We start from the raw sequence: 40814 nt of genomic DNA, 5'->3' as shown, positions 1-40814 counted from the left end.
CATCGAAATTTATCGATGGCCTATTTCAGACTGTAATGGGCGGGCGCTTGCACTGGACAGACCGATAAAATGTTTGGCAACAAAACTGATTATTAGCTCGGTGGGCTTTTAAAAAGCGCTGCTCATGCGCTGGGGAGCACGTCGCGCCGTGCGTATAATAAGGCGGGTAACGCCAAAAATACGAGGCTCTGAGGGGATACCATGTCTCAAGAAACCATCCGCGCGGCCGAGCGTGCCGCGGGACAGGTGAACACCATGTCGACGTATGATCCGGACTCCGACCAGCTGCATGAGGAATGTGGCATTTTCGGCGTATGGGCGCCCGATCGCGACGTGGCTCGACTGACGTACTTTGGCCTGCGTGCGCTGCAGCACCGTGGCCAGGAATCGGCTGGAATCGCCGTGGGTGACGGCGGCACGGTTATGGTCCGCAAAGATCTGGGCCTGCTCGACCGCGTGTTCTCCAACGCCGACCTGTCGACGCTCTCCGGCCAGCTGGCCGTGGGTCATGTGCGCTACGGCACTGCCGGCGCCAAGAGCTGGGAAGCCTCTCAGCCGCACCTCTCTACCATCAACAGCGTCATTATCGCGCTCGCGCACAACGGCACCCTCGTCAACACCGACGAGCTGCGCCGTCAGCTGATCGAGCTGGGCGTGCCGTTCCTCTCCAATTCGGATTCCGAGGTCGCGACCAAGCTTATCGGCTACTTTACCCAGCGTACGGGCCACCTGCGCGAGGGTATTCGCAAGACCATGGAGCTCGTGCGCGGCGGCTACGCCATGACGCTCATCAACGAGCAGGCGCTCTACGCATTTCGCGATCCACACGGCATTCGCCCGCTCGTGCTGGGCAAGCTGGTGGACGAGGGCCTGGACCAGGCCGATGCCGCAGCCGTTTCGCAGCTGCCGTCGCAGGACGGCGCCGCGACGGTCGACTCCGCCGTCCGTGTCACGCGCGCCGGCGGCTGGGTCGTTGCTTCCGAGACCTGCGCACTCGACATCGTGGGTGCCGAGTACGTCCGTGACGTCCGTCCCGGCGAGATCTTGCGCATCAGCGCCGAGGGCCTGGTATCCGAGCAGGGCGTGCCTGCAGCCGAAGAGCCCGCCAACTGCATCTTTGAGCAGGTCTACTTTGCCCGCCCCGACTCCATCATGAACGGCAAGAGCGTCTATGCCTGCCGTTACGACATGGGTCGTCAGCTGGCACATGAGGAGCCTGTCGAGGCCGACCTGGTCATCGGCGTGCCCGACTCCGGCCTGCCGCCTGCGGAGGGGTATTCGCACGAGAGCGGTATTCCCTTTGGCGAGGGCCTTATCAAGAACCGCTACGTGGGCCGTACGTTTATTGAGCCTACGCAGGAGTTGCGCGCCATGGGCGTGCGTATGAAACTCAACCCGCTGCGCGACAACATCGAGGGCAAGCGCCTGGTCGTCATCGACGACTCCATCGTGCGCGGCACCACCATGGTGCAGCTCGTCAAGATGCTGCGCAACGCCGGCGCCAAGGAGATTCATATCCGCATCAACTCGCCCGAGGTCATCTGGCCGTGCTTCTACGGTATCGATACCGACGTGCAGTCGCAGCTTATCAGCGCCAACAAGACGGTCGACGAGATTTGCGAGTATATCGGCGCCGATTCGCTGGCCTTCCTTTCGGTCGAGGGCCTGCTTAAGGTCATGCCCAAGGGCGGTTACTGCGATGCGTGCTTTACCGGCCGCTACCCCGTGGCGATTCCCGAGAGCTTTGGCCGCGACAAGTTTATGGAGGGCTTTAAGCCCCGCAACCTGGACAAGCCGCTGCACTTTGACGACGACGCCGTGATCGAGAAATACGACGACCGCAGCTGGGAAGAGGAGCACGGCGAGGCATAAAACCTGCCATATGGGGACAGGTTTATTTTGGTAGGTTTTACCTGCTGTTTTGTTGATATGACGGCGCGTGCTGTTATGGCGCGCGCCGAAATGAACGCAACTATGAGCACCGTTTGGCGCCCGTGCGGCGCCACGGTAGTGGGAGAGGAAGGCTCAGATGAGCGACAGCAAGCATGTGACGTACGAGGACGCTGGCGTCGACACCGCCGAGGGCGGCCGCGCCGTCGACGCGATTAAGCAGATGGTCAAGGACACTAACCGTTCCGAGGTTATCGGTGGCATCGGCGGCTTTGGCGGCCTGTTCTCGGCCGCCGCGCTCAAGGATATGGAAGACCCGATCCTGATTAGCGGTACCGACGGCGTGGGCACCAAGCTCGTGCTCGCCCAGATCATGGACCGTCACGAGACGGTTGGCCAGGACCTGGTCGCTATGTGCGTCAACGATATTCTGGCTTCGGGCGCCGAGCCGCTGTTCTTCCTGGACTACGTTGCCATCGGTCACATCGAGGCCGAGCACATGGCAAAGATTATCAAGGGTGTGGCCGACGGCTGCAAGCTCGCGGGCTGCGCGCTCGTGGGCGGTGAGATGGCCGAGCACCCGGGCGTCATGGCTCCTGCCGACTACGACCTTGCCGGATTTACCGTGGGCGTCGTCGACCGTCCCAAGATGCTCGACCCCGCAAACGTCCGCCCGGGCGATGTGATCCTGGGCCTGCCTTCCACCGGCGTGCACTCCAACGGCTACTCGCTCGTGCGTAAGGTCATTGGCGTCGACGGCGTTAAGCCGGGCACGCCCGAGGCCGTCGCTAAGGCCGAGGAGCTGAGCCGTCCGCTCGAAGAGCTCGGCGGTGCATCGCTGGCAGACGCTCTGTTGGCCCCCACGCGCATCTACGTCAAGCCGATCCTGGAGCTGCTCCGCGGCGGCGCTCCGGTGCATGCCATCGCCCACATCACTGGCGGCGGTATTACCGAGAACCTCAACCGTGCACTCGCCGACGACGTCGACGCCGTGGTCACCCGCAACGGCGCCGAGATGGGTTGGGACGTTCCGCCCGTCATCACCTACGTGTCGCGTCAGGCCGAGCTCGCGCCCAACGAGGCATGCAAGACCTTCAACATGGGCGTCGGCCTGTGCCTGATCGTCGCCCCCGAGGACGAGGCCGCGGTTACCGAAGCCCTGGTCGCGCTGGGCGAGAAGCCGTTCCGCGTGGGCGAGTGCGTCGAGGGTTCCGGTAAGGTCGTGTACTCCGATGAGCGCTAACGAGCAGATGGCTGCTAGTGAGGGCCTGGGCTTTGTGCCCTACACCCGTCCGACCGGCACCGATACGGTCGAGCCGCTCAAGATCGGTGTGCTCATCAGCGGTTCGGGTACCAACCTGCAGGCGCTGATCGATCTGATCGCCGCCGGTAAGCTCAACGCCTCGATTGAGCTTGTGGTGTCGAGCCGTCCTTCGGCTAAGGGTTTGCAGCGCGCTGAGCGCGCGGGCATCCAGACGCTCACGCTGTCCAAGGATGTCTATGCCGACCCTATTGCCGCCGACGAGATCATCGCGCACGAGCTGCTCGAGCGCGGCTGCGAGTACGTGGTGATGGCCGGCTATATGCGCATGGTGCACACACCGCTGCTGGCGGCGTTTCCCAACCGCGTGGTCAACTTGCATCCGGCGCTGCTGCCGAGCTTTACCGGTGCGCATGCGATTGACGATGCCTTTGCGCGCGGCGTCAAGGTAACTGGCGTGACCGTGCATTTTGCCAACGAGGTCTACGACAACGGTCCCATCATCGCCCAGCGTGCGCTGGCTGTCGAGGAGGGCTGGGATGTCGACGCGCTCGAGGAGCACATCCACGCGATTGAGCACGTGCTGTATCCCGAGGTCGTGCAAATGCTCGCCGACGGCCGCGTCCACGTGCTGGAGAGCGGCAAGGTCGCAATTGATGCGCCCCGCGTCTAGCGGCGCACAGTACAATTTAGTTGAGTGGTCAGGGTGGTCATTGGCGCCAAGGCGCGCGTGGCCACCTTTTGTTTTGGGTAGTCATCGGGGACGTTCCTGAATGACTAGGTGAGAGAGGTGAGCGCATGGCGGATAACGAAGCGCTGTTTACGCCTGAGCTGGTGTTTTTTGATTGGGAGTGTGCGACGCCGGGTGAGGTGTTTGCGCAACTCGAGAGTGAGCTTGCTCCGCGCGGCTACATTGCCGACGGTTGGCTCGACGCCGTTCGCACGCGCGAGGATGCCTATCCCACGGGTCTTGCCATGCCGGCGGCAAACATTGCCATTCCGCATACCGATCCGGGGTTTGTGGCCAAGCCCTATATCGCGGTGGTGAAGCCCTCCGCGCCCGTGACATTTAACGCTATGGCTGGCATGGGCGCTCCGGTGCCGGCGCAGATCGTCATCAATCTGGGCATCGCCGAGCCGGGCGGCCAGGTCGAGGCTCTGCAGGCGCTCATGAACATCTTTATGGACGGCGATGCCGCAGCCGACGTGCTCGGCCAGACCACGCCGCAGGGCATGGTCGACGCCATCCGCCGCCACTTCTAAGGTGGGGCTAAGCCGGCACCTAGGGACGTTCCTTATGTGCCGGCACTTGGGGACTGTCCCTAACTGCCGGCAGAAAAGGAACGTCCCTAACTGCCGGCTGCCAGAGCTGTCCCCTTTGCACCAAAATGGTGCAGATTAACCTGTCCCCAATGCACCAAGCGTGCCGCGGGGGCTGCGTTGTGACACAATGGCGTTTGTTCGATTCGTTATGCGAAAGGCCAACTATGGCAAATAAGAAAAAGAACCCCGCACTCGAGCCGACGCCCGAGCAGCAGGCTCGCGCCGCCTCCAACTCTCGCAAGAAGCAGCGCAAGACCCGCGTGTCCAAGACCGTCAAGATCGTTCTGGTGGTCATCGGCGTGCTGGCGATGCTGCTTTCCGTCTCGGCGATGGCGTGCTCCGGCCTTATGTCGCAGGCCGAGGACACCTCGGGCTACAAGCTGACCGGCGGTGTTGCTGCTACTATCAACGGCACCAACCTCACCGAGGACACCGTGACCAAGCAGATCATGAGCATGCGCACGTCCTACGGCTACACCAAGGACAAGGACTGGGCGCAGTATCTGGTCGACAACGACCTCACGCCCAAGAAGTATCGCAAGCAACTCATCGACTCCTACACGCAGCAGATTCTGCTTCAACAGGCACAGAAGGAGAACGGCGTGACGGTGTCGGACGAGGAGGTCGAGAAGGCTTGGAAGGACGCGTGCAAGAGCGCGGGCGGTGCCAAGGCCTTTAAGAAGACCCTCAAGACCTACGGCTATACCGAGGATACCTACAAGGATTCGCTCAAGGAGAGTCTGGCGCAGCAGAAACTCAAGGATGCCGCCGCGCCCACGAGCAAACCCAAGGACAGCGAGATTGTCGATTACATCAACGAAAACCTGTCCAGCTACAACGACGCCCGTCGCTCGTCGAACATCCTGATCAAGGTTGATTCCGACGCTTCCGACGAGGACAAGGCTGCCGCCAAGGCCAAGGCGCAGGAGTGCCTGGACAAGATCAACTCCGGTGAGCTGAGCTTTGAGGACGCCGTTGAGCAGTACTCCGAGGACACCGGTTCCAAGGAGAAGAAGGGCGATGTGGGCTGGGATAAGCTCACCACCTTTGTCGACAGCTACCAGACGGCGCTCGAGGGGCTCAACAAGGGCGACGTGAGCGAAGTCATCGAGTCGACCTATGGCTACCACATCATCAAGTGCACCGACTACTTCCATGTCGATAATCAGGTTGATGACATCAACCAGGTGCCCAAGGCCATCAAGAAGTACGTCTCCAACGTGGTGAAGACGCAGGCGGCCAGTACCGCGTACAGTGAGTGGCTGGAGCAGTACAAGAAGGACGCCGACATTACCGTCAACCCCATGCCCAAGGACGTACCCTATAACGTGAGTCTGAAGGGCATCACCAAGAGTTCGACCGACGATTCGTCGACGACTGAGTAATCATGGGGCGGTGCTCGCGCGAGTGCCGCCCACGCTATTAGAGAGGATTTGCAGATGACCAACGAAGAGCTGCAGAAGGAAATGATCGCGGCCATGAAGGCCAAGGACAAGGTTCGCCTGTCCATCATTCGCCAGGTTAAGGCCGAGGTGAAGAATATCGAGGTCAATGAGCGCCGCGATGTGACCGAGGAAGACGTCAACAGCATGATCAAGCGTCTGATCAAGCAGACGAGCGAGACACTGGAGATGTCCATCAAGGCCGGCACCGACCAGGAGCGTACCGACAACCTGACCGAGCAGGTCAAGATTCTGGAGAGCCTGCTGCCCGCGCAGGTTTCGGGCGAGGAGCTCGAGGCTCTGATCGAGCAGGTCATCGCCGAGCTGGGCGCCACGTCCAAGAAGCAGATGGGCCAGGTTATGGGTGCACTCGGCAAGGCCACTGGCGGCAACTTCGATAAGCCGGCCGCGGCAAAGATCGTCGGAGCCAAACTCGCGTAATTTGTTACGCGGTTTTACCAAACCGCGTAACGGCTCGACGCTGCAAACCCGTACACGCGGCAATCTGACGTTCAATTTCAAGGGCGCGACCATAAGGTCTGCGCCCTTTCATTTCACGTCACCTTGCTCGCGTGTACGGGTTTTCGCTGACTTATGCTCAACAAGGGCGGTTGGGCGCTCACTGGGGACAGACTTAAATGAGTGCCCAATGAGTGGGTGGAAGATTGCGGGTTCTTTACGGGAATGTAGTGTGGGCTGCGGAAACGTGGTTCTTTCCGTACAATAGTTCAACTCGTGTAAACGCAGGGAAGGGACATTCATGGCAGACATGATCGAGATCAAGCATCTCAACAAGTACTTTGGCGACCTGCATGTGCTCAAAGATATCAACCTCACCGTCAAGCGCGGCGAGAAGCTCGTAATGATCGGGCCTTCCGGCTCGGGTAAGTCGACGCTCATCCGCTGTGTCGATTATCTTGAGGAGCCCACGTCGGGCGAGGTCATCATCGACGGTACGCCGCTCACTAAGAAGAATCACCTGGAAATGGCTCGCAAATATAGCTCCATGGTGTTTCAGCAGTTCAACCTGTATCCCAACATGACGGTGCTGGGCAATCTGACGCTCGCGCCCATCAAGCTGCAAAAGAAGAGCAAGGAGGAGGCGACCGAGATCGCCGTCGCCGCGCTCAAGCGCGTCGGCATGGCGCATAAGGCCGGCGAGTATCCGCAGAACCTCTCGGGCGGTCAGCAGCAGCGCATCGCCATCGCCCGTGCCCTGTGCACCAAGCAGCCCATCATCCTGTTTGACGAGCCGACCTCGGCGCTCGACCCCGAGATGGTCCAGGAGGTTCTGGACGTTATGATTGAGCTCGCGCAGGAGGACATCACCATGATCTGCGTGACGCACGAGATGGGCTTTGCGCGCCAGGTGGCCGACCGCGTCATCTTTATGGAGGACGGCCGCATCCTGGAGGAGGGCACGCCCGAGCACTTCTTCGATAACCCCGAGAACCCGCGCTGCCGCGAGTTCCTGTCCAAGATTCTGCACTAGGCGCGGTGATGGACATGACGGATATGACGAGGGCGGCCGTGTCGCGCCGTCACTTTTTGCAGCTGGCGGGCGCCGGCATGCTCGCGCTGACGGGGACCGCGCTCACCGGTTGCGGCAACTCCACCAGCGGCGAGGGTTCCGACAAGGGATCCAAGCTTGCGGCCATCAAGTCGCGCGGCCATCTGAATGCCGGCGTCAAGAAAGATGTTCCCGGCTACGGCTATTACGACACCGCCAAAGGCCGCTTTGAGGGCATGGAAGTCGATTTGTGCTACCAGATCGCCGCCGCTGTCTTTGGCGTGAGCTACAAGGAAGCCCGTGCCCAGGAGCTTGTCGAGTTTACCGACGTAACGCCCAAGACACGCGGCCCGCTGATCGATAACGGCCAACTCGACGTGGTCGCAGCGACCTACACCATCACCGACGAGCGCAAGAAGAGCTGGGATTTCTCGACGCCGTACCGCACCGACTACGTGGGACTCATGGTCAAGAAGCGTTCGGGCTTTACCTCGATTGAGGACCTGGACGGCAAGGTCATCGGCGTGAGCCAGGGTGCCACCACGCAGGGCCTGATCGAGCAGATGATCAAGGACAACGGCTTTAGCTGCAAGCCCGAGTTTAGGGCCTTTAGCGGCTACCCCATCATCAAGAGCTCGCTCGACGCCGGCAATATCGACGTCTTTGCCATGGACCGCTCCACGCTGGCCGGTTACATGAACGAGACCGTTGAGCTGTTGCAGCCCGAGGTCAAGTTTGGCGAGCAGGGCTACGGCGTGGCGACCAAGAAGGGCTGCGACCTTTCGGCCGTGGTCGATCAGGTGATTTGCGATCGTCTGGCCGACGGCTGGCTCGACCAAGAGGTCAAGACCTGGGGTCTTGTATAGGCGCATCGTCCAAGGAAGGAATCAAATGCTCGAAGGATTATTTGACGCCGACCGTTGGTCGACGACATTTCAAAACATGGGGCCCTTCTGGGAGGGCTTTGGCGTGACGCTACAGGTGGTCGTTGCCGGTCTGCTGCTGTCGCTGGTGCTGGGCACGCTGCTGGGTGTGTTCTCTACCACCCGTTCGCGCGTGCTGCGCGCCATAAGCCGCGTATACGTGGAGTTTTACCAGAACACCCCGTTGCCCGTGCAGGTGCTCTTTATGTACATGGCTGGTCCGCAGTTTTTGCAGGCCATAACCGGTGCCGACCAGCCGGTGCGCATCGCGCCGTTCGTGCTGGGCTTCTTGGGCGTGGGCCTGTATCACGCGGCCTACATCTCGGAGGTCATCCGCACCGGTATCGAGGCGGTTCCGCGCGGTCAGATGGAGGCGGCGCAGAGCCAGGGCTTCACCCGTGCGCAGGCGTACTGGTACATCGTGCTGCCCCAGACATTCAAGATCATTCTGCCGCCGCTGTGCAACCAGGCACTCAACCTAGTCAAGAACACGTCGGTGCTGGCGCTTGTGGCCGGCGGCGACCTTATGTACCGTTCCGACAACTTTGTGAGTCTGTACGGTTACCTGCAGGGATACATCGTCTGCTGCCTTATGTACTTCATCATCTGCTTTCCGCTCGCCATGCTGGTGCAGTGGCTCGAGCGCCGCTCCAAGGAGCGTCCGCGCGGCGTGAGCCTCGCCGAGCTGGGGCTCGACAACGTAGAGGAGGCCTAGCGCATGGAAATCTTCAACGCGACCAACCTGCTCTACATTTGGGGCGGCTTTGTTAAGACGATCGAGATCTCGGCGCTGTCGATCTTTTTCTCGCTCATCTTTGGCACGGTGCTGGCGCTTGTTAAAAGCTATGCGCCCCGCCCGTTCCGTATTTTGGTGAGTGCCTATATCGAGCTGTTCCGTTGCACGCCGAACCTGCTGTGGATCCTGTTTATCTACTTTACGGTGCAGGGCTTGGACATTGTGATTTCGACCATCGCCTTTACGCTGTTTACCAGCGCTGTTATGGCCGAGATTGTGCGCGGCGGCCTCAACTCGATTCCGCGCGGCCAGTTTGAGGCAGCGCAGAGCCAAGGCTTCGGCTTTTTTGCCACCATGCGCTACATCATTCTGCCGCAGACGTTTAAGACGATCATTCCGGCGCTGTTTAGCCAATGCACGACCGTCATTAAGGACAGCTCGTATCTTTCGGGCATTAACGTGGCCGAGCTCATGTACACGGCAAACGTCGTGATGGCCCACGCGATTGATCTGTCGCAGGTACTTATGCTCTACGGCCTGGTGTTTGCGATGTACTTTATGCTCAACTTTGGTATCTCGTTGTTGGTGAGGGCATATCAACGCCGCATCGTGGCCGCATAGTCCTGCTTCCCCAAGCACGGCACCTTGCCCCTCAATCGTCGCTTGCGTACATTTAGTACGCGGCGCTCCTCTTTCGGGGCAATCTGCCGCACTTGGGAAACCAGGACGGTCGTAAGTGACAAAATGGGAATCAGGAATTGCCTTTTCTCATTTGTTAGAAAGGAATCGCGATGAGCGATCTGGAGAACAAGAAGAGTCCTGTGGTCATTACCATCGCGCGCGACTTTGGTGCCGAGGGCCACGAGATCGGACGCATCCTCGCCAACGAGTTGGGGATTCCTCTGTACGACAACGAGCTGCTGGTGCGCGCGTCGCTGCGTGCGGGCGAGTCGCTCGATAAGATGGCCGCCTACGACGAGCGTCTGGCTGTGGAGAACATGGCGTTTCTGCCCGACCGCTACGACGCGCGCTCGTACTCGGACAAGTTGTTCCAAAAGATGAGCCAGGTGATTTTGGACCTGGGCGAGACCGAGAGTTGCATTATCGAAGGCCGCCTGTCCGATTATCTGCTTCACAACAACCCCAACCACATTGCCGTGTTGGTGACCGCACCCTTTGAGGACCGCGTCGAGATCGTGCGCAAGAAGCGCGGCCTTAACAAAAAGAAGGGCGCCAAGCTGGTCAAGCAGCAGCAGAAGGCGCGCGAGGCGTTCTACAAGCGCTACAGCGCCGGAAAGTGGAAGATGACGAGCGGCAAGGACATCGTCGTCAACCGCGCCAAGTTGGGCCGCGAGGGCTGTAAAGACGTCATCGCCGCAGCCTACCGCTATAAAGTGGCGCAGCTCGAAGGCTAGCCGACCAAAACCACCACAAAGGGGACAGGCACCTTTGTGGTGGTTTTTGTTTTAGGCTGAGGGGAAGGCCTTGGCGGCAGTGCCTATCCTCGGCTTTTGCATAGTCTCGATCTGTAACACCAAGCCAGCGAAAATGGCTCTAACTGTTACAGATTGAGATGAACCGTTCGGCCGTCAGCCCAACGTCTTGATCTGTAACACCAGGCGGCATATTTGGTCTCTAACTGTTACAGATTGAGATGCAGCGTGGCCGGCCGGCACAATATCTCAATCTGTAACAACTGCAGGGCTCAACGGACTCCAGCTGTTACAGATTGAGACAAAACGACCGGGCAAGTCCCAAACCACCACAAAGGTGCCTGCCCCATCGTGGTGGTTTGGGCGGCCGGCATAAAAAAGTCCCCGCCGGGCGTGTGCTCGACGGGGACTTTGCCGTTTGATGGCTAGCACTGCAGGTGATTACTCGCCCAGCAGGCTCTTGGTGATGGAAGCGGCGGCCTTCTTGCCGGCGCCCATCGCCAGAATGACCGTAGCGGCACCGGTGACGATGTCGCCGCCGGCCCAGATGCGGGGATCGGTGGTCTGGCCGGTCTCCTCGTCGGCAACGATGTAGCCCCACTTGTTGAGCTCCATCTTGCCGCCGATCTTCTTTGCGAAGGGGTTGGCGTTGGTGCCGATAGCCGAGATCGCGACGTCGCAGGGAATCTCCTCGATGGCGCCCTCGATGGGCACCGGGCGACGGCGGCCGGACTCGTCGGGCTCGCCGAGCTCCATCTTCTGGACCTTGACGGCGCACACGGAGCCGTCCTCGCCAGCGACAAACTCGAGCGGGGAGACGAGCGGCAGAACCTCGACGCCCTCGGCCTTAGCATGGTGCAGCTCGGCGCGACGGCAGGGCATCTCGTCCTCGGTACGACGGTAGGCGATGATGGCGTGCTCGGCGCCCAGGCGCTTGGCGGTACGGACGGCGTCCATAGCCACGTTGCCGCCACCAAAGACGACGACGTTCTTGCCGTGCTTGGTGGGGGTGTCGTACTCGGGGAACTTGTTGGCCTTCATCAGGTTCACGCGGGTGAGGTACTCGTTGGCGAAGAAGACGTTGGGCAGGTTCTCGCCGGGGACGTTGAGGAACTTGGGCAGGCCAGCGCCGGTCGCCACGTAGATGGCGTCGAAGCCCTGCTCGAACAGCTCCTCGGCCGTGGCCATGTTGCCCACGACGGAGTTGTACTCAAACTTGACGCCCATGTCCTCCAGGCCGTCAATCTCGCGCTTGACGACCGCCTTGGGCAGACGGAACTCGGGGATGCCGTAGACCAGCACGCCGCCGCCGGTAAAGAAGGCCTCAAAGACGGTGACGTCAAAGCCGTTACGGGCGAGCTCGCCGGCGCAGGTGATGCCGGACGGGCCAGAGCCCACGACGGCGACCTTCTTGCCGTTCTTGGGGGCCATCTTGGGCGTGGAGGCGAGCTCGGGGCGGTCACCCAGGAAGCGCTCGAGCTGGCCGATGGCCACGGGCTCGGACTTCTTACCACGGATGCACTTGCCCTCGCACTGGTTCTCCTGCGGGCAGACGCGACCGCAGATGGCGGGAAGCATGGAGTCCTCGCGGATGGTATCGAGAGCGCCGCCGAAGTCCTTCGCGCGGATCTGCTCGATAAAGCGGGGAATGTTGATGTTGACGGGGCAGCCCTCAACACAGAACGGCTTCTTGCAGTTGAGACAGCGCTCGGCCTCGGCCAGCGCCATCTCCTCGGTGAAGCCCTTGTCGACGGGGCGGAAGTCGCAGGCGCGCTCGGCAGCCGGCTCCTCGTTATCGGGGGTGCGGGGCGACTTCATATCGGCAACGAAACGACCGTTAACTAGTGGCATGCGCAGCTCTTTTCCTCATAGGCCTTGAGGGACGCGCCCTCTTCGGAACGGTAAGCGGCCTGGCGGGCACGAAGGTCATCCCAGTCGACCAGGGTGGCATCGAAGTCGGGGCCGTCGACGCAAGCGAACTTGGTCACGCCGCCCACCTCGACGCGGCAGCAGCCGCACATACCGGTGCCGTCAACCATGATGGGGTTGAGCGACGCGGTGATGGGGGTGTCGTACTTCTGGGCGGTGAGGGTCGAGAACTTCATCATCGGAACGGGGCCGACGCAGAAGACCTGGCTCACGGCCTTGTCCTGCAGCAGGCGCTCCAGCGGAGCGGTGACAACGCCCTGCTCGCCATAGGAGCCGTCGTCAGTGGTGATGTGGATGTGGTCCTCGTCGAGGAGCTCGCGGAACTGGTCCTCCATGAGCAGGAGGTCCTTGGTGCGGGCGCCCATGATGGCGTGCACCTCGTGGCCGGTCTCGACCAGGTGCTTGGCGACCGGGAAGGCAATTGCCAGGCCGACGCCGCCGCCAATGACGGCGCAGGGGCCCTCAGCCATCTCGGTGGGAACGCCCAGCGGGCCCACGACGTCGCGCAGCGACTCGCCGGCCTCGTAGGTGGAAAGCATCTCGGTGGTCTTGCCGATCACCATGAAGATGAACTCGACCCAGCCCTCGTCACCGTTCCAGCCGGCCAGGGTAAACGGGACACGTTCGCCCGTCTCGTTGGCGCGAACCATGAGGAACTGTCCAGCGTGCGCATGCTTGGCGATTGCAGGCGCCTCGATGCGGAACTTGAACACCTTCTCCGAGAACTGCGTCTTCTCCAGGATCTTATACATAGAACCCCTCTCTTGTTAGGGCCGCCGAACCGTGCCTCCACGGAAATGGACGGTAGCCCGAATAAAACCGTACGCGCACAGGCGTTGTGCAGACATACGGTGCAAATTATACCCTCATGGACATGTCGCTTACGTGTGTCTTCGGCGGTCGGGAAAAGGGTTTATCCACTTCGGCCTACCAAAGGGGGAGAGGTTTATTTTGGCAGGTTTTATCAGGCAAAACGGCAAAGGGGGCCGGCCTCGCGCATCGGTGAGGCCGGCCCCCTTTGGGGCGTTATGCATGTATGGTGGCAGCGTGTTTATTGCGATGTGCCGACTGCGGCGTTTACGCAGATAAAACCTGCCGAAATAAACCTGTCCCTAAATGGTAGGTTTTAGTGCTTGCCGTTGGCGGAGGCGGAGCCGTTGACGTGGTCGCGGGCATAGATCACGCCGTGCACGATTGCCAGGCCGGCGGCGTCTGCGGCGCGGGCGCAGGTGTCCTGGAAGTCCTCGGCCTCGCGGGCGCGCAGCTGCTTGAGCACGTAGTCGGCGACAGCCATCTTGCCGGGAGGGTTGCCGATACCGGTGCGGATGCGGCTGAAGTCGCGGCTGCCCATCTTGTCGATGATGGAGCGCAGGCCGTTGTGGCCGGCGTGGCCGCCGCCCACCTTAACACGCACATCGCCGGCGGGAATATCGAGCTCGTCGTGGATTACGAGCAGCTCCTCGGCCTTGATTTTGTACTCGCGGCAGAGCTTGGAGATGGGGCCGCCCGAGGTGTTCATGTATGACTGCGGCTTGACCAGCACAATCTGGCGCTTGCCGCCCTCTTCCTCGGCATCGTTGATATTGATGAGCGCGACCTCGGCGCCGGCCTGGTTTTTCCAGTACGTGACGCCGGCCTGACGGGCCAGCTCATCGATCGCCTTAAAGCCGGCGTTGTGGCGGGTCTCGGCATATTCCTCACCCGGGTTGCCGAGTCCGGCAACCATGCGAATCTTAAGCGGCTGTGCAGCTGCCATAGGCTTCCTTTCGTTACATAAGTAGTTCGTTCAACGACAAAGGCTACCACGCCCGCCGAAGGCGAGACTTCGTTTCAGCGAAATCCCACCAGACAAAAGCGCGGCCGCGGCAGAGCGAGCCGCCGGAACAGAAGAAACCCCCGCGCGACCTTTGCGAAGCAAGGGGGAGCGCGGGGGTTTCTTCTGTTCCGGCGGCGATGCGCCGGGTTGCAAGGACGATGCGACTACAGCGCGAAGTCGCCGCCGACGAGCGTGGAGACGGGCTCCTCGTGGTAAACGGCGGAGATGGCCTGAGCGAACTCCTCGGCGACCGAGATAGTCTTGATCTTGCCGCCGACCTCGACGGGGATGGCGTCGGTGACGACGCACTCGACGATGGGGGCATCGTTCAGGCGCTCGATGGCCGGACCGGAGAAGATGCCGTGGGTGGCGCAGACGTAGATGTCGCCGGCGCCCATAGCCTTGAGCTCCTTGACGTTGGCGCACAGGGTGCCAGCAGTGTCGATCATGTCGTCGTTGATGATGCAGGTCTTGCCCTTGATGTCACCGATGATGCCCATGACCTCGGCGGCGTTGTGGCGCGGACGGCCCTTGTGGGCGATGGCCAGGTCGCAGCCGAGCATGTCGGACAGCTTCTTGGCGGCCTTGGCGCGACCCACGTCGGGGGAGACGACAACCAGGTTGTCGGTGTCGAAGTGCATGTCGTTGTAGTACTGGCCAAATAGCGGCAGTGCGGACAGGTGGTTAACCGGGATATCGAAGAAGCCCTGGATCTGGCCCTGGTGCAGGTCGAGGGTGATGATGCGGTTGACGCCGGCACGCTCGAGCAGGTTGGCGACGAGGCGGGCGGTGATGGGCTCGCGCGGGCCGGCCTTGCGGTCCTGGCGGGCATAGCCGTAGTGGGTGATAACGGCGGTGATGGAGCGGGCGGATGCGCGCTTGGCAGCGTCGGTGGCGATGAGCAGCTCCATGAGCATGTCGTTGACGTTGCCGCCGGCCACGGACTGAATCAGGAAGACGTCGGCGCCGCGGACGGTCTCGTCGTAGCGGGCGTAAATCTCACCATTGGCGAACTGCTTTAGCGTAAGGCCCGAAAGCTCGACCCCAAGGTACTCAGCAATCTTCTGAGCGAGGGGACGGTTGGAGGAACCGGAATACACGCGGATGGACTTGCGCATATTCTCCGACTTCTCGGGATCATTAATCGGCATTACCCTTCTCCTTTATACATCGAATGCCATATAGATGCCTTGTTGCATTGTAACCGCGCGGCGGGGTTTATCGGGTCTTGATAACGTCTTTACCGCCAACGGACACGAACCGACCACTCATCCGGTTGCGCAGGTCACGATAGAAAAAGGAGCCGCCCCCATGGAGCAGCTCCTTTTGTGCTTGGTAAAACGTTATACCTCGTCGTCCTCGTGCAGGCGGCGGCGGTAATCGGCGGCCCAGCCCTCAATATTTACCTGACGGGCGCGGCCCAGACCGAGCGCGTCTGCCGGGACCGGCTCGGTGATGACGGAGCCGGCGGCCACGAGAGCACCGTCGCCGATCTGGGCGGGCGCGACCATCATGGTGTCGGAGCCAATGAAGGCGTCCTTGCCGATGACGGTCTTGTGCTTGTGCACGCCATCGTAGTTGCAGGTGATGGAGCCCGCGCCCACGTTGACGCCGGAGCCCATGGTGGTGTCGCCGATGTAGGACAGGTGGGGCACCTTGGAACCCTCGCCGATCGTGGACTTCTTGATCTCCACGTGCGTGCCGGCCTTGGAGCCGTCGAGCATGTGGGTGCCCGGGCGCAGGTAGGCGCGCGGGCCGCAGTCGACGCCGTTCTCGATGACGGCCTCAATGGCGATGGTCTCATCGATGGTGCAGCCGCTGCCGACGGTGGTGTCGGTGAGGCGGCTGTTGGGACCGAGCTGGCACTCCTCGCCCACGGTGACGTGGCCGATCAGGTGCGTCTGCGGCCACACGACGGTATCGCGGCCGATAACGGCATCGGGGCCGATCCAGGCCTGTGTGGGGTCGATGAAGGTAACGCCCTCGGCCATCCAGTGCTCGTTGATGCGGTCGCGCGCGATGGCGGTGAGCTGTGCGAGCTGGATGCGGCTGTTGACGCCCAGGCCGTCGCGGTAGTCGTCGCAGTGGAAGATGGAGACAGCCTGGCCGTGGCCTTTGAGGATCTCGAGCATGTCGGGCAGGTAGTACTCGGATTGCGCGTTGTCGTTGCCGATCTCGTTGATGTGGGCGGCGAGCTGCGTGCCGTCAAATGCGTAGCAGCCGGCGTTGCACTCCAGCAGCGTGGCGGCCTGCTCGGGCGTGCAGTCCTTCTGCTCGATGATGCGCTCGATCTGACCATCGGCGCCCAGCTTGATGCGGCCGTAGCCGAAAGGATCGGGCGGGGTCATGGTCATGACGGTGCAGGCGAGCTCGCCGGTGGCGACGGTTTGCGCGAACTTGGCGACGGTGTCGGCGGTGATGAGCGGCAGGTCGCCGTTGAGCACGACGACGGGGCCTTGCGTGATGCCGCAGGCCTCGAGCGCGACCTTTACGGCGTGGCCGGTGCCCAGGCGCTCGGTCTGCTCGACGCACTCGACCTTGGTGGCGCTGTTGGCGTAGGCGCCGTCGATGAGGGCGCGCATCTCGTCGGCGTGGCTGCCGATGACGACCACGACGCGGCTGCAGCCGGCCTTGATGGTAGCGTCGACGATCCACTGGACCATGGGCTTACCCAGGATCTTGTGCGAAACCTTGCAGTGGTTCGACTTCATGCGGGTGCCCTCGCCGGCAGCGAGGATAATTGCGGTTGCGTCCATGTGATCTCCTGTTACGTTATAGAGACGTGTGTTTGGAAACGATACACGGCGCAATATGATACCGCAGGCATATGACGAGCGCGTAACGATTGGTTTGCGGCGGTTGAGGCTTGCGCCGCCGGCGTGGCGTTTGCACTGCGTGCGTGCGGCGTTGGCGGTGCTGCGGAGCTGTTGTTTGAGCGAGGGAACGGGGGTGCCCGTGGATAACATACGAGAGGAGTTTGGCGGCGGGCCCGTCGCGGCATTCTCGATGTCGCATCCGGCTGTGCCGGCACTCTATATAGTGCTGACGCTGGGGCTCACTATGTTCTCGATGCAGCCGGTACTGATCGCGCTGTCGCTCGCAGGCGGGCTGGCGTATGGATTTGCGACGCGTGGGGCTGCCCGCACGCTGGGCGCGCTCCGCTGGCAGCTGCCGGTGATTTTGATCGTCGCGCTGCTCAATCCGCTGTTTAGCGCCTCGGGTTCGACGGAGCTGTTCCGTATTGGCATGCGCGCGGTGTATCTGGAGAGCATGGTATACGGCCTGTGCATGGGCGGGCTGTTTGTGGCGAGCGTGTTGTGGTTTGAGGCGGCGGCATCGATGCTCGAATACGACAAGGTACTCGCGCTGCTGGGCAATGCCGCGCCGGTGATTGCGCTCATGATCTCGATGTGCATGAGGCTTATCCCGCAGTTTTTGCGCCGCGGTCGTACGGTGCTGGCGGTGCAGGATGCGATTGATGTGCCGGGCAGCGCGCCGGCCGACCCCGTGCGTTCGCGTTTGCGGGCATCGAGTGTGTTGATGGGCTGGGGCATGGAAGATTCGCTGGAGCGCGCGGACGCGATGCGCTCGCGCGGGTGGGGTGCCGCGACGCGTCGTACGACGTATGCGCGGTATCGACTGGGGCGCAGCGACGTTGCCGCGCTGGCTGGGCTTGCGGTGTTTGGTGCCGCCGCGGTGGCGGTGGCATGGACCGCGACAACGCAGTATTCGTTTTATCCGCAGCTCTCGGTGCCGGCGCCGTGGCGGGGCTATGTCGTGTACGCTGCCTGGATGATGCTGCCTTGCGCGTCGCACGCGATTGATGAGAAGAGGTTTGGCTGATGGCTCGGTTGGATAGGGGCCCGGTGTCGGGCGCGGCGTGCGGCCCGGATATTCCGGCGATTGAGGTGCAGGGCCTTAGTTTTGCCTATCCCGGGGCCGAGGCACCGGTGCTCGAGGGGCTTGATTGGCGTGTTCCCCAAGGTGCATTTGCGCTGCTTGTTGGCGGTACCGGTTCGGGCAAGTCGACGCTGCTGTCGCTGCTCAAGCCCGAGATCGCGCCGGCGGGCGAGCGCACTGGTGATGCGCGCGTGCTGGGCGAGAACGTTGCCGACATGGACGTGCGGGCATCGGCGGAGCGCGTGGGCTATGTGTTCCAGGATCCCGAGAACCAGATCGTGTGCGAAACCGTGTGGCACGAGATGGCGTTTGGCCTGGAAAACTTGGGGCTAGCACGTGATGAGATGCGCCGTCGCGTAGCTGAGACCAGCTATTTCTTTGGTCTGGAGGACTGGCTTCATCGCGATACCGATACGCTTTCGGGCGGCCGCAAGCAGCTGCTGTCGCTTGCCGCCGTCCTGGCGCTGCGTCCGCGTGTGCTGCTACTCGACGAGCCCACGTCTCAGCTCGATCCCGTTGCCGAGAAGAATTTTCTGCACGCGCTGTTTCGCGTGAACCGTGAGTTGGGCTGCACGGTTGTTGTGGCTACGCATCAACCGCGTCCAATGCTCGAGTATGCGACGTGTGCGTACCGGATTGAGGACGGTCGCGTGCGCGAGGTGGCGGATATGGCTTCTTTGGGACGCCGAGAATCGTTGTTTTCCGACGACATGTTGGGGTGGGGTGCCGTCCGATGTGCAAAAAACGGAGTATTCAGCAGGCGTGAGGACAATTTGGGCTCTCTGGAGCCGCCCGGGGACGTATCGAGCGCGAAAAAAAGTTCGGAATTGGACAAATCGTCCGAATTTGTGGCGCAAACGTCGCTCGAGAACGGCTCGGAAGCCTTCCCGCGCACGGATGGGAGCAGAATACTCCAAAAAATGCACGGCGGGTCGGCTACCACCCTGGCAGGGAGCTGGTTTCGCTACGATCGCGCGGGCGGTTGGGTGCTGCGCGGGCTCGACGTGGCGTTTTCGGCCGGTGCGGTGCATGCGGTCGTGGGCGGCAACGGATGCGGTAAGTCGACGATGCTCTCGGTGCTGGCGAAGACCGCCAAGCTGCAGCGCGGCCGCATGGTGCGCGGAGCGGCCTCGGCGGCGCTGCTGCCTCAGAACCCCAAAGCATTGCTGGTTGCCGAGACGGTTCACGATGAGCTGATGGAATGGGCCTCGACCTGCGGATATGACGAGAACTTGGCGCGGGAGCGTGCGGCGCAACTGGGATTGGACGGCCTGGAGACGCGTCACCCCTACGACCTCTCGGGCGGACAGCGCCAGCTGCTCGCGCTGGCAAAGCTGCTGCTGATTGGCCCCGAGCTGCTGCTGCTTGACGAGCCCACGAAGGGCTTGGACCTGGAGAGCCGCCGCATCATCGCTCGCGCCCTGCGTGACCATGCGAAGGCTGGCGGCACCGTCATCATGGCAACGCACGACCTGGATTTTGCCGAGCAGGTAGCCGACGACATCGCCATGATGTTTGATGGCGAGATCGCCTGCATGGAGCCGCCGACCGACTTCTTTGCCGACAACGTGTTTTATAGGGCGTGAGCGGGTTCGCGGGCGAGAACGGTCTTACTGCTTGAGCGCCGTGTACTGCTGAAGGAGCGCCATGAGCCCAACGCGGCTGTTGACCTGTGTTTTTCGAAAGATGTTCTCCAGATGCTTTTTAACGGTGCCAGTGCTGATGGAGAGCTCTTCGGCGATGGCCGCGTTGTCCATGCCCGATAACACGCAACGACACACATCGATTTCGCGCGCTGAGACGTCGTAGTCGTGAGCAAATACGATTTCAGACGAGCTGCGGTCGGCGCGCACACGCCATTTTGATAGTCGGTTCGTGAGGTGTGGTTCGATGAGCTCAAGGATTTGAACTTCGCGATCGCTAAAGTCGCCCTCTTCTTTCTTGCGATTAAGATTGAGCGATCCCAAAAAGCCCTCGTCATTAAAGAAACTGACGTTGACGACGTGGCGGCCGCCAAGATAATCCTTCATATAACTGCTGTCGATATCGCCAGGGCTGAGCTGATCGGACTCGCGCAGCACCGTCGAGCGCGTAAGATTGCGGTGGGCGACGATCATGTCCTGCTGCCAGTACTTTTCGGTGTAGAGCTCGAGCATCCCAGCGGGGACATCGATGCCAAGAGGGTCAAGAAAGACGCGCGTTTTCCATTCTTGCGGGGTGGATACGAGATCCCTGGAAAGGTCGCTCAGGAAAAATGCAGCCGACTCGTAGGGGATGAGAAAACGCAGCTTTTTGAGGACGGTCGAGCGAAACTCGCGGTCGCTGTCGATGGAATTAATCGAAAGCACGAGATCGTTTAAGCAGAGCCATTCAGAATCGGACAAAAAGCTCAAGATGACCTCCGATGAGATTGCGTAGTGGTTTAGCTGGCATTTTAGTTAATTTGCGTAGAGATACTACTCCTTTTTTCGAATGATGATAAGCCGTTAGCCGAATGGTTTCGGTGAGGGGCCAATCGCAAAATATGAATACCTAAGAGCCAGGGCCCGGTTCTCCAAGCTGTTTGATTATTCCGACTTATTAAAGGAGTCATCATGGAAGAGAAGCTTCCTTCATGGCGTTGGGCGATTGTTTCAGTCGTTTGCTTGCTGTGCTTTATGGCTAACTACATGCAGTACCAGGTCTCAGCACTCGCCGTCGAGGTCATGCCTATGCTCAATATCGATACCGTCGGCTTTTCGATGCTGTTCCTCGTTCCTATGCTTACCGCCGTTTTCTTCTCAATTCCGCTGGGTGCCCTTGGTGACCGTATCGGTTCTAAGAAAGTTGTCACGGTTTGCACCGCAATTTCGGTTGCCGGCGGTTTTCTCCGTTGCTTTACGCTCGATTCGTTCACGATGCAGATGACATCGATGTTCCTGATTGGCATGGGAATCTCGGCACTCAACGCCAACCTCATCAAGGTGCTCGGCACCTGGTTCCGTGAACAGACTGGTTTCGCCATGGGCTTGTTCTACGCGGCTTCGTGCGTTGCCATCGTTGTCGCTCAGATCTGCGCTGGCTTGTTCGGCAGCGTCTTTAACTCTTATATGGTCGCTGCTGTCGTCATGACCATTTCCTGGGTTCTTTGGATTGTGCTTGACCGAGATGTGCCCGAGGGGCAATCGCTCCCCGAGCCCGAGCCCGTGCTCGACTACATCAAGGTTGCTATCAAGAGTCCTGGCGTGTGGCTAATCTCCATCGGCGTCGGTTTTGGACTTGCCTCTACCACTGCCTATGCCGGTTTCCTGCCTCAGGCGCTTCAGCTTGGCAAGGGCATAGACGTCGCCACTGCTGGTTTCATGGCCGCAATTGTTACCGTTGGCAGCTTTTTCGGCTGCATCGTTGGGCCTGCGTTCTGCGATAAGCTTGGAAAGTTCAAGGGTTTTCTCATCGTCACTACTCTCATCGGTGCCATATCGATGTTCGTGACGTGGTACACCCCGGTTGGTTTCCTTCTGTGGACGATTTTGGTCATCAATGGCTTCTTTACCGCCATCAACGGCCCGATCATGCAGTCCATGCCTGTCCTCCTTTCCGAGATTGGTGATAAGTATGCTGGCTCCGCTGGCGGTATCGTAGGCACCATTTCCCTGCTCATGAGCTATTTCCTGCCTATCGGTATCTCCGCCATTGCCGGTGCCGATTACACTATGAACATGGGTCTCGAGAGCCTCTGCTTCCTGCTTTCCGTGGTTCCGGTTTTCTTCCTGCCCGAGCTCGGCCGCAAGGCCATGCAGGCTGCCGCCGCCAAGGACGGTGAGTAGCCATGGAATCGGTGGTTCCCGCCGATATCGTCCTTAAGACGACGGCGCTGTTTACGGCCGAGGAACTTGAGCCTCGCGCTGGGTGCGTTGCAGTTCGCGGCAGCGAGATTGTGGCCGTGGGCTCTCCCGACAAGGTGCAGCCGTTTATCGGTCCCGATACTGAGGTTATTGACGCCGGCAACAAACTGGTCATGCCCGGATTCAACGATTCACACATGCATTTTGCGCTTGGTTCAATCCAGAAGGATGAAGACTTCTGTTGCGATCTGATGTTCCTGCCGAGTGAGCAGGCTTGCGTGGATGCTGTGGCAAAGTTTGCTGCCGAACACCCTGACAATCCGTGGATTTACGGCCAGGGTTGGTATTCGCCTGCATGGGAAAACCCGATTGACCCTGATTGCCGCAGCCTCGATGCGCTCGATATCGACCGCCCAATCGTGCTTTCGGATTTTTCGATGCACGTGGTGTGGTGCAATACCGCCGCGCTTAGGGCGGTTGGTATTGATCGCAATACCCCGACGCCTGAAGGTGGCCTTATCCGCCACTTTGACAACGGCGAGCCCAATGGCTTTCTGTCTGAGCCCCAGGCGACGAACATCTTGCTCGATGTTGTGCTCAACAAACCGGACCTTGATGCGTCGTTGCTCAAGTCGATGCGCAAGTTCAACAAGCTCGGCATAACTTCGATCGGTGATATGTATCCTTTGGGCGTGACCACGCCCGGCGTGTACGACATCTATGACCGTCTGGCGAGCGAGGACCTGAGTACGCTGCGTATTAGCTACTATTCTGCGCTCGACGCTCCGATGGCAGAGTCGCAGGCCCTGCGTGTGCGTCATCACGGCGAGCGCGTCCGAATGGCGGGTCTCAAGTACATTTTGGACGGCTGTCCCGAGGCGTACACGGCCTACATGCATGAGCCGTATCTTAACGCTCCTACGGGGAAGGACTTTCGCGGCGAACCAGCATGCAACCAGGAGACGCTTGACCGCATGATGCTCGAGGCCAGCAAGAATGGCTTCGATGTTCGTATTCATGCCATCGGCGACGCATCGGCCACGATGATTATCGATGCCGTCGAGCGTGCCGAGGAGGTGTGCGGCAACAAGGGGGCGCGTTTTGCTATCGAGCATACAGATAACCTGAAGCTCGAGGATATTGCTCGCATGAAGCGCCTGGGCATTAATGCTGCGGTCCAGCCGCAGCATCCCATCGGAGGCCTTGGGCAGGGCGTGTACGAGGAGTCTCTTGGCGAAGAGCGCATGAGCCACATGTGGCGCTATAGGGAAGAGGCCGATGGCGGAATCCACTTAGGGCTTGGTACTGACTGGCCTGCGGTGATGTCAATCGATCCTATCGATACCGTGTATGCTGCGGTGACGCGTAGCGAGTTTGACGGGCACCCGGCGGAGGGATACTTCCGCGAGAATGCCCTGACGCTCGGCGAGACGCTGCAAGCGCACACGCTCGGCTCAGCATATGTCGAGGGCTTTGAGCGCCGTTTGGGCAGCCTTGCCGCCGGCAAGCTTGCCGATATCGTCATCCTGTCGGGCAATCCGTTTGAAATGAACCCGATGGCGCTTCGCGATCTCGAAGTCGAGACGACGATCTTTAACGGACGCGTCGTCTATCGCAAGGATGAAGCATAGATAGGGTGATGAACGTGAGCAAAGGGACGGTCGAAAAATATGCCCTGCTGTTTGTGGTGTGCGGCATCGTGTTTGCTGCGAACTACGCGCAGTATCAGGTGTCGGGATTGACACATCTGGTTGTGTCGGACCTGCATCTGACCTCGGCCGAGTTTTCAGCCGTCCTGTTTGCCCCGTTTGTTCCTGCCGTTGTATTCGGCATGCCTGTCGGCGTTTGCGCCGATCGATATGGCGTGAAGGCGCTCGTATTCATCGCGTCGGCGATTTCTGCAATTGCAGCGGCTGCTCGCGCGGAGTGCGCATCGTTTGCGACGCTGTTCACGGCGACCATGCTTCTGGGTGCGGCACCATGCGTCGTGAATGCCATCGTTCTAAAAGTGCTTGGTTCCGCTTTTGGCGGAGAAACCGATAGGGCCATGGGATGGTTCTACGCTGCGGGGTCGGGCGGAATCGCCTGCTCGCTTGCAACCTCTCCTCTCTTTGCAACGCCCGGACGAGCATATGCCCTTGCCGCGGTTTTGTTTGCCGTGTTTGGATTGCTGTGGCTGCTGGTTGCGCCGTCGGCAGATGTTCTGCAGGCTGCAGATGGCTTTGGCGTTCAGGGCGCGGAGCCTGCTGCATCGTCGGCAAGTGCGTTTGCGGCGGTAATCAAGATGCCGATAGTTTGGCTCGTGGCGATACTGCTTGGAGTTGCCCTTGCATCGGCTACGGCGTACTCGGGTTATCTTGTTTCAGCGCTTGAGGCTTCAACTGAACCCAAGGCTGCTGGACTTCTCGCCTCTTTCGTGACGCTTGGATCGATTGTCGGCAGCGTGGCTGGACCCTATGTGCGGGCGCAATTTGGCGATTATCGCGTGTTTATGGCCATCTCCGCAATGGCGGGAAGTGCCCTTATGTGGGCAGGAGAGGCTTTTGTCTCCCATCCTTCTGTGGGGCTGATGTTTGCGATCGGCGTTTCGAGCTCCGTCGCTGGTCCGGTCGTTCAGTCGCTGCCCTACATGCTGCCCGAGGTGCGCGAGGGACTTGCGGGAAGCGCCGGCGGCGTGGTGAGCACCGTTTCACTGGGACTTACGTTTTTGATTCCCGTGGCCCTCTCCTTCTGCATTGGCGAGAGCTACGAAACGCTGCTTTTTGGGTGCGCTGTTCTGTTTGGCGCGACGGCGCTGGTGTCGCCATTCCTGCCGTCTCCCGATTCACTTATGTAATATTCGCTTCCGCCCTTTGGGCCTGGCCGACAAGGGCAAAAGGAGTTGGTCTACTTGACACTAAAAAAGAGTACCGCTGTGACCATTCTCAACGGCATCGTTAATCCTCTATTCATGTGTTCATTTCTGCCGATTGTTGAGGGAAAGCCTGGCTTAGATTTTCAGGGACTTACTGGTTTCTGGGGGCAGCTTATTCTGGCCATCGGTATTGCACAGTTCGTGGGTTTTTTGCCGCTCTTTGGCAAAGCAATTGAGACGTGCGTTGAGTTTTTTGGTTTTGATCGGAACACTCCGGGCGCACGGATTTGCGGAACCGTTGTGGGCGCTACTCTGCTCTTCTGCATTATCGGGCTATTTGAAGTCGCGTTTCAGTCAGGCGTTGGCGTTATCGACGGTGTGCCGTTTTTCTCGCGCTGGGTTCGCCTCGTGGTGGGCGGATGGGCCTTTGTCGTTGTGGGCGGCTTGCTGTTTGATCCTTTTGTCGCGGCCATTGCCGCTAAAGTTACGGGCGAATAGCGCCAAGACCGGTCGCGTGGCGAAAGCCTGATCGACTGGCAGCCAAGGTCGGCCGGGGGATTGGTCGGCCTCATTTTGCCCGTGCTACCATAAACGGACATTCGTTTGATGGGGGCTGCCGTTGTCACGCGTCTTGCAACATATGGAAATCCCGCTGCTGCTGGCGGTTCCTGCGGTGATGGCTGCGGCGTTGCTGGCGGGCGTTGAGCAGGCAGCGTTGGCCATGCTGGTTGTGGTGGCGCTGGTGCTTGCGCTGTTCTTTGCGGGTTACGAGGCTTCGCGCCCGGGCCTGCGCCAGATTATGCCCACGCTGGTGTTGGCGGCGTTGGCCGCGGCGGGGCGCATCTTGTTCGGTCCCATTCCCGACTTTAAACCGGTGAGTGCCATCGCCATTATCGCGGGGGCGACGCTTGGTCGCCGCAATGGTTTTATGGTTGGCGCGCTGGCGGCGCTGACCAGCAATTTCTTTTTTGGACAAGGCATGTGGACGCCGTGGCAGATGTATGCCTGGGGGCTGGTTGGCTATGTTGGCGGCGCGCTAGCGTATGCGGGTGCGTTCGACCGCGTCGACGGCACCGTGCGCATGCCAGTACTGCTGGCGTACGGCTTTGCGTCGGGCCTGCTCTATGGCGTCGTGATCAACGCATATGACATCATTGGTTTTGTACAGCCGCTTACTTGGGCGGGTGCCGTGGCGCGTCTTGCCACGGCAGTGCCGTTCGATATTACGCACGGCCTTGCGACCTGCGTGTTTTTGGCCGCCTTGTACAAGCCTTGGTGCCGTCGCATTAACCGTGTCGTCGTGAAATACAGGCTGTAGGGCTGGTTGCGTCGGGGCGGGAATCAATACTGCCGAAGTGTCATTTCAAAACTATGCCGGTTTACGGGGCTAGATTGGCGCAGGCAGACCATGCCGGCTTTTTTCGAAATAGAGTAAGCCGTTCACCTGCGGTTTTATTATCTCGGAATTGCGTATGGTTGGGGGTTCGCGATTCAGCCCCGTAAACCGGCATAGTTTTGGAATGGCCGGCTGATATGACGGGCATCGTGGCCCTCAGAGAGCCAAATTGATCCATTTTCTTCCGTCCCCAGATGTCCCCAGGGAATCAGTTGACGGCGCTTGCTACGAAACTGGCCCATCTACTACGTTTAGCTTGATACTCCCGACCATGACCGCGTTTTATGAAAAACCGCAGGCTTTCTACCTGCGGTTTTCTTTTTGCGTTGTTCGCTGTGGTTGAGGGTGGTGGCTTAAACGTAGTAGATGGGCGTGTTTCGTGGCGGATGGGTCACGCGGACACCCTCACGAGGCCCAAAATGATCCGTTTTCCTTCGTCTCCGGGGGCAGCTGGAGTTAGAGCTCCAACGTAAGGGTGACGGGGCAGTGGTCGCTGCCGAAGATGTCGCCGCGGATGCCGGTGTCGCGTACGTTGTCGGCGATTGCGTCGCTTACCAGGAAGTAGTCGATGCGCCAGCCGGCGTTGTTCTTGCGGGCATTAAAGCGATAGCTCCACCAGCTGTAGACGCCCTCGACGTCGGGGTTTGCCGCACGCCAGGTATCGGTAAAGCCGGCGTTGAGCAGCTCGGTAAACTTGCCGCGCTCCTCGTCCGAAAAGCCGGCGTTGCCGCGGTTGGACTTGGGGTTCTTAAGGTCGATCTCCTCGTGCGCCACGTTAAAGTCGCCGCAGGTCACGACGGGTTTGCCGGTCTCGCGCTCGAGCGCGTTCAAAAAGCCGCGGTAAGCATCGTCCCAGGCCATGCGCACGTCGATGCGGGCGAGTTCATTTTGGGCGTTGGGTGTATAGACGTCGACAAACCAGAACTTGTCGAACTCCAGCGCGCAGACACGGCCCTCGGTCGCGGCTTGGGCAACGAGCTCAGCTGCCTCACCCTCGCCGGCGTAGGGCAGCAGCGCATCGGCGTGCAGCACGCGCAGCGGTTCCTGGCGGCTAAAGACCGCAGTGCCCGAATAGCCTTTACGCTCGGCGTAGCTCCAGGTTTGGTGATAGCCGGGCAGGTCAATATCGACCTGGCCTTCTTGCAGCTTGGTCTCTTGCAGCGCCAGGATATCGACGTCGAGTTCTTGCGTGATCTGGATAAAGCTCGGGTCCTTTTTGAGCACGGCGCGCAGGCCGTTGACGTTCCACGAGGCGAAAGTGTAAGTCTGAGGCATGGTGTCCTTTCGACGGGGTTGGCAGGCTTAAGATTAGCGCAACAGGGGCGGGGTGGGCTCCGTGGGCGACGGCGCAATCGCAGCCGCCCCGACCAACATGGACGGAGGACAAACATGACGCAAGCGATAACAGATCCCAAGCAGGCCTCCGCCGCGCTGGCGGAGCTGTTCAATACCCACAAGCGCATGGTGTTCTTTGGTGGCGCTGGTGTTTCCACGGCAAGCGGCATTCCCGATTTTCGCAGCGTTGACGGCCTGTATCACCAGCAGTTTGCCTACCCGCCCGAGACCATGCTCTCGCACAGCTTTTACGAGACGCATCCGGCGGAGTTCTTCGACTTTTACCGCACCAAGATGATCGCGCTTAACGCTAAGCCCAACCGCTGTCACACCAAGCTCGCCGAGCTGGAGCGAGCTGGCAAGCTCGATGTCGTGGTGACGCAAAACATCGACGGCTTGCATCAGATGGCGGGCTCGCAGCGCGTGTTTGAGTTGCACGGATCGGTCCATCGCAACATTTGCCAGTCGTGCGGAGCGGTCTATAGCGCCGAGTGGATTTGCTCGCGCGAGCACGAGGACGCCGCGGGCGTGCCCGTGTGCCCCGCGTGCGGTGGTCGCATCAAGCCCGATGTGGTGCTCTACGAAGAACCGCTCGACGAGCATGTGTTGACCGGTGCCGTTGCCGCCATCGCCGCGGCCGATGCCCTCATTGTAGGCGGGACCTCGCTCGTGGTGTATCCGGCGGCGGGCCTTACACGCTACTTTACCGGCGATACGCTGGCCATTTGCAATCTTGCCCCCACCGATCAGGATGCAAATGCCGACCTGCTGATTTCTTGCGACATCGCGGCCGCGTTTGCGTTCTAGCCCGCGTGCGCGGATACAATAGAAAGACTGATTGCAAAGCGACCACGCCGCCAGCGCCCGAGCGCGGCGGCGTGGGCATTTTAGGAGGATGTTCATGGCGAACGACAGCAAGACATGGCGGTGCGGAAAGTACGAGCTCAGCTTTGACCGTCCGCGCATCATGGGCGTCCTCAACGTGACGCCCGATTCGTTTAGCGACGGCGGGGAGCACTTCGACCCGGATGCCGCCATCGAGTACGGCCTGGCGATGCTCGACGCCGGCGCCGACATCATCGACGTGGGCGGCGAGTCCACGCGCCCCGGATTTACCCCGGTCAATCCCGATGAGGAGGCTCGCCGCGTGCTGCCCGTGGTGCGCGCGCTGGCCAAAGAGGGCGCCATCGTCTCGATCGACACGCGCCACGTGGCGGTTGCTAAGGCGGCCGTGCGCTGCGGCGCCTCGATCGTCAACGACGTGACCGGCTTCACCGACCCCAAGATGGTCGAGTTTGTTAAGACGAGCACCTGCGGAGTCATTGTGATGCATGCCGGCGAGGTCGCCGTGCCCACCCGCACGCACGCAACGGTGCAGCTCGATACCTCGGCAGCGGCGTTTGTTGCCGAGAAGGCGCGCGAGGCGGCTGCCGAGGCCGCGCGTGAGGCCGAGAAGCCGGCTCGTCGCCGTCGCGGCAAGTTGCTGGGTGAGCCTAAGCCGGAGGCCAAGCTTCCGGGTGGCGTGGTGCAGCCCTCGTTGCCGTTTGGCGAACCTGAGCCCGCGACCGAGCCTGCAAGCGAGCAGGAGACGCCTGCCGCCGAGCAGGCTGCTGCCGCCGAGACCGTCGCGCCCGCGCCCGAGGCCGCGCCCGCAGCCACCGAGGCCGCATCGGAGCCCAATGATCACCTGGCGGCCATGATGCGCCGCAGCGCCCGCCGCGAGGAGGCCTACGTGCCCACCTCTCAGCTCCGCCGCTTCACCCTGCCCGATTCGGCGCCCATCATGCGCCGCGTTATGGGCTTTCTGTCCGACCAGGCCCGCACGCTCATCCACGCCGGCGTGTCGCGCGACCGCATCTGCATCGATCCTGGCCCGGGCTTTGGTAAGTCGGCTAACGAGGACATCGTCATCCAGCGCGAGACTGCCAAGATGGCGTCACTGGGCTATCCGCTCATGTGCGCCGTATCGCGCAAGCGCTTTGTGGGCGCCGTCTCGGGCGTGACCGAGGCCGCCGAGCGCGATGCCGCTACGTTTGGCGTGTGCCTGGGCGCCATCCAGGCCGGTGCCAACATCGTGCGCGTGCACGACGCCGCGGGTTTTGCGCAGTTCCTGAACGGCTACTGGGCGGTTGCCAAGCCGCAGCCGCGCCGCGCGTTTGTGGCCGTGGGCTCCAACCTGGGGCATCGCTGTGACAACATCCGCGCCGCACGCGACATGATCGCCGAGATTCCACTCACCTGCGTGTCCAACTCCTCCAAGATCTACGAGAGCGAGCCGGCCTACGAGACGCGTCAGGACGCGTTTGCCAACGCCGTCATCGAGATCAAGACCGAGCTGGCGCCGTTGGTGCTGCTCGACGAGCTCATGAAGATCGAGGCCGAGCTGGGCCGCGACCGCTCCAAAAAGGCCAAGGCCAACGGCCCGCGCACCATCGACCTGGATCTGCTGTGGATGGACGGCGAGACCCACGGGGGCAAAAAGCTGCGCCTGCCGCATCCGCTGATCGGCGAGCGCGACTTTGTGCTGGTGCCGCTCGAGGATCTGATGCACGATCCGGCGCGGTTCTTCCGCTACAACGGCGTCGAGGTCAAGGGGCCCGAGGACCGCGTGGGCCATATCGTGGGCGAATTGGGGCGCATGTAGATGATCGAGATGAATGCTGTTGCCGCCGGCACCGAGCTCGACGCGGCGCGTGACGCGGGCCGCGAGGGCGTGTCCGCGGGCTGGTGCGCGTGGAGCGCGGGCGATGCTTCGCTGACGTTTTCGCTGGTCGTTCGCCCCGACGTGAACATGCACGCCTTCCACGGTCTTCCGTTTGTGGCCGCGATGGGCATGATGGACGCGCTCGTGGGCACGACGTCGACGCCGGGCCTGGGCCTTGCCGGTAAGGTGGGTATCCAGTGGCCGAGTGACATCGTGTGCGGTGCGCCTGCGTTTGAGACGTCACTCGCGCGTGTTGCCGTGAACGGCGGTGCCGGTGCTGCGGGCATGTTTGCCGCGGTGACGGTTGATATTGAGCGTGCGGCGCTGGGTGAGCTTGGTGTGGATATGGCAGATGAGGCGCTGATCGAGGCATTGGCCGCCGCCGTGCTGGTCCGCGTGGACACCTGGGCGGTTGCCGCCAACACACCACAGGGCGCTGCCGGCCCGCTGGCTCCGGTGCTGGGCGAGTACTTTGACATGGTGCCACTGTTGGGTCGTCAGGTCGCGGCGGTGTCGCCCAACGGCTTGCCGCTTGCGGTCGGTGTGTTTGCGGGCCTGGACATCTGGGGCCGCGCGACCATCAAGACCGATGCCGGCGAGCAGGAGTTTCCGCCCGAGGCCGTACGGATTCGCGGACTGTAACGCGAGGCGCCCGCGCTCAAAGATAGCGATGACAACAAGACCCTCCTCGGCTGCCGGGGAGGGTCTTGTTGTCTGGGGAATGGGCTGTCAGCACCCTATTCCTCAAAACTGAAAAATTTTCGATTTTGAGGAATAGGATTGGCGGCTGGTTGCTGCGACCTGGCGTTTACTCTATCCCAGCTCCTGCATGCGGCGGTAGATTTCGCAGATGCCCTTGATGGTGAGTTGCCCGTCGACCACGTCGAAGGCATCGGTCGAATCGGCGACAATGCCGGCGAGACCGCCCGTGGCGATAACGGTGGCGTCCTCGCGGCCCAGCTCGCGCTTCATGCGCGTGACCAGGCCCTCGGCCATGGCGGCGGCGCCCATCACGGCGCCGACCTTGATGCACTCTTCGGTGTCGCGACCGATGGCGTGCTCGGGCGCCTCGAGCGGCACGCTGGCGAGCTTGGCGGCACGGGCGGCAAGCGCGTCCATGGAGATGCGGATGCCCGGCGCAATCGCCCCGCCAATGTAATAACCGTCCTCATCGATGACGTCGATATTGGTCGCGGTGCCAAAGTCCACCACGATTGCCGGCGCGCCGTAGAAAGTCTCGGCCGCAACGGCGTTGGCTACGCGGTCGGCGCCCACGGCCTGGGGGCGCGCCGCGCGCAGCTTGGTCACGGCGGCCGTCTGCGGCCCGATGACGATGGCGTCTGCCGCGATGCGGTTGGCCACGGCGTGCCATTCGCGCGAGAGTTGCGGCACCACGCCCGCAAAGGCGATCGCGTCAACCGTATCGAGCGAGAGGCCGTACATCTTAAAGAAACCCATCAGGCGCACGTGGATCTCGTCGGCGGTATAGGAGCGGTCGGTGGGCATACGCCACGACTGCACCAGCTCGTCTCCGTCAAACAGGCCCATGGCCGTCTGCGTATTTCCCATATCGATAGCGAGCAGCATGTCTACTCCCGGTGTTGGCATAAAAGGACGCGCACCATTGTATACGTGCCGTCGACGGCGCTCGGCTGCAATTCGTTTACGGTGATAGGGGCTGAGGGGTTTAAATATGAAGGAATTATGCTCTACGAGATTTTCCTTGCCGTTTACCGAACTCCCGCGTAATATTCTTTCTTGCGCACATGAGGCGCCCAGACATTGCGGGGTGGAGCAGTCTGGTAGCTCGCCGGGCTCATAACCCGGAGGTCGTAGGTTCAAATCCTGCCCCCGCGACCAAGAACTTGCAGCTCGGAAGCAAAATTGCTTCCGAGCTTTTTCTTTATCGGTTTACTTTGCGGGTGAATTGCGGGTGAATCCTGAGTCAATTTATTATGTGAAGCAAATAAACCATTGATAATCGCGGGCCGGTCGGCTTGACTTATCGACCGATAAACTCCAATTGGGAGGAGTTTCGGCGGTCCTTAGCTTAATAATAGTGGCGGGGATGGACCGCGCCATCCCCGGACCCCTGCGCGCCAAAGGGACGTGTCCCCTTGGAACCCCGCCTATTCTTCTCAGCACAGAAACGGGGGAGTATGGATTACAGGTTGTAGGATGCCGACAGACAAGCACCATGCTGCCTCAAATCCGCATGGAGCTTGGCCGGGGCCGTCTCTTTGCCTCAAGGCGGGCAGTGAACTCAGGCAATCGAACCTCTTCGCATTTGTTCTCTAGGAACTGAGTGACACGCTCCTCCCAATTAATGTTGCCGAAGCATGCGGAATATCAGAAGAGAGATTGCAGGGCGTAAGTCAGCGCATGAAGAGCTGCCCGTCGTTTTGATAATGACATAATTAAGTGGCAAACTAAAGCGATCGGAGCGACCATGATTCTTGACAGCCTGCGTAACAGCGCGTCTTTTAATGAAACCGACCGAGCCATTGCTACCTATCTGCTCAATCATACCGGCGACCTTAAGACCCTCACTATGGCAAAGCTCGCACAGGAGACTTACACTTCGAACGCGACTATCATCCGCTTTTGTAAGAAATTGGGCCTAAGCGGCTATCGAGAGTTGATCATGCAGCTCATCCAGGAGATAAGCGGAGACTATCTTCTGGCTGCCACTGTCGATCACAATCGTCCTTTTGGCAGTACCGATTCAATTGAGGCCATCGAGGGCAACCTTGCAAATCTCTTGAAGGGCGTCATAGATCAAACGAAAATCGAGCTCGATAGCGCCAAATTGAGCATAATCGCCAAGGCAGTTCTTAGCGCCCCGCGAATTTACATCTTTGCTAAAGGGGAAAGCTATCTGGCGGGATGTATCTTTCGCAACAATCTTCTCAAGCTCGATCGTCATGTCACCATGGCAGACGACGGGGGCCTGCAGACGCTGCACGTTAAGAACGGTAGGCCCGGCGACCTGTTTTTATTCCTAAGCTACAGCGGCATTCACTATGATTATTCCAAATACGCCGCCGCTCTTTCCGAGCGCGGAATCAAGCCGTGTTTAATCACGGCGTTTTCTGATTCGGCGCTCGCCAGGCAATGCGACACTGTCTTGCTCATTCCAAAATCAGAGCGCGTGATTGGAAAGGTTGCCAATTACTCTTCCATGATCTCGCTCACGTATACGCTTCAGGTTATTTATTCGCTTATATTCAATCAGGATTATCAAGAGAACTATCGTGTAAAACACGAGGCCGATTCGTTCATCTTTACGAGTTTTGCGGAGATTTAGTCATACAAAAGGTGACCCCAAAGCATTTTGCCTTGAGGCCACCTTTTGTGCTTGTGCTATCTGGATGGCTTCTCTACTTCAGCTCAGGCCAATAGCCCTTGTTCGCCTCGATCATGTCGTCCAAGACTTCCTTAGCCACGCGCGCTGAGGGAATCGTGCGATTGAGGGTGAAGGCCTCGAGTGCCTTCTGGTAGGAGCCCTCGATAACGGCCTCGACCACAAGGCCCTCGCAGGCATCCTGCTGCTCGATAAGGCCCTTGTAGAAGCGGGGAATCTTCCCGACGCGGATCGGTTCGGCTCCTCGATCGGTGATGTACGCCGGAATCTCGACGGTCGCGTCGTCCGAGAGATTCTCGATTGCGCCATTATTGGGCACAATCACCAGCTGGCGATGGCGCAAATCCTTCGCCAGGGACTTGACGACATCGACAATGAACCTGCCGTGGACGCCTACGTAGAACTGCGTGAGATCGACCTTTTCACCGCGCTTAAGCGCCGCAGATGCGTCGAAGATACGCTTTTCGCGGCCGTTTACGACCTGCATGCCACGCGTGTTATTGATGTCCATGTACTCCACGCAGGCATCGGGCAACAGGTAATACTGGTAATAGGTGTTGGGGAGGTAATCCTGGAATAGCGTAGAAATCGTTGCCGCATTCTTGAAGGTGTGGGCCCAATCTGGGTCTTTTACCAAGGCGTCATTGAGACTTGCCTCGGAAATGTAACCGTACTTACGCACGTGCTCTTTGAGCTTGTCCGTAACGTCGACGCCCTTGCAGCGTACGCTGGTATACCACCCAAAGTGATTGAGGCCAAAGTAGTCGACTTCAATGTCGTCGAGTTCGCAGCCCAAAATCTCCGCCATGCGGGCTTCAATCTCTACCGGCATATCGCAGATGTCGAGAATGCGAGCGTTTGGACGCAGCTTGTGCATCGCCTTGGCTACGATGGCAGCGGGGTTGGAGTAGTTGACGATCCAGTAGTCCTTGCAGGCGTACTCCTCGCAGAAATCGACAAGCTCGCACATGGGGAAGATGGTCCTCATGCCATAGGCCATGCCACCTGCTCCGCAAGTCTCTTGGCCGACTACGCCATGGCGCAGGCTGATCTGCTCATCCTGGATACGCATCTTGAGCCCGCCCACGCGCATCTGCGCCATAACAAAGTTCGCATCTGTAAACGCCTCTTTGGGGTCGACGGTTACATGCAAGGGGATCTCGGGAGCAAGGTCATCGATAACCGCTTTAACCACCACGGCGACTGTGTCTTGGCGCTCCTCGTCGATGTCATAGAGCCAAAGCTCGCGTATTCCTAATTCATCCTTTTGGTCGATCAGGTCTTTGACGATGCCAGCGGTATAGGTGCTGCCGCCGCCGCAGATGACAATCTTGTATCCGTTCATGTTGTTCATGCCTTTCAAATCAAATTGAGCTGCAGACAATCTTGGTTACTATCTGCACGAAGTAGGTGGCGATGTTGATGACCGCCGCCATGCCTGCAATGCTGCCTGCGTCCGCGTGCCTTCCTGAACGCCGGGTCCAAACCGCAGCGAGTAGACCCAGGAGCGGCCAGATAAAACCACATGCGAATGCAGCCATAAGTACGAGAAGACCCCTTGTCGACTTTTCTTTGTACATGTTGAGCAGGCGTTCGAACATGCCTTGGATTGAATGAAACGTTTTGGTCAACATGAGGTCCCCTCGCTTATCGCTTATCGCTTATCGCTTAAGCGACTGTTAATCTTCCAGATTAAGGATGGGACGCAGCAGGTCGTAGACGGAGTGCACGTTGGTTCCCACGATAATCTGGACATTGGTGCCGTTCTTAAACAGGCCCTTGTCGATAGCCTTCTTGATGGTCTCTTCGTTGACCTTGTTGGGATCTTTGACTTCGACACGGAGACGAGTCATGCAGCAGCCCATGGTGTTGATATTGTCCTTGCCGCCAAGGCCGTTGATGATGTTCTGCACCATCTCCTGCTGTTTTGCGTCGACTTCCGGAGTTCCGGAGGACTCGAGAGCATTGTTGTCTCCGGAGACCTCTGCAGACCACTCTGCGGAACGGCCGGGCGTCATGAGGTTGAGTTTCTTGATCACCATCGCCAGAACGATGAACGAAACGGCGGCAAACACGATGCCCAAGACGATGTAAATCGGGAACTTGGTGACGCCCATTGGCAAAGGCAGGCCGAGCGTGAGCAGCTCGATGCCACCGTACATGTTAAGCAAGCGGACTCCCAGGACAAACAGGAGCATCTCGCCCAGTCCGTAGAACAGGCTGTAGGCAACCCAGAGAATCGGAGACGCGAACAGGATCATGAAGTCGAGCGGCTCAGTGATGCCGGAGAGCATGGCGGTGATGTAAATGGGCACCAGCATGGCTGCGACAGCTTTTCGATTCTCCGGACGGGAAGTCGCAATCATTGCGAGCACAGTGCCGAGGGTTACGAATTCCTTGCCAAAGCCGAACATGGCAAAGCGGACAGAGGGGTCGACTGTGGTGAGGGATCCGTCGGCGATATGGGGAAGCTCGGCATAGAAGATGTTTGCTGCGCCGGAAACACTCTGGCCGGCGACGACCGCCGTGCCGCCAATCGCGGAGTAGTCAAACGGCATCCACATAAAGTGGTGCATGCCGAGAGGTACGAGGACGCGGTTCAGGAAGCCGTAAATGAAAACGCCCAGACCACCCGAGGCTGCGATGAATGAAGAAGCGTTGCTGATGGCGTTGGCGATAGGGGGCCACACGATAGTCGCTCCGATGCCGAAGACAATGCTCAGCGGAACCATCGCCAGAAGGGCCAGGCGGGGTCCGCCGTAAATCCGGATATACTCCGATACCTTTACGTCGATCAGTTTGTTATAGAGCCAACCGCAGAAGCATCCGATGAGTACGCCGCCGAAGACGTTGACATCGGTAACTTGAAGACCCAGTACCGTTGCCTGGCCAGTGCCATACAGACCCATCGCGCCAGCTTTTGCCAGCTGATCGGTGAGCGTCAGGTAGGCGTTGTTGACATACAGGAACATGAGGTAACTAATAAGTCCAAACACTGCCGCGTTGGATTTTTGCTTCTTTGCGAAGCCTGCCGTAAGGCCGACTGCGAAAATCACCGGCAGGTTGCCGATCACCGCGGAGTTGGTTGCCGCGGAGAGCAGCGTGCCCAGATCTGCGACAACTCCGCTGCCGAGCGAGCATACCGTGGCGATGGCCAAAATGATGCCCGTCACCGAAAGGTACAAAATAGGGTCGACGATAACGCGGCCAAAGTTCTGGAAGGCCGTTTTGACTTTATCCATCTCTTCCCCTCTCCTAACTAATCTCGGGGGCTTGCCCCTTAGGCAGAGACGACACTCGCATACTTGCCGGCGTTGGATGTTGATGTCTACCTCTGTTTACTGGCTTCATGATAGTTAGAGTGTTCACAAAACATGTGGGACGGAACAAACGGTGCTTAAAACGAGCTCGGCTAGTCTTTTTCGCTGTTACCATCTTTCCATTTCGGCCAGCGGTATACATTTTTAGGCAAACGGCTTTGGGTGCGAACGGCTAGCCGTGTCTTGATTTGCCAGGTCCGTCTCTATTCGCATTGGGCTTGCGTGAAGTTTGGATATTGAGGAGACGTTCCGACTCTTGCCGTCCGGGCATCCTGGATGAAAGGAGGAGGGGCAGCCGGAAAAGGGATGAAATGTCCGGAATTGCGGGGTTGACACGCGCTCGGGTTGCTGTGGCCCTCGATATGACGGCGGGGCGATGCCGTCGGCCTGTCCGCTTTTTCGCTCGGGCCTCTGCTCTCAGCCTCTCAAACATAATCTCGATCTGTAACAGGTGGACCCGATTTGGGCGGCTAGGTGTTACAGATTGAGATCTTTCGGCAGGACGGTCTCCGTTTGTCTAAATCTGTAACACGAGGGACGGATTTTGCCGAGTTGTTGTTACAGATTGAGATTATCTTGCAGGTGGGTCCCGTTTGTCTCGATTTGTAACATCTGGGGCCCATTTTGCCGAGTAACTGTTACAGATCTAGATCTTTCGGCAGACGGGATTGGTTTGTCTCGATCTGTAACAGTTAGGGTTGGTTTTGGTCTGTAATTGTTACAGATTGAGATTTTCCGCCGGGACGGTTTTGGTTTGTCTCGATCTGTAACAGGTGGAGGCCAAAAGTGGGCCTAACTGTTACAGATCGAGACAAACCGACGGGCCGCCCCGCCCCTTCCACCTGCCGCTACCTGCTGTCTGCCGATTTCCGTTGCACCACTGTGCTCCCATGTCATATCCTCTAGACAACTACGCGGCATCATCGCCGCCGCGCCTACAAGAGAGGAATGTCCATGACCACACCTGCGTCCAAGCTGTTTCAACCCATTACGGTTGGCCCCCTTGAGCTCAAAAACCGCATTATGTTCCCGCCGCTGACCACCGGCTACGAGGAGCGCGACGGTTCCATCGGCGAGCGCAGCCTGGCCTTTTACGAGCGTCTGGCCCGTGGCGGCGTGAGCTACATCGTCATCGGCGACGTCGCTCCCGTTATGACCGCAAGCCCCACGCCCAAGCTGGCGACCGACGCTCAGATCCCCACGTTTAAGGCGCTGGCCGACGCCGTCCACAAGCACGGCGCCAAGATCGCCCTGCAGCTGTTCCACCCCGAGTACGACGTCCCCGGCGTCGGCCGCATGGTCATGGGTTCCATGGCCGCCGCCAAGGCCGCGCAGGAGGCCAAGGCCGCCGGCGACGAGGAGACCTTTGCCGCCAAGATGGCCGAGTCCAACGAGATCCGCAAGCAGGCATACGCCAAGCTGCACCACGACATGCAGCACTTTGTGAACGAGGCCACCGTGGAGCAGCTCACCCAGATCAAGGAGGCTATCGCCGCCTCGGCCGCCCGCGCGCAGCAGGCCGGCATCGACGCCATCGAGGTCCACGGCGACCGCCTGGTGGGTTCGCTGTGCTCCGCGATCCTCAACAAGCGCACGGACGAGTACGGTGGCTCGTTCGAGAACCGCGTCCGTTATGCGCTGGAGGTCGTCGCCGCCATTAAGGAAGCCGCGCCGCAGCTGATGGTGGAGTACAAGCTCCCCGTGATCATGGAGAACCCCGACGGCACGCCGCGCGGCAAGGGCGGCCTGCTGCCCGACGAGGCCTGCGAGTTTGCCAAGCTGCTCGAGGGTGCGGGCATCGACATGATCCAGGTCGCGCAGGCCAACCATACCGGCAACATGGGCGACACTATTCCGCCCATGGGCGCCATGCCCTACAACTGGACGCTGCCCGTGGCCGAGCGCGTCAAGGCCCTGGTCTCCGTGCCGGTGGCAACCGTCGGCCGTGTGGTCTCGGTCGAGGCCGGCGAGAAGATCCTGGAAGACGGCGCGGCCGACATCATCGCCTATGGCCGCTCGCTCATGTGCGACCCCGACATTGCGCTGAAGGCCGCCACGGGTGAGCCCATTCGCGAGTGCCTCAACTGCAACAAGGGCTGCGTCGACGCGATCCAAAACCGTCAGTACATCTCGTGCGTGCTCAATGCCGAGAACGGCGACGAGGCGACCGTCGCCATTAAGCCGGGCGAGGGTGACAAGAAGATCGCCGTGGTGGGCGGCGGTATTGCCGGCCTGGAGGCCGCGCGCGTGGCGGCCAAGCGCGGCTACGACGTGACCGTCTACGAGGCGAGCGACCATTTGGGCGGCCAGATTGTGCTGGCGGCCGCGCCTCCGCGCAAGGACGAGATCATGCGCTCGGTGGAGTACTACGAGAAGATTCTGCCCGGCCTGGGCGTGAAGGTTGAGCTCAACCACGCCGCTAGCCCCGCGGACCTCAACGCCGCCGACGCCGCGATTGTGGCCGTGGGCGCGCACGACGTGGTCATTCCCGTTCCGGGTGCCGACTCGGAGAAGGTCGTCTCGAGCTGGGACGTGCTGGCCGGCAAGGTGGAGCTCAGCGGGCGCGTCGCCGTCATTGGCGGTGGCCTGGTGGGCACCGAGACTGCCGAGTACCTGCTGCAGCACGGCTGCGAGGTGGCGATCGTCGAGATGCTCGACAAGATTGCCGCAGGCGAGTCCGAGACCATTCTGCCGCTGATTATGAGCGATTTTGCCGAGCATGGTGTTGAGCAGCATGTTAAGACCCGTCTGACCGCCATTACCGACGAGGGCGTGGAGGCCGTCCGCACCACCGAGGACGGCGCCGAGGAGCCGGTGAAGATCGCCTGCGATTACGTGGTGATGGCCGTGGGCTCCAAGGCCAACGCGTTTGACCTGGAGGGCGTGACGGTACCCGTGACCTGCGTGGGCGACTGCTCGGGCGAGCGCACCGCCGACATTGCGAGCGCCATTCGCACGGCGTATCACGCGGCCAACGAGCTGTAGCTGAACATCGCGGCCAGGCGGGACGGTAGCACGGATCCGTCTCGCCCGGCTGTGTCCCGTCGGGTGTCAACCGGTGCGGGGCCTTCAAGCGCAGCAGGCCCCGCCCTTTTTGTTTTGCTCCGGTGGATGGCAATGCGCGGTAATCATGAGGAGTAAGGACGTCTACTGCCTTGCCGATTACTCAAAATAATTGGGGGAGGGGTTAATAATCATATCCGCTATAGCAAAGGACATAAAGAGATGCCAATTTTGTTGACAAGCGAATGACGATTGGCTGCGAGTCAGCTACCAGCGTAAATAATCGATAAAGAAATGTCGTAAATTGGTGCCAAATGCCCAGATAACACCGCGTCTATTTTAATTAACTGCTTTGAGCAAACAGTAAAATGCTACTATCTAACTTGCACGTAAGAAAGCAGATTAACGGTTAAGGCTAAGAAGTGGCAGGTATGTCGGAAGCAACTAGGACTCGCACGCATGCGCCCGAGGTTAGGCAGCGCGCCGTCGAGGTCCTCCAAGAGGGGGTCGGTCATCGCGCCCTCGCCGCGGAGCTTGGCATTCCCCAGGCCACGGCTCGTCAGTGGGCCCGCGCGTATGCCGTGGGCGGTGCCGACGCCGTTCTCAACGCCGGTTCGCATCATCACACCTATTCGTACGAAGTTAAGCTCGCCGTGGTCAAGGACCGCTTGGAAAACGGCTTAACGGTTCGCGAGGCCATGATCAAGCACAAGATTCCCAGCGAGTCTTCGGTCAAGGCTTGGTGCCGCCAGTATCGCGAGAGCGGTGAGTCCGCGCTGGTTGATAAGCCGCGCGTTAAAAAAGCGGAATAGACACTATGACCCAATCCGAGGGCACTAAAAAGATAGGAG

35 protein-coding genes and 1 tRNA gene are annotated in these 40814 nt (G+C 60.1%); 25 read left to right on the top strand and 11 right to left on the bottom strand.

The genetic code is table 11. The features are described from left to right. The first annotated feature begins 201 nt into the window (after nt 1–201). The 11 genes from purF (at nt 202) to DWY03_RS07610 (ending at nt 10500) form a co-directional block, all read left to right on the top strand. Nucleotides 202–1872: an amidophosphoribosyltransferase gene (gene purF / locus DWY03_RS07660; RefSeq protein ID WP_117564038.1), complete on the top strand. Its 1671-nt coding sequence runs from the start codon at nt 202–204 to the stop codon at nt 1870–1872. A gap of 157 nt (nt 1873–2029) precedes the next feature. Next, on the top strand, nt 2030–3133 hold the full coding sequence (purM, locus tag DWY03_RS07655; RefSeq protein WP_117647777.1) for a phosphoribosylformylglycinamidine cyclo-ligase: 1104 nt from the start codon (nt 2030–2032) through the stop codon (nt 3131–3133). Further along, the gene (gene purN / locus DWY03_RS07650; protein ID WP_117840358.1) at nt 3123–3824 is read left to right on the top strand and encodes a phosphoribosylglycinamide formyltransferase; all 702 of its coding nucleotides are present in this window, start codon (nt 3123–3125) and stop codon (nt 3822–3824) included. Before purM ends, purN begins: the two co-directional genes overlap by 11 nt. Before the next feature lie 125 nt (nt 3825–3949). Further along, nucleotides 3950–4414, top strand: coding sequence for a PTS sugar transporter subunit IIA (locus tag DWY03_RS07645; protein WP_117840357.1), 465 nt, complete (start codon nt 3950–3952; stop codon nt 4412–4414). 224 nt (nt 4415–4638) lie between these two features. Further along, nucleotides 4639–5859 carry a peptidylprolyl isomerase gene (locus DWY03_RS07640; protein WP_117840356.1) on the top strand — a complete coding sequence of 407 codons (1221 nt, stop codon included), beginning with the start codon at nt 4639–4641 and terminating at the stop codon, nt 5857–5859. A gap of 54 nt (nt 5860–5913) precedes the next feature. Further along, complete coding sequence (locus tag DWY03_RS07635) at nt 5914–6357, top strand: GatB/YqeY domain-containing protein (RefSeq protein WP_006235801.1); 444 nt, start codon at nt 5914–5916, stop codon at nt 6355–6357. 319 nt (nt 6358–6676) lie between these two features. Next, entirely contained in the window at nt 6677–7408 is a 732-nt protein-coding gene (locus DWY03_RS07630) for an amino acid ABC transporter ATP-binding protein (protein ID WP_117803476.1), read from the top strand. An 8-nt stretch (nt 7409–7416) separates the two neighbouring features. Continuing rightward, entirely contained in the window at nt 7417–8292 is an 876-nt protein-coding gene (locus DWY03_RS07625; RefSeq protein WP_082435536.1) for a transporter substrate-binding domain-containing protein, read from the top strand. 25 nt (nt 8293–8317) lie between these two features. Then, on the top strand, nt 8318–9064 hold the full coding sequence (locus DWY03_RS07620) for an amino acid ABC transporter permease (protein ID WP_035136546.1): 747 nt from the start codon (nt 8318–8320) through the stop codon (nt 9062–9064). 3 nt (nt 9065–9067) lie between these two features. Then, the gene (locus DWY03_RS07615; protein ID WP_117840355.1) at nt 9068–9706 is read left to right on the top strand and encodes an amino acid ABC transporter permease; all 639 of its coding nucleotides are present in this window, start codon (nt 9068–9070) and stop codon (nt 9704–9706) included. Nucleotides 9707–9876: 170 nt separating this feature from the next. After that, nucleotides 9877–10500: an AAA family ATPase gene (locus tag DWY03_RS07610; protein ID WP_117840354.1), complete on the top strand. Its 624-nt coding sequence runs from the start codon at nt 9877–9879 to the stop codon at nt 10498–10500. Between the two features lie 459 nt (nt 10501–10959). Here the strand turns inward: DWY03_RS07610 and gltA are convergent, their stop codons facing one another. The 5 genes from gltA to glmU form a co-directional block, all read right to left on the bottom strand. Next, the gene (gene gltA, locus DWY03_RS07605) at nt 10960–12369 is read right to left on the bottom strand and encodes an NADPH-dependent glutamate synthase (RefSeq protein WP_022094914.1); all 1410 of its coding nucleotides are present in this window, start codon (nt 12367–12369) and stop codon (nt 10960–10962) included. Further along, a complete protein-coding gene (locus tag DWY03_RS07600) occupies nt 12360–13199 on the bottom strand; it encodes a sulfide/dihydroorotate dehydrogenase-like FAD/NAD-binding protein (RefSeq protein ID WP_117647773.1) in 840 nt (279 codons plus the stop codon). The genes gltA and DWY03_RS07600 overlap by 10 nt, the downstream gene beginning before the upstream one ends. Nucleotides 13200–13573: 374 nt before the next feature. Continuing rightward, nucleotides 13574–14203 (bottom strand): aminoacyl-tRNA hydrolase, encoded by a 630-nt coding sequence (gene pth, locus DWY03_RS07595; protein ID WP_192934494.1) that lies wholly within the window; start codon nt 14201–14203, stop codon nt 13574–13576. Between the two features lie 224 nt (nt 14204–14427). After that, complete coding sequence (locus DWY03_RS07590) at nt 14428–15414, bottom strand: ribose-phosphate pyrophosphokinase (protein WP_089573682.1); 987 nt, start codon at nt 15412–15414, stop codon at nt 14428–14430. 192 nt (nt 15415–15606) lie between these two features. Then, on the bottom strand, nt 15607–17019 hold the full coding sequence (glmU, locus tag DWY03_RS07585; protein WP_117646163.1) for a bifunctional UDP-N-acetylglucosamine diphosphorylase/glucosamine-1-phosphate N-acetyltransferase GlmU: 1413 nt from the start codon (nt 17017–17019) through the stop codon (nt 15607–15609). Between the two features lie 199 nt (nt 17020–17218). Here glmU and DWY03_RS07580 point away from each other — a divergent pair, with 199 nt between their 5' ends. Both DWY03_RS07580 and DWY03_RS07575 read left to right on the top strand, forming a co-directional pair. Continuing rightward, nucleotides 17219–18106 carry an energy-coupling factor transporter transmembrane protein EcfT gene (locus tag DWY03_RS07580; RefSeq protein WP_231500817.1) on the top strand — a complete coding sequence of 296 codons (888 nt, stop codon included), beginning with the start codon at nt 17219–17221 and terminating at the stop codon, nt 18104–18106. Next, on the top strand, nt 18106–19749 hold the full coding sequence (locus DWY03_RS07575) for an ABC transporter ATP-binding protein (RefSeq protein ID WP_117840353.1): 1644 nt from the start codon (nt 18106–18108) through the stop codon (nt 19747–19749). The genes DWY03_RS07580 and DWY03_RS07575 overlap by 1 nt, the downstream gene beginning before the upstream one ends. Before the next feature lie 24 nt (nt 19750–19773). Here DWY03_RS07575 and DWY03_RS07570 read toward each other — a convergent pair whose 3' ends face one another. After that, nucleotides 19774–20547 (bottom strand): helix-turn-helix transcriptional regulator, encoded by a 774-nt coding sequence (locus DWY03_RS07570; RefSeq protein WP_124785727.1) that lies wholly within the window; start codon nt 20545–20547, stop codon nt 19774–19776. Between the two features lie 210 nt (nt 20548–20757). Between DWY03_RS07570 and DWY03_RS07565 the strand changes: the two genes are divergently transcribed. From DWY03_RS07565 to DWY03_RS07545, 5 genes are all read left to right on the top strand, one after another. Further along, nucleotides 20758–21969, top strand: coding sequence for a nitrate/nitrite transporter (locus DWY03_RS07565; RefSeq protein ID WP_117840352.1), 1212 nt, complete (start codon nt 20758–20760; stop codon nt 21967–21969). Nucleotides 21970–21971: 2 nt separating this feature from the next. Continuing rightward, nucleotides 21972–23618, top strand: a complete 1647-nt coding sequence (locus DWY03_RS07560) for an amidohydrolase (RefSeq protein WP_117840351.1) — start codon at nt 21972–21974, stop codon at nt 23616–23618. A gap of 14 nt (nt 23619–23632) precedes the next feature. Further along, nucleotides 23633–24823, top strand: coding sequence for an MFS transporter (locus DWY03_RS07555; protein ID WP_158558638.1), 1191 nt, complete (start codon nt 23633–23635; stop codon nt 24821–24823). A 78-nt stretch (nt 24824–24901) separates the two neighbouring features. Next, nucleotides 24902–25339, top strand: a complete 438-nt coding sequence (locus tag DWY03_RS07550) for a hypothetical protein (protein WP_117778675.1) — start codon at nt 24902–24904, stop codon at nt 25337–25339. A gap of 121 nt (nt 25340–25460) precedes the next feature. Continuing rightward, entirely contained in the window at nt 25461–26159 is a 699-nt protein-coding gene (locus tag DWY03_RS07545; RefSeq protein ID WP_231500818.1) for a DUF6580 family putative transport protein, read from the top strand. Nucleotides 26160–26693: 534 nt separating this feature from the next. On the opposite strand, the gene DWY03_RS07540 is transcribed toward DWY03_RS07545, so the two are convergent. After that, the gene (locus tag DWY03_RS07540) at nt 26694–27512 is read right to left on the bottom strand and encodes an exodeoxyribonuclease III (RefSeq protein WP_117840348.1); all 819 of its coding nucleotides are present in this window, start codon (nt 27510–27512) and stop codon (nt 26694–26696) included. A 114-nt stretch (nt 27513–27626) separates the two neighbouring features. Here DWY03_RS07540 and DWY03_RS07535 point away from each other — a divergent pair, with 114 nt between their 5' ends. The 3 genes from DWY03_RS07535 to DWY03_RS07525 all read left to right on the top strand — a co-directional run bounded on the left by DWY03_RS07535 (nt 27627) and on the right by DWY03_RS07525 (nt 30918). Then, nucleotides 27627–28379 (top strand): NAD-dependent protein deacylase, encoded by a 753-nt coding sequence (locus DWY03_RS07535; RefSeq protein ID WP_117840347.1) that lies wholly within the window; start codon nt 27627–27629, stop codon nt 28377–28379. Between the two features lie 94 nt (nt 28380–28473). Then, a complete protein-coding gene (gene folP, locus DWY03_RS07530; RefSeq protein WP_117840346.1) occupies nt 28474–30216 on the top strand; it encodes a dihydropteroate synthase in 1743 nt (580 codons plus the stop codon). Next, nucleotides 30217–30918 carry a hypothetical protein gene (locus DWY03_RS07525; RefSeq protein WP_055251520.1) on the top strand — a complete coding sequence of 234 codons (702 nt, stop codon included), beginning with the start codon at nt 30217–30219 and terminating at the stop codon, nt 30916–30918. Nucleotides 30919–31089: 171 nt separating this feature from the next. Here the strand turns inward: DWY03_RS07525 and DWY03_RS07520 are convergent, their stop codons facing one another. Further along, on the bottom strand, nt 31090–31863 hold the full coding sequence (locus tag DWY03_RS07520) for a type III pantothenate kinase (protein WP_158558637.1): 774 nt from the start codon (nt 31861–31863) through the stop codon (nt 31090–31092). Nucleotides 31864–32059: 196 nt separating this feature from the next. On the opposite strand from DWY03_RS07520, the gene DWY03_RS07515 reads away from it, so the two are divergent. Both DWY03_RS07515 and DWY03_RS07510 read left to right on the top strand, forming a co-directional pair. After that, nucleotides 32060–32136, top strand: a tRNA-Met gene (locus tag DWY03_RS07515). A 589-nt stretch (nt 32137–32725) separates the two neighbouring features. Continuing rightward, nucleotides 32726–33583 carry a MurR/RpiR family transcriptional regulator gene (locus DWY03_RS07510; RefSeq protein ID WP_006235773.1) on the top strand — a complete coding sequence of 286 codons (858 nt, stop codon included), beginning with the start codon at nt 32726–32728 and terminating at the stop codon, nt 33581–33583. A 73-nt stretch (nt 33584–33656) separates the two neighbouring features. On the opposite strand, the gene DWY03_RS07505 is transcribed toward DWY03_RS07510, so the two are convergent. The 3 genes from DWY03_RS07505 to DWY03_RS07495 are packed head-to-tail and all read right to left on the bottom strand — an operon-like array spanning nt 33657 to nt 36882. Further along, nucleotides 33657–34985: a 6-phospho-alpha-glucosidase gene (locus tag DWY03_RS07505; RefSeq protein WP_231500819.1), complete on the bottom strand. Its 1329-nt coding sequence runs from the start codon at nt 34983–34985 to the stop codon at nt 33657–33659. Between the two features lie 19 nt (nt 34986–35004). Next, nucleotides 35005–35274, bottom strand: coding sequence for a hypothetical protein (locus DWY03_RS07500; RefSeq protein WP_117840343.1), 270 nt, complete (start codon nt 35272–35274; stop codon nt 35005–35007). Nucleotides 35275–35319: 45 nt separating this feature from the next. Further along, nucleotides 35320–36882, bottom strand: a complete 1563-nt coding sequence (locus tag DWY03_RS07495; protein ID WP_117840342.1) for a PTS transporter subunit EIIC — start codon at nt 36880–36882, stop codon at nt 35320–35322. A gap of 1032 nt (nt 36883–37914) precedes the next feature. On the opposite strand from DWY03_RS07495, the gene bilR reads away from it, so the two are divergent. Both bilR and DWY03_RS07485 read left to right on the top strand, forming a co-directional pair. Then, the gene (gene bilR, locus DWY03_RS07490; protein ID WP_231500820.1) at nt 37915–39945 is read left to right on the top strand and encodes a bilirubin reductase, long form; all 2031 of its coding nucleotides are present in this window, start codon (nt 37915–37917) and stop codon (nt 39943–39945) included. Between the two features lie 449 nt (nt 39946–40394). Then, complete coding sequence (locus DWY03_RS07485) at nt 40395–40775, top strand: helix-turn-helix domain-containing protein (protein ID WP_117716179.1); 381 nt, start codon at nt 40395–40397, stop codon at nt 40773–40775. The last annotated feature ends 39 nt before the right edge of the window (nt 40776–40814 follow it).

The organism is Collinsella sp. AF23-2 (assembly GCF_003459245.1).
Taxonomy (GTDB): Bacteria; Actinomycetota; Coriobacteriia; order Coriobacteriales; family Coriobacteriaceae; genus Collinsella.
Note: the sequence above shows the minus strand (reverse complement) of the source record. Positions and strands in the feature narration are given on the sequence as shown.

What these genes read in the sequence shown, in the direction of transcription:
- purF (WP_117564038.1), top strand. Translation starts at nt 202, where the DNA reads ATGTCTCAAGAAACCATCCGCGCGGCCGAGCGTGCCGCGGGACAGGTG.
- purM (WP_117647777.1), top strand. Translation starts at nt 2,030, where the DNA reads ATGAGCGACAGCAAGCATGTGACGTACGAGGACGCTGGCGTCGACACC.
- purN (WP_117840358.1), top strand. Translation starts at nt 3,123, where the DNA reads ATGAGCGCTAACGAGCAGATGGCTGCTAGTGAGGGCCTGGGCTTTGTG.
- DWY03_RS07645 (WP_117840357.1), top strand. Translation starts at nt 3,950, where the DNA reads ATGGCGGATAACGAAGCGCTGTTTACGCCTGAGCTGGTGTTTTTTGAT.
- DWY03_RS07640 (WP_117840356.1), top strand. Translation starts at nt 4,639, where the DNA reads ATGGCAAATAAGAAAAAGAACCCCGCACTCGAGCCGACGCCCGAGCAG.
- DWY03_RS07635 (WP_006235801.1), top strand. Translation starts at nt 5,914, where the DNA reads ATGACCAACGAAGAGCTGCAGAAGGAAATGATCGCGGCCATGAAGGCC.
- DWY03_RS07630 (WP_117803476.1), top strand. Translation starts at nt 6,677, where the DNA reads ATGGCAGACATGATCGAGATCAAGCATCTCAACAAGTACTTTGGCGAC.
- DWY03_RS07625 (WP_082435536.1), top strand. Translation starts at nt 7,417, where the DNA reads ATGGACATGACGGATATGACGAGGGCGGCCGTGTCGCGCCGTCACTTT.
- DWY03_RS07620 (WP_035136546.1), top strand. Translation starts at nt 8,318, where the DNA reads ATGCTCGAAGGATTATTTGACGCCGACCGTTGGTCGACGACATTTCAA.
- DWY03_RS07615 (WP_117840355.1), top strand. Translation starts at nt 9,068, where the DNA reads ATGGAAATCTTCAACGCGACCAACCTGCTCTACATTTGGGGCGGCTTT.
- DWY03_RS07610 (WP_117840354.1), top strand. Translation starts at nt 9,877, where the DNA reads ATGAGCGATCTGGAGAACAAGAAGAGTCCTGTGGTCATTACCATCGCG.
- gltA (WP_022094914.1), bottom strand. Translation starts at nt 12,369, where the DNA reads ATGCCACTAGTTAACGGTCGTTTCGTTGCCGATATGAAGTCGCCCCGC.
- DWY03_RS07600 (WP_117647773.1), bottom strand. Translation starts at nt 13,199, where the DNA reads ATGTATAAGATCCTGGAGAAGACGCAGTTCTCGGAGAAGGTGTTCAAG.
- pth (WP_192934494.1), bottom strand. Translation starts at nt 14,203, where the DNA reads ATGGCAGCTGCACAGCCGCTTAAGATTCGCATGGTTGCCGGACTCGGC.
- DWY03_RS07590 (WP_089573682.1), bottom strand. Translation starts at nt 15,414, where the DNA reads ATGCCGATTAATGATCCCGAGAAGTCGGAGAATATGCGCAAGTCCATC.
- glmU (WP_117646163.1), bottom strand. Translation starts at nt 17,019, where the DNA reads ATGGACGCAACCGCAATTATCCTCGCTGCCGGCGAGGGCACCCGCATG.
- DWY03_RS07575 (WP_117840353.1), top strand. Translation starts at nt 18,106, where the DNA reads ATGGCTCGGTTGGATAGGGGCCCGGTGTCGGGCGCGGCGTGCGGCCCG.
- DWY03_RS07565 (WP_117840352.1), top strand. Translation starts at nt 20,758, where the DNA reads ATGGAAGAGAAGCTTCCTTCATGGCGTTGGGCGATTGTTTCAGTCGTT.
- DWY03_RS07560 (WP_117840351.1), top strand. Translation starts at nt 21,972, where the DNA reads ATGGAATCGGTGGTTCCCGCCGATATCGTCCTTAAGACGACGGCGCTG.
- DWY03_RS07540 (WP_117840348.1), bottom strand. Translation starts at nt 27,512, where the DNA reads ATGCCTCAGACTTACACTTTCGCCTCGTGGAACGTCAACGGCCTGCGC.
- DWY03_RS07535 (WP_117840347.1), top strand. Translation starts at nt 27,627, where the DNA reads ATGACGCAAGCGATAACAGATCCCAAGCAGGCCTCCGCCGCGCTGGCG.
- folP (WP_117840346.1), top strand. Translation starts at nt 28,474, where the DNA reads ATGGCGAACGACAGCAAGACATGGCGGTGCGGAAAGTACGAGCTCAGC.
- DWY03_RS07525 (WP_055251520.1), top strand. Translation starts at nt 30,217, where the DNA reads ATGATCGAGATGAATGCTGTTGCCGCCGGCACCGAGCTCGACGCGGCG.
- DWY03_RS07520 (WP_158558637.1), bottom strand. Translation starts at nt 31,863, where the DNA reads ATGCTGCTCGCTATCGATATGGGAAATACGCAGACGGCCATGGGCCTG.
- DWY03_RS07510 (WP_006235773.1), top strand. Translation starts at nt 32,726, where the DNA reads ATGATTCTTGACAGCCTGCGTAACAGCGCGTCTTTTAATGAAACCGAC.
- DWY03_RS07505 (WP_231500819.1), bottom strand. Translation starts at nt 34,985, where the DNA reads ATGAACGGATACAAGATTGTCATCTGCGGCGGCGGCAGCACCTATACC.
- DWY03_RS07500 (WP_117840343.1), bottom strand. Translation starts at nt 35,274, where the DNA reads ATGTTGACCAAAACGTTTCATTCAATCCAAGGCATGTTCGAACGCCTG.
- DWY03_RS07495 (WP_117840342.1), bottom strand. Translation starts at nt 36,882, where the DNA reads ATGGATAAAGTCAAAACGGCCTTCCAGAACTTTGGCCGCGTTATCGTC.
- bilR (WP_231500820.1), top strand. Translation starts at nt 37,915, where the DNA reads ATGACCACACCTGCGTCCAAGCTGTTTCAACCCATTACGGTTGGCCCC.
- DWY03_RS07485 (WP_117716179.1), top strand. Translation starts at nt 40,395, where the DNA reads ATGTCGGAAGCAACTAGGACTCGCACGCATGCGCCCGAGGTTAGGCAG.